The organism is Lactobacillus amylolyticus DSM 11664 (assembly GCF_000178475.1).
Taxonomy (GTDB): Bacteria; Bacillota; Bacilli; order Lactobacillales; family Lactobacillaceae; genus Lactobacillus; species Lactobacillus amylolyticus.
In genome coordinates this window covers 1-49,688 of record NZ_ADNY01000055.1, presented here as the reverse complement: position 1 = coordinate 49,688, position 49,688 = coordinate 1, and the positions used below count along the sequence as shown (strand labels likewise).

47 protein-coding genes, 4 pseudogenes and 1 riboswitch are annotated in these 49,688 nt (G+C 39.9%); of the genes and pseudogenes, 34 read left to right on the top strand and 17 right to left on the bottom strand.

Annotated elements, in window-relative coordinates:
• Positions 1-120: 120 nt before the first annotated feature.
• Positions 121-762, top strand: coding sequence for a YfbR-like 5'-deoxynucleotidase (locus HMPREF0493_RS06320; RefSeq protein ID WP_006352510.1), 642 nt, complete (start codon positions 121-123; stop codon positions 760-762).
• A gap of 3 nt (positions 763-765) precedes the next feature.
• Positions 766-1,683: an HNH endonuclease gene (locus HMPREF0493_RS06315; protein ID WP_040457340.1), complete on the top strand. Its 918-nt coding sequence runs from the start codon at positions 766-768 to the stop codon at positions 1,681-1,683.
• Positions 1,684-1,723: 40 nt separating this feature from the next.
• Here HMPREF0493_RS06315 and HMPREF0493_RS06310 read toward each other — a convergent pair whose 3' ends face one another.
• From HMPREF0493_RS06310 to HMPREF0493_RS06300, 3 genes are all read right to left on the bottom strand, one after another.
• Entirely contained in the window at positions 1,724-2,659 is a 936-nt protein-coding gene (locus HMPREF0493_RS06310) for a DUF805 domain-containing protein (RefSeq protein WP_006352508.1), read from the bottom strand.
• An 82-nt stretch (positions 2,660-2,741) separates the two neighbouring features.
• Entirely contained in the window at positions 2,742-3,497 is a 756-nt protein-coding gene (locus HMPREF0493_RS06305; protein WP_006352507.1) for an amino acid ABC transporter ATP-binding protein, read from the bottom strand.
• Positions 3,497-5,107 carry an ABC transporter substrate-binding protein/permease gene (locus tag HMPREF0493_RS06300; protein WP_006352506.1) on the bottom strand — a complete coding sequence of 537 codons (1,611 nt, stop codon included), beginning with the start codon at positions 5,105-5,107 and terminating at the stop codon, positions 3,497-3,499. Before HMPREF0493_RS06300 ends, HMPREF0493_RS06305 begins: the two co-directional genes overlap by 1 nt.
• A 108-nt stretch (positions 5,108-5,215) precedes the next feature.
• Positions 5,216-5,391: riboswitch (Lysine riboswitch) on the bottom strand.
• Between the two features lie 121 nt (positions 5,392-5,512).
• Here HMPREF0493_RS06300 and HMPREF0493_RS06295 point away from each other — a divergent pair.
• Both HMPREF0493_RS06295 and HMPREF0493_RS06290 read left to right on the top strand, forming a co-directional pair.
• The gene (locus tag HMPREF0493_RS06295) at positions 5,513-6,151 is read left to right on the top strand and encodes a DNA-3-methyladenine glycosylase (RefSeq protein WP_040457339.1); all 639 of its coding nucleotides are present in this window, start codon (positions 5,513-5,515) and stop codon (positions 6,149-6,151) included.
• Positions 6,152-6,153: 2 nt separating this feature from the next.
• On the top strand, positions 6,154-6,513 hold the full coding sequence (locus HMPREF0493_RS06290; protein ID WP_006352504.1) for a DUF488 domain-containing protein: 360 nt from the start codon (positions 6,154-6,156) through the stop codon (positions 6,511-6,513).
• Here HMPREF0493_RS06290 and HMPREF0493_RS06285 read toward each other — a convergent pair.
• The 3 genes from HMPREF0493_RS06285 to HMPREF0493_RS06275 all read right to left on the bottom strand — a co-directional run bounded on the left by HMPREF0493_RS06285 (position 6,508) and on the right by HMPREF0493_RS06275 (position 8,588).
• Entirely contained in the window at positions 6,508-7,305 is a 798-nt protein-coding gene (locus HMPREF0493_RS06285) for a TerC family protein (protein WP_006352503.1), read from the bottom strand. The two genes, HMPREF0493_RS06290 and HMPREF0493_RS06285, sit on opposite strands and share 6 nt — an antisense overlap.
• Positions 7,292-7,807, bottom strand: a complete 516-nt coding sequence (locus tag HMPREF0493_RS06280; RefSeq protein ID WP_006352502.1) for a methylated-DNA--[protein]-cysteine S-methyltransferase — start codon at positions 7,805-7,807, stop codon at positions 7,292-7,294. The genes HMPREF0493_RS06285 and HMPREF0493_RS06280 overlap by 14 nt, the downstream gene beginning before the upstream one ends.
• Positions 7,808-7,883: 76 nt before the next feature.
• The gene (locus HMPREF0493_RS06275; protein ID WP_006352501.1) at positions 7,884-8,588 is read right to left on the bottom strand and encodes an NAD-dependent protein deacylase; all 705 of its coding nucleotides are present in this window, start codon (positions 8,586-8,588) and stop codon (positions 7,884-7,886) included.
• A 96-nt stretch (positions 8,589-8,684) separates the two neighbouring features.
• Here HMPREF0493_RS06275 and HMPREF0493_RS06270 point away from each other — a divergent pair, with 96 nt between their 5' ends.
• Positions 8,685-9,170, top strand: coding sequence for a hypothetical protein (locus tag HMPREF0493_RS06270; protein WP_133286285.1), 486 nt, complete (start codon positions 8,685-8,687; stop codon positions 9,168-9,170).
• Between the two features lie 43 nt (positions 9,171-9,213).
• On the opposite strand, the gene cls is transcribed toward HMPREF0493_RS06270, so the two are convergent.
• Both cls and HMPREF0493_RS06260 read right to left on the bottom strand, forming a co-directional pair.
• A complete protein-coding gene (gene cls, locus HMPREF0493_RS06265; protein WP_006352499.1) occupies positions 9,214-10,671 on the bottom strand; it encodes a cardiolipin synthase in 1,458 nt (485 codons plus the stop codon).
• Between the two features lie 21 nt (positions 10,672-10,692).
• Positions 10,693-11,625, bottom strand: coding sequence for an alpha/beta hydrolase (locus HMPREF0493_RS06260; RefSeq protein ID WP_006352498.1), 933 nt, complete (start codon positions 11,623-11,625; stop codon positions 10,693-10,695).
• A gap of 78 nt (positions 11,626-11,703) precedes the next feature.
• Here HMPREF0493_RS06260 and HMPREF0493_RS06255 point away from each other — a divergent pair, with 78 nt between their 5' ends.
• On the top strand, positions 11,704-12,462 hold the full coding sequence (locus HMPREF0493_RS06255) for a ribonuclease H family protein (protein WP_006352497.1): 759 nt from the start codon (positions 11,704-11,706) through the stop codon (positions 12,460-12,462).
• Positions 12,463-12,509: 47 nt separating this feature from the next.
• Here HMPREF0493_RS06255 and HMPREF0493_RS06250 read toward each other — a convergent pair whose 3' ends face one another.
• Complete coding sequence (locus HMPREF0493_RS06250; protein ID WP_006352496.1) at positions 12,510-13,472, bottom strand: DUF1002 domain-containing protein; 963 nt, start codon at positions 13,470-13,472, stop codon at positions 12,510-12,512.
• Between the two features lie 149 nt (positions 13,473-13,621).
• Between HMPREF0493_RS06250 and HMPREF0493_RS06245 the strand changes: the two genes are divergently transcribed.
• The 8 genes and pseudogenes from HMPREF0493_RS06245 to glnQ all read left to right on the top strand — a co-directional run.
• The gene (locus tag HMPREF0493_RS06245) at positions 13,622-14,446 is read left to right on the top strand and encodes a glycosyltransferase family 2 protein (RefSeq protein WP_006352495.1); all 825 of its coding nucleotides are present in this window, start codon (positions 13,622-13,624) and stop codon (positions 14,444-14,446) included.
• Positions 14,443-15,099: an alpha/beta fold hydrolase gene (locus tag HMPREF0493_RS06240; RefSeq protein WP_006352494.1), complete on the top strand. Its 657-nt coding sequence runs from the start codon at positions 14,443-14,445 to the stop codon at positions 15,097-15,099. Before HMPREF0493_RS06245 ends, HMPREF0493_RS06240 begins: the two co-directional genes overlap by 4 nt.
• A 75-nt stretch (positions 15,100-15,174) precedes the next feature.
• Positions 15,175-15,812, top strand: a pseudogene (locus tag HMPREF0493_RS06235) (NAD(P)H-binding protein).
• A gap of 129 nt (positions 15,813-15,941) precedes the next feature.
• A complete protein-coding gene (locus HMPREF0493_RS06230) occupies positions 15,942-16,928 on the top strand; it encodes a ribose-phosphate diphosphokinase (protein ID WP_006352491.1) in 987 nt (328 codons plus the stop codon).
• Between the two features lie 144 nt (positions 16,929-17,072).
• Positions 17,073-17,756 carry a TetR/AcrR family transcriptional regulator gene (locus tag HMPREF0493_RS06225; RefSeq protein ID WP_006352490.1) on the top strand — a complete coding sequence of 228 codons (684 nt, stop codon included), beginning with the start codon at positions 17,073-17,075 and terminating at the stop codon, positions 17,754-17,756.
• An 11-nt stretch (positions 17,757-17,767) separates the two neighbouring features.
• Positions 17,768-18,601, top strand: a complete 834-nt coding sequence (locus HMPREF0493_RS06220) for a hypothetical protein (protein ID WP_006352489.1) — start codon at positions 17,768-17,770, stop codon at positions 18,599-18,601.
• 143 nt (positions 18,602-18,744) lie between these two features.
• Positions 18,745-19,128 (top strand): annotated as a pseudogene (locus HMPREF0493_RS08450) (type 2 periplasmic-binding domain-containing protein); the annotation flags it as partial.
• Positions 19,121-19,228 (top strand): annotated as a pseudogene (glnQ, locus tag HMPREF0493_RS08665) (glutamine ABC transporter ATP-binding protein GlnQ); the annotation flags it as partial. The pseudogenes HMPREF0493_RS08450 and glnQ, both read left to right, overlap by 8 nt.
• 34 nt (positions 19,229-19,262) lie before the next feature.
• Here the strand turns inward: glnQ and HMPREF0493_RS06210 are convergent.
• Positions 19,263-20,480, bottom strand: a complete 1,218-nt coding sequence (locus HMPREF0493_RS06210) for a CAP domain-containing protein (protein WP_006352486.1) — start codon at positions 20,478-20,480, stop codon at positions 19,263-19,265.
• A 149-nt stretch (positions 20,481-20,629) separates the two neighbouring features.
• Between HMPREF0493_RS06210 and HMPREF0493_RS06205 the strand changes: the two genes are divergently transcribed.
• The 5 genes from HMPREF0493_RS06205 to HMPREF0493_RS06185 all read left to right on the top strand — a co-directional run bounded on the left by HMPREF0493_RS06205 (position 20,630) and on the right by HMPREF0493_RS06185 (position 25,241).
• Positions 20,630-21,712 (top strand): D-alanine--D-alanine ligase family protein, encoded by a 1,083-nt coding sequence (locus tag HMPREF0493_RS06205; RefSeq protein ID WP_006352485.1) that lies wholly within the window; start codon positions 20,630-20,632, stop codon positions 21,710-21,712.
• A 30-nt stretch (positions 21,713-21,742) separates the two neighbouring features.
• A complete protein-coding gene (locus HMPREF0493_RS06200; RefSeq protein ID WP_006352484.1) occupies positions 21,743-22,498 on the top strand; it encodes a MerR family transcriptional regulator in 756 nt (251 codons plus the stop codon).
• Positions 22,499-22,571: 73 nt separating this feature from the next.
• Positions 22,572-23,669: a YibE/F family protein gene (locus tag HMPREF0493_RS06195; RefSeq protein ID WP_006352483.1), complete on the top strand. Its 1,098-nt coding sequence runs from the start codon at positions 22,572-22,574 to the stop codon at positions 23,667-23,669.
• The gene (locus HMPREF0493_RS06190) at positions 23,666-24,451 is read left to right on the top strand and encodes a YibE/F family protein (RefSeq protein WP_006352482.1); all 786 of its coding nucleotides are present in this window, start codon (positions 23,666-23,668) and stop codon (positions 24,449-24,451) included. The genes HMPREF0493_RS06195 and HMPREF0493_RS06190 overlap by 4 nt, the downstream gene beginning before the upstream one ends.
• The gene (locus HMPREF0493_RS06185) at positions 24,423-25,241 is read left to right on the top strand and encodes an alpha/beta hydrolase (protein ID WP_006352481.1); all 819 of its coding nucleotides are present in this window, start codon (positions 24,423-24,425) and stop codon (positions 25,239-25,241) included. Before HMPREF0493_RS06190 ends, HMPREF0493_RS06185 begins: the two co-directional genes overlap by 29 nt.
• 73 nt (positions 25,242-25,314) lie before the next feature.
• Here the strand turns inward: HMPREF0493_RS06185 and HMPREF0493_RS06180 are convergent, their stop codons facing one another.
• Positions 25,315-28,332 carry a TIM-barrel domain-containing protein gene (locus tag HMPREF0493_RS06180; RefSeq protein ID WP_006352480.1) on the bottom strand — a complete coding sequence of 1,006 codons (3,018 nt, stop codon included), beginning with the start codon at positions 28,330-28,332 and terminating at the stop codon, positions 25,315-25,317.
• Between the two features lie 175 nt (positions 28,333-28,507).
• On the opposite strand from HMPREF0493_RS06180, the gene nagA reads away from it, so the two are divergent.
• Positions 28,508-29,662 (top strand): N-acetylglucosamine-6-phosphate deacetylase, encoded by a 1,155-nt coding sequence (nagA, locus tag HMPREF0493_RS06175; protein ID WP_006352478.1) that lies wholly within the window; start codon positions 28,508-28,510, stop codon positions 29,660-29,662.
• A gap of 368 nt (positions 29,663-30,030) precedes the next feature.
• Here the strand turns inward: nagA and HMPREF0493_RS06170 are convergent, their stop codons facing one another.
• Complete coding sequence (locus HMPREF0493_RS06170) at positions 30,031-30,507, bottom strand: nucleoside 2-deoxyribosyltransferase (RefSeq protein ID WP_040457334.1); 477 nt, start codon at positions 30,505-30,507, stop codon at positions 30,031-30,033.
• Between the two features lie 114 nt (positions 30,508-30,621).
• Between HMPREF0493_RS06170 and HMPREF0493_RS06165 the strand changes: the two genes are divergently transcribed.
• Positions 30,622-31,101 (top strand): PTS sugar transporter subunit IIA, encoded by a 480-nt coding sequence (locus tag HMPREF0493_RS06165; protein ID WP_006352476.1) that lies wholly within the window; start codon positions 30,622-30,624, stop codon positions 31,099-31,101.
• A gap of 36 nt (positions 31,102-31,137) precedes the next feature.
• On the opposite strand, the gene HMPREF0493_RS06160 is transcribed toward HMPREF0493_RS06165, so the two are convergent.
• A complete protein-coding gene (locus HMPREF0493_RS06160; RefSeq protein ID WP_040457331.1) occupies positions 31,138-31,935 on the bottom strand; it encodes a tyrosine-protein phosphatase in 798 nt (265 codons plus the stop codon).
• A 165-nt stretch (positions 31,936-32,100) separates the two neighbouring features.
• Between HMPREF0493_RS06160 and HMPREF0493_RS06155 the strand changes: the two genes are divergently transcribed.
• From HMPREF0493_RS06155 to phnE (HMPREF0493_RS06135), 5 genes are all read left to right on the top strand, one after another.
• The gene (locus tag HMPREF0493_RS06155; RefSeq protein ID WP_006352474.1) at positions 32,101-32,583 is read left to right on the top strand and encodes a universal stress protein; all 483 of its coding nucleotides are present in this window, start codon (positions 32,101-32,103) and stop codon (positions 32,581-32,583) included.
• Between the two features lie 334 nt (positions 32,584-32,917).
• Positions 32,918-33,844 (top strand): phosphate/phosphite/phosphonate ABC transporter substrate-binding protein, encoded by a 927-nt coding sequence (locus HMPREF0493_RS06150; protein ID WP_006352473.1) that lies wholly within the window; start codon positions 32,918-32,920, stop codon positions 33,842-33,844.
• Between the two features lie 27 nt (positions 33,845-33,871).
• Positions 33,872-34,648: a phosphonate ABC transporter ATP-binding protein gene (phnC, locus tag HMPREF0493_RS06145; RefSeq protein ID WP_006352472.1), complete on the top strand. Its 777-nt coding sequence runs from the start codon at positions 33,872-33,874 to the stop codon at positions 34,646-34,648.
• A 1-nt stretch (position 34,649) separates the two neighbouring features.
• Complete coding sequence (phnE, locus tag HMPREF0493_RS06140; RefSeq protein ID WP_040457330.1) at positions 34,650-35,450, top strand: phosphonate ABC transporter, permease protein PhnE; 801 nt, start codon at positions 34,650-34,652, stop codon at positions 35,448-35,450.
• The gene (gene phnE / locus HMPREF0493_RS06135; protein ID WP_006352470.1) at positions 35,450-36,262 is read left to right on the top strand and encodes a phosphonate ABC transporter, permease protein PhnE; all 813 of its coding nucleotides are present in this window, start codon (positions 35,450-35,452) and stop codon (positions 36,260-36,262) included. Before phnE (HMPREF0493_RS06140) ends, phnE (HMPREF0493_RS06135) begins: the two co-directional genes overlap by 1 nt.
• A 47-nt stretch (positions 36,263-36,309) precedes the next feature.
• On the opposite strand, the pseudogene HMPREF0493_RS06130 reads toward phnE (HMPREF0493_RS06135), so the two are convergent.
• Positions 36,310-36,673 (bottom strand): annotated as a pseudogene (locus HMPREF0493_RS06130) (DNA-3-methyladenine glycosylase I).
• Between the two features lie 168 nt (positions 36,674-36,841).
• Between HMPREF0493_RS06130 and HMPREF0493_RS06125 the strand changes: the two are divergent.
• The 6 genes from HMPREF0493_RS06125 to HMPREF0493_RS06100 all read left to right on the top strand — a co-directional run bounded on the left by HMPREF0493_RS06125 (position 36,842) and on the right by HMPREF0493_RS06100 (position 45,600).
• A complete protein-coding gene (locus HMPREF0493_RS06125) occupies positions 36,842-37,327 on the top strand; it encodes a hypothetical protein (protein WP_006352468.1) in 486 nt (161 codons plus the stop codon).
• Between the two features lie 58 nt (positions 37,328-37,385).
• The gene (locus HMPREF0493_RS06120) at positions 37,386-38,783 is read left to right on the top strand and encodes a metallophosphoesterase family protein (RefSeq protein WP_006352467.1); all 1,398 of its coding nucleotides are present in this window, start codon (positions 37,386-37,388) and stop codon (positions 38,781-38,783) included.
• Positions 38,784-38,892: 109 nt separating this feature from the next.
• On the top strand, positions 38,893-40,842 hold the full coding sequence (gene asnB / locus HMPREF0493_RS06115; RefSeq protein ID WP_006352466.1) for an asparagine synthase (glutamine-hydrolyzing): 1,950 nt from the start codon (positions 38,893-38,895) through the stop codon (positions 40,840-40,842).
• A 19-nt stretch (positions 40,843-40,861) separates the two neighbouring features.
• Complete coding sequence (locus HMPREF0493_RS06110) at positions 40,862-42,154, top strand: carboxylate--amine ligase (protein WP_006352465.1); 1,293 nt, start codon at positions 40,862-40,864, stop codon at positions 42,152-42,154.
• Positions 42,155-42,347: 193 nt separating this feature from the next.
• Positions 42,348-43,565, top strand: a complete 1,218-nt coding sequence (locus HMPREF0493_RS06105) for an MDR family MFS transporter (protein ID WP_040457329.1) — start codon at positions 42,348-42,350, stop codon at positions 43,563-43,565.
• 85 nt (positions 43,566-43,650) lie between these two features.
• Positions 43,651-45,600 carry a M13 family metallopeptidase gene (locus HMPREF0493_RS06100; protein WP_006352463.1) on the top strand — a complete coding sequence of 650 codons (1,950 nt, stop codon included), beginning with the start codon at positions 43,651-43,653 and terminating at the stop codon, positions 45,598-45,600.
• 116 nt (positions 45,601-45,716) lie between these two features.
• On the opposite strand, the gene HMPREF0493_RS06095 is transcribed toward HMPREF0493_RS06100, so the two are convergent.
• The 3 genes from HMPREF0493_RS06095 to HMPREF0493_RS08140 form a co-directional block, all read right to left on the bottom strand.
• Positions 45,717-47,732, bottom strand: a complete 2,016-nt coding sequence (locus tag HMPREF0493_RS06095) for a KUP/HAK/KT family potassium transporter (RefSeq protein WP_006352462.1) — start codon at positions 47,730-47,732, stop codon at positions 45,717-45,719.
• Between the two features lie 160 nt (positions 47,733-47,892).
• Positions 47,893-48,333, bottom strand: a complete 441-nt coding sequence (locus HMPREF0493_RS06090; protein WP_006352461.1) for a hypothetical protein — start codon at positions 48,331-48,333, stop codon at positions 47,893-47,895.
• Positions 48,334-48,428: 95 nt separating this feature from the next.
• Positions 48,429-48,890, bottom strand: a complete 462-nt coding sequence (locus tag HMPREF0493_RS08140) for a hypothetical protein (RefSeq protein ID WP_006352460.1) — start codon at positions 48,888-48,890, stop codon at positions 48,429-48,431.
• Positions 48,891-49,110: 220 nt separating this feature from the next.
• Between HMPREF0493_RS08140 and HMPREF0493_RS06080 the strand changes: the two genes are divergently transcribed.
• On the top strand, positions 49,111-49,320 hold the full coding sequence (locus tag HMPREF0493_RS06080; protein ID WP_040457328.1) for a DUF1659 domain-containing protein: 210 nt from the start codon (positions 49,111-49,113) through the stop codon (positions 49,318-49,320).
• Between the two features lie 112 nt (positions 49,321-49,432).
• The coding region (locus tag HMPREF0493_RS06075; protein ID WP_040457327.1) for a MerR family transcriptional regulator at positions 49,433-49,688 on the top strand (256 nt) is incomplete at its 3' end.

Below are 49,688 nucleotides of genomic sequence, written 5' to 3'. Positions count from 1 at the left end.
TTAAGGGCAGTGAACTGAGTTCACTGCCCTTTTTCTTTTTCAAAAGAAAATTTGCATCATGTTTGATTCTTTGGTAACATAGTAAAAATTTTTAAGCAGTTGTACAAAGGAGGATAAAACATGGGATTAAATGCATATATTCAAGGTTTTAATAGTTTAGAGTCAATTGATCGTGCACCAGGCTACTTTAAGTACCATCACCACTCAGTTGCTGATCACTGTTTCAGAACAGCTGAATTAGCGCAAATGATGGGTGATATCGAAGAAGTAAAAGGCAAGCAAAAAGTTAATTGGAAAGCTCTATATGAAAAGAGCCTGAACCATGATTATACTGAGCGTTTTATTGGTGATATCAAGACACCGGTTAAATACGCTACTCCACAATTGCGTAAAATGATTGGCGATGTTGAAGAAACCATGACGCATAAGTTTATCAAAGATGAGATTCCAAAAGAATTTCAAGAAATTTATAAAAAGCGGCTTGCTGAAGGCAAAGATGATACTTTGGAAGGCAAGATTTTATCAATTTGTGATAAGCTTGACTTGCTTTACGAAGCTTATGGCGAAATCGAATTGGGCAACCCTAATCCGGTTTATATGCAAATGTTTAAAGAAAGTTTGGAAACGATCAAACAATTTGATGATTTGGCTTGTGTTAAATACTTTATTAAGCATATTTTGCCTGATTTGTTTAAAGGAGATTTCGCCGGCAAGGATAAGATGCAAAGAATAGCTTTTAGCATCTTGCTAATGGGGGACTAAGACGTGAAATTTCAATGCAGCTCATGTGGACTTCGGATGGACTCGCTTCATTTTAAGCAGTCCGGTTTAATCAATCCGAAGTTGACTAGTATTTGCGATATTTGTTTGCAACGGGGAGAAAAGGCAGAGAATTTTGGCAATTCTACGATTGAGACCTTTGCTAAGACTTTGCTTTACTCCTTTGTTGGTAAAAAAACTAATGAAGAGCAAGAAAGCTTCTTTGTTAAAACCAAGCAAGATCGCAAAAGCTATGAAGCTTTTTTGCAGGATTATGATGGCAATGAGATCGCTGAGCAGCAGGTATCTAGAAAGAAATTTAATCAGGCAATAATTGATAGCGAAACAGGCAAAATTGATTACCTTCCTGATCAAGGCCGGGATTTTCAATATAATCTGGAACATCTAGGCTTGAAAGTTGATTTTCAGCTGAATGAGGTCGACTTTATCGATCGGGAGCGCATCAGAGCGAAGTACCATTATCGCTGCCAGTATTGTGGCCGCCGTGGTCACAGTGTTGATCATAAAGATCCAGTTTCCTTATCGCATAATAACGATATGGATAACTTGATTCTGTCTTGCAGCGAATGCAACCGCATCAAGTCGAATATGCCGTTTAAGCTGTTTAAAAAATTGAATGATCAAATTCCTGAAATCAACCAGAAATTAGTCAAATATGAAAATGCGCTGGGCACCTTGCAGGAAGAATTTGAACACCGGCGCAGAAAGTTAGCGGGTCAGGTTCACTTAAAAGGCGTGATCAATGATCCGGAACTAAACGCGATGAGAAAGCAAAATAAGAAATTGCAGGATGCAATTGACAGTCTGCAATCAGATTATGATGCTTTACGTAAAATTCGCGAAAATCACTTTAATACAGGTTGGAAGATTGCTCAGGAAAATAAGCAATCGGATATAATTTAAAAAAGGCATCCTCATTGAGGATGCCTTTTAGATTGACTAGTTAATTGATTTTTTCTTCTTTTTCAAATAAGTACTTATTCCATTTAATATCTTTTTGAGTGGTTGGGTGGAAAAGCAAAAATGCCAAAAGCAAATTGCCAACGTAAGGGATAGCGCAGATCCACCACCAGCCAATGAAGCCGGCATCGTGCAAACGACGTACCGTATGGCCTAATTCAGCCAAGAATGACCAAACAGCAATAGCTATTGAGAAAAGCGCTAAGACGAGCAATAAAGCAAGTGCTTCGGTTGGAATATTAACATTAGCATTTTCACCTTTAATATAATATTGGATGAAAATGAGGAACATTATTAAATAAGCCAGCAGTAATGTGATTGTGCTAATTAAGCAGCTAACGGCAGTTCCAAGCCAGAATGAAGTTCTAGTTGAACGAGCATTCCATTTGAAACAGTCAAAGAAGTGTTCCTTTAAAATTTGACCAATCGTTGGTACAGGTACTTTTTCTTCTTCAATTGCTGGATAAGCTTCACCTTTGTGGTATAAATAAGCCCCCCACTTAACTGATCTTTGAACTGAAGGCTGCAAAGTTAAATAGAAAGTAAACATTGCACCATAACCAGTAAAGTTAGCCCAATACCAATAGCCGGAATAACCAGTATCATGCAAGCGGCGAATAAGTTGGCCCAAATTTGCCAAAAAGACGTAGACAAAAATGACAACCGAAATTACGCCATCGATCCATTTAAGTCCAAGATCAATGTTGCTGCTGAAAACATAGCTCATAATCATTGTGGCGAGCAAGATCAAAATTGTATTGACCAAAGCGCTCAACCAGTAGGATTTACGAGTGGTTCTAGCCTTCCAATTGAAGGGATGCAAGAAGGTTTCGTTTAAAATTTGTCCGAAGCTTTCTGCAGGTGGTTTAGGTAAATTTTCATCATAAGGTTTGATGAAATAGTAATCTCTGTTATTCATGTTTTTTCCTCATAAGTAGAATACTTTTTTATTTTAAGCAAAAAGAGCCGAAAGCACAATCTGCTTCCAGCTCTTTTTAGTTTTAAAAGTCCATCTTTCTGAAATTGCTCAAGAACTTTTGCGTCTTTTCATTCTTAGGATGATCAAATAATTCCTCAGGCTTGCCTTGTTCTGTGATTACGCCATCGTTGATAAACAATACGTTGTCAGAGATTTGCTTGGCAAAACCCATTTCGTGAGTAACGATCACCATCGTTAAACCGGTCGTAGCCAATTTTTGCATAACGTCCAATACTTCGCCGACCATTTCTGGGTCCAAAGCACTAGTTGGTTCATCGAATAGCAGAACTTCTGGGTTCATTGAAATTGCTCGTGCGATTGCCACCCGCTGCTGCTGACCACCGGACAATTGGTTAGGTTTAGCGTTGATGAAGGGTTCCATGCCGACCTTTTTCAAGTTGGTCATGGCGATCTTCTTAGCTTCTTCTTTAGAACGTTTAAGCACTAATTCTTGACCAATCATGCAGTTTTGCAAAACATTTTTATTTTCAAAGAGGTCAAATTGCTGGAAAACCATGCCTACCTTAGCTCTGAACTTGTTGCGATCGTAGCCTGGTGCCAAAATGTTTTCACCGTGGAAATCAATTTCGCCACCGGTAGGTTCTTCAAGCAGGTTAATGCAGCGAAGGGTAGTAGATTTACCGCCGCCTGAAGGACCGATGATTGTGACGATTTCACCTTTATTGACATCAAAAGAAATATCACGTAAAACCTTATGATCGCCAAAGGATTTTTGCATATGCTTTAAACTTAAAATCTTTTCGTTACTTTCAGTCATTAGTTGTTAGCCCCCACATCCTTAGGTGAACCAACTTGTACTTGGTTGGCCATTAAATTGTAGTTCTTATTGCCTTCAAGCCGTTTTTCGATGAAGTTGAAGATTCGAGTAATCGTGAAGGTCAATACTAAGTAGATTGCTGAAATCGTTAAGTATGTTGGGAAGAATTGGAAAGTTTGACTGGCAATTGTTGTACCAACAAAGAACAATTCAGAAACTGAAATGATACTCAATACTGAAGTATCCTTGATGTTGACGATAAATTCGTTGGTAATTGATGGCAAGCAGTTCTTGATCGCTTGTGGCAAAATAATATGCCACATTCTCTGGTTGTGTGTCATTCCCAATGCGCTTGCGGCCTCAAACTGACCTTCAGGCGTTGAAATGATCCCACCACGGATGACTTCTGCCAAGTAGGCACCGGTGTTGATTGAAACGATAATCAAAGCGGCAACCGTTCTGTTTAAATTCAAGTGCCAGAATTGCGCAATTCCGTAATAGATAACTGCGGCCTGAACCATCATTGGCGTACCACGGAAGACTTCAACATAGACTGATAAGAGCCATTTAGCAATGTTTAAGCCCCAGCGCTTACCGCGCGTAGTTGGGGTTGGGATTGTCCGGACGATTCCGACCAACAAACCGATGAAGAAACCAACAACAGTACCGACTAAAGCAAGCAAAAGCGTCATGCCGACACCGCTAAGAATCATATTGCCGTATTGCTTCCAAGTAGAAATAAGCCAGTTTTCTTTCTTAGCGCTGCTGCCAGCTTTAGGCTGCTGCTTAATTGCAGTTGCCATTAACTGGTTGCGTTTCTTAGTAGGGATGGTTTTTAAAATAGCGTTAACTTGCTTTAATAATTTGGTATTGCTCTTCTTAACCCCGATACTGACAACTGAATCATCATGGTCGACATGGAAACCAGGCATCTTGTTCAAGTTAACAGCAATGATGTTAGGGTTAACGTTGCGGTAGCTTTGATATTCGATATCTTCAGCAACATAGCCATCAATTGTGCCGGAAGCTAAGCTTTGACGCATTGATGGAAAGTCCCGCATTGCAGGTTCTCTTTTAGCACCTTTTAATTGCTTAATCAAAGTGTAGTGCAAAGTACCTTGCTGAGCAGTTAACTTGGCACCTTTGAAATCAGACAGCTTCTTAGCATTTGAGTACTTGCTTGCCTTGTTCACGATGACAACAAATGTACTCTTTCTGTAAGGTACAGTAAAGTTGATCGCCTTGCGTCTTTCAGCTGTTGGACTCATTCCGGCAATAATTAAGTCAATCTTGCCAGAAGTCAATGCTGGAAGAAGACCGTCCCATTCAGTCTTTTCAACAATAACTTTTTTATGCAATTTTTTACCGATAATTTTGGCAATTTGCACATCATAGCCGTTGGCGTATGAATGTGAGCCATCAATTGGAACAGCAACATTAGCACTGGTAGTTTGAGTCCAATTGTAAGGTGGATAATTAGCTTCCATTCCGATCTTTAATACGCCGGAATTTTTAGCAGCTTCAGTCCGATGACTGTTGAAGCTAAGTCCCATAAATAAACTGAGGAGTACTGCCAACATTGCAGCAATCCAATTAAATCTTGACTTCAATGAAAAAACCTCCAAATGTTTTCTACATAAAGCCAATACAATAAAAGCGTAAATAAAAACCTCGCTGTTTTCAAGAACAACGAGGCGCGCGTCATCAGTATTAAAACCAAATCATATAGCGCTCCCTGGGGACGAACCAGGACAGTCTACAGGATATGTTCCTGCAGCCCAACAAAAATGTTTCACGAAAAACAATTCTGTTTCGGCGATAAACCTAAAATTAAGGATCAAAACCTTCGTGAGTTCACATTAATTTTGTGATTACCGCAACCTCTATTGCATTGGGAAAATTATTTAACTGCCGAAAAGATTAAATGATTTTTAATATTTTGTCAAGTTAGAATTGATTATTTTTTAGTAAAAAGGTATATAACAAGGGCAAGGATGAAAATAAATGAGGACAAAATGAACTATTCAGAATATTTTACCAACCGTTCAACTGATGAAATTACTAAAGACTTAATCGGCCGTCCTTTAATTTTTATCAGTCATGGCAAAAAGCTTGGCGGCTACATTGTCGAAGCTGAGGCCTATATGGGCAAAAAAGATAGGGCGGCGCATTCATACGGCGGACGCAGGAGCCCGGCAAATGAAGGTCTTTATCGCAAAGGCGGCACAATTTACATCTATTCGCAGCGGCAATACTTCTTTTTTGATGTTGCCTGCCAAGAGGAAAATGAGCCGCAAGGGATTTTGATTAGAGCAATTGAACCTGTTTGGGGAATTGATGAAATGACCCAAAACCGCAACGGCAAAAATGGCGTTTTATTAACCAATGGTACTGCAAAAATGATGCAAGCTTTCGGCATTCACAGCCGCAACTGGGATCTGCATTTTCTTTCAGATTCGCCATTTGCAATTGATCTGAATGATGAAAATAAAAAAGTAGCCCAAAAGATTATTGCTTCGGCAAGAATAGGGATCAATCAATCTGATCCTATTTGGGCCAAGAAAAAGCTGCGCTATTATGTAGCTGGAAATCCGTATGTTTCTAATATGAAAAAACGTGAGATGCGAGAAGATCACGGCTGGCAAAGGAGATAAAAATGGGTGAAATTAAATTAGTCAGAATTTATGAACATGAGCAACCTAATGGCTACCGCATTTTAGTCGATCGGATGTGGCCACGCGGCATTAGCAAGGTTAAGGCTACACTGGATGAATGGGATAAGGAAATTGGCCCCACGACTGAACTGAGAAAATGGTTTAATCATGAAGATGAAAAGTTCCCAGAATTCAAGAAAAAATACCTTAGCGAACTAGAGCAGAATGACTTTACGCCAACTTTTCTGCAAACAGTTAAAACCAAATTGGCTAGTGGCGATGTATTGTTTCTTTATGGTGCGAAAAATAAAGAGCACAACCAAGCGGTCGTGCTCAAAGAATATGTTGAGAAACATTTATAATTTTTTATGTCCATGTCTTTTAACGCAGACGAAGTGGGAAATAATCGTTAAGCCTAAAATCGTGAAGACGATTATTGCAAAAGCAGTGTTCGGCATTTCCCATCTTAATGGTGGCAAAGCTAGCAGCAGCTTTAAAGCAATGATTCCGATTAGAACATAGGCCATCGGCTGCAATTTAGGGATAATTTCCATCAACTTGATAATGATTTCGGCAACTCCTCTCATGCAGAGAATGCCGATCATACCACCGATTAAAACAACAACGGGATTATCTGAAACTGCCAAGGCAGCTAAAACTGAGTCGATTGAAAAGACGATGTCCATTGATTCAATTGAAATAACTGTCCGCCAGAAAAGGGAAAGCACGTGCTTTCTCTTTTTCTTTTTGCCCTTAACAGCGGCACGTTCTTCTTGACGTTCCTTCTTTTCTTTTTCATGTTCAGCAGCTTGCTTAGGGTGACGCTGATCATAGAAAAATTTAAAGCAAAGGTAAAAAAGATAAATACTGCCGGCTAATTTTATTTCCCAGAAGTTGATTAGATATGTTCCGATACCAATTACGATAAAGCGAAAGAGGTAGGCACCCCATAAACCATAGAAAAGGGATTTTTCCTTTTCGCTTTTGGTCGGCAAAACCTGCGTCTGCGCTGCTAAAACAACAGCGTTATCAACTGAAAGCAGGCATTCCATCAAAATCAGCGTGAGGATGATCATCCAATCTTTGCCGCTGGTTAAGACATGCGCCCAATTGCTTAAATCAAAAAATGGCGCATACAGTTTAAGAATTGTCATGCAAATAGCTCTTTTCTAAATTAAGTAAACGTGCTTTTTCCTTTGATCCTAAACGATAGCCACCAATCATTCCGTTAGCCATAATTATGCGGTGGCAGGGAATAAAGATTAAAACGGGATTTAAAGCGATGGCATGTGCCACAGCCCGCACGCTTCTCGCACTATCAAGCGAGGAAGTAATATCGCCATAACTAACCGTTGAGCCATATGGAACTTTAGCCACAATTTGCAAAACGCTGCGCTGAAAGGGCGTTCCAAACTCAGAAATGTCAATGGGCACATCGAAATAATGGCGCTTGCCGGCAAAATATTCCTTTAATTGTTGAGTATAAGGCGCTAGCCGCTTAGGATCATGCAGCAGCATCCGGTTAGGGTAATAACTGAAGATGGGAGATGCTTCGTCTCCTTTAAGGCCAACGTAGGAAAGGCCTTTGTCCGTAATTGCTAGAAAGTAGGTCCATGGTTTAATCGTTACGTAATCATAATAAAAAACGTCAGCCATTTTTCCTCACTACTTTCTAGCAAAAATAACAGCTTGCATTAAACTTAAGGATAACAAGCATAGTTTTTAAATTCAATTATAATTTTTGGAAAACATCAAGTGCATCACCGATGATCGCCTTCACGCCATTGGCTGGAATAGCTGTTTTGTTAACTACCCAAACCTTAGCGCTTGGCATGCGATAAGCCAATAATTGGGCAAAAGGATAGACAACAAAACTGGTTCCCACAATTATAACGAGATCGGAATTTTGCATTGCATTAACGGATTTTGAAAGATTTTCCGGGTTAATGGCCTCACCGTATAAGACGATCCCTGGCCGAATAATGCCACCACAATCTTTATGCAGATAGCTCTGAGCATATTCAGAATAGGCAACAGGCTGATGACATTTGGTGCAATAAATTTGATACAGATTGCCATGAAATTCTATGACGTGGTTGTTGCCGGCCTTAGTGTCTAGACGATCAATATTTTGCGTAATCAATGTGCCTTTTTGGTTGCATAATTGTGCGATCCTTTGGTGAATTAAGTTTGGCTCTGCATCTGGGAAATACATGTTGTTCATGACAAAGTCATAAAAGAATTGGGGCCGGTTAAATAGAGTATCATCGCTAAGAATGGTCTCTGGACTTTCTGAAACGCCATTATAAATACCGCTTTTTGAACGATAGTCAGGAATGCCAGAATGAGTTGAAACACCGGCACCAGTTAAAAAGACGATGTGCTTAGCTTGGTCAATATCATTTTTAAGGTCAGAAATTTGCTTAGCATCAATCATTATATTTGTCCTTTCTGTAAAAGTTCTCACATTAATTATACGGCAGGATTTTGTTATAATATTATTTAAGACAATTTTATGAAGGGGTGAAATGTTTTGCAAACAATGTCTGGATTTTATATTTTAGTGAATATTGTTATGTTTATTTACGCTTGCTATAGCTGGTATTGGCAGGCAAAACTTGAATTGAGAGGCAAGTTTCGCATTTCTATTTTGCTCTGGACGCTTTTAGTAATTTGGCTTGGCTTTACTTGGAATTATATTGAAAAAGGCGAGCCAGGCATCAATCTCTTTTTAGCTTTGTTGCTGCTTGTCAGCATTGTGGATGGCTTCACTGGTTTTGCTCCTAAAAAGGCTGTGGTTTCAGGATATTTCAAACGAACATTGTCATATTCGGAGATTGACAATGTCATTTTGATTAACGTGCCTATAGGGAAAAAGCCAGCAGTTATTTGCATTTTGGGAACAAATAAAGGCCGGCAGTACAACCTGCAATTTTCTAGCGATGTTAAGTCAATTATTGCAGCGTTGCAAAGATACGCTGATCACCGTATCAGAATTGAAGTTAGAAATACGTTGTAAAAAAGTAAGAAAAAACGGGTACATGACGTATCCGCTTTTTTTACTATAAAATTGGTGACAACATGCGAGAAAAACTTTGCAGCGTCTTTAATGGCCGACTTTGCTTAGCAATCATCTCTTTGGTCAATAGGGTTGAATCTTCCATGTCTTTTTCAAAAGTATCCGTCATTTTCTTGTTAAACTTTTTGTCGTAAAAAATGACGTTGTCTTCAAAGTTTAAATCATATGAACGGTAGTCCTGATTCATTGAACCTACCGATGAATAAAGGTCATCGATCACCGTTGTTTTTGCATGGATAAAACCATGATTGTAAATATAAACTTTAATGCCGTAGTGGGTCAGTTCATTGGCATACCACTGAGTAGCGCGGTAAATAAACGGGTGATCCGGCTTGCATGGAATCATAATGCGGACGTCAATGCCAGAGCTGGCGATCGTCTGCCAAGCCGCAAACATGGCGTCATCGGGAATCAAATATGGCGTTTGAATCCATAAGCGTTTGCGCGCCATTAGCATTAGGCGCATCATGCCGTTGCGCATATATTGTTCGTAGCGGTCAGGGCCATCGAAGACAACCTGTGTTGCAACATCGCCGTTTTCGATGTCGTTTTCGTCAAAGTCCGGGAAATAAAGATCGCTGTAGGTAATAACCTGGGTGTTTTTGTAAATTGAGGCATTCCAGTCCATGACGAACCGTTCTTGCAATAATAGGGATGCGGAACCGACGATTCGAACCTGACTGTCGCGCCAATAGCCCAATTTTTTCTTTTTGCCTAAATATTGATCACCGATGTTAAAACCACCGGTCCATGAAATTTTGCCGTCAATGACGACGATCTTCCGGTGCAAGTGGTAGTTGATCCGGTAACGCGTAATCATATTGCGTGAAGTAATAAATGGCAGCACTTCGCCGCCTGCCTTGCGCAATTGGTTGAACCAGGCTTTAGTTGCGCCCATTGAGCCCCAAGCATCATAGAGCACGTTGACCTTTACACCGCTTTTGGCTTTTTTTATTAGCAAGTTAAGCATGCGGTTGCCGATTTCATCATTATAAAAAGTGTAAAATTCGACGTTGACGGTCTTTTTAGCCTTTTCAATATCACGGATCATATCTTTAAACATTGCATGACCATCGTTGTATAAATCAACGTGGTTGTTTTTAGTTAAAGGAGAATTGTGGTCTTTGTTAAAATATTTAATCGCAATTTTTCCCTTAGTTGAAGTATCATCCGGACTGACCTTTTTGGGAGCCTTAGTAATTGTTTCTTGCACGTTGCGCAGACCTAAGTGCTTCTGGCGATTGATTGCAAAAATATTTTCTTGAGAAATTCCCCGGCCGAAGAAACCATAGAGAATTAAACCGATAATTGGCAGCACCAACAAAATGATCAGCCACGCCCAAGTAGTTGAAACAGACCTTCGTCTATGAAAGACAATGTAGAAGGCAAGAATGGTGTTGGTAATGACGATGATGCGCCATAAGTCATGTAGCCAAATCACAAAATCCCTCCATTAAACTTTTTATTTCTTAACTCCAATAAATTTGTCGACAATTTCAATTACAAACGGATTGTCATGCATCCAGCTGTGTTCGGCGTCGTTGCGTCCGCGAACTTCGACTTCTTGGTAAGAATGGGCTTGCGGCGCGAGAATATAACGAATGCTTTTGGCAGAAACCACAGAGATAAAACGATCGGTGTTAGTGTTATCAAGCACATTGCCGTAAATGTTCAAAACCGAAATATTCGAATTGAAGCGTCGTCTTCTGAAAAGCAGGTACAAATAGTGCGGGTTCATCATTGTGGGCCGGCCATTTTCATTTAAAACATTGACGTTGGGAATATCGCCTAGATAAGTGACCCCATCAAACGGGCCGGCAATAAAAGCACATTTATTCAAATGGGGAAAATTCTTTTGCCATGAATGCTTCATTTCGGTGCGGATGACGCAGGGGCAGGCCAATGAGTGAGCTACTGCCGTGTAAGTCTTGAAGTGGTAGCGTTTGGACAAAAATGGCAAAACAAAGCTTAAATAATAGTCAATGCCATAGATGCCGACGATTCGCTGCCGGAAAGCTACTTGAATGATCGGCTGTCGATCACCGCTCCAAGTGCCTTCTAATTTAAAATTGCCTAAAAGATCAACTGTTACTTTGAGGAACTTATCGCTTTTTTTATCAGCCAAAGCTTGTTTGACCATTACGCGTGTAGTGTAGTCTCCGCCGCGAAAGCCATGAAAATAGATAATCGGGACTTGTTCGAAATCGCCGCTTTTTTCTTCAACAGTAACGTGGTCTTCAATATGCTTTTTATGCATCCGCAAAAATGGACGGGTAGGTGCAAATGTTGCTATGAGTCCTAATGCAATCATGCTGAACATGCTGGGTTCCTGTTTTAGGTTCTTTTTATGATCTTTTTCAGCTTCTTGAGCATATTTTTTGCTGTTAAAAAACATCCTGCACATCCCTCAAAAATATTTGTTAATATATATTCTAACATTGACCGATGATTTTACGTGAGGTGAGCTTATATAATGAAATTTTATGCTGTAAAAAAAGGGCGCAAGCCAGGGATTTACCGTAATTGGGATGAAGCAAAGGCGCAAGTTGATGGTTTTTCAGGCGCAGAATATAAGTCTTTTGCGCAAATTACGGATGCGACTGATTATTTGAATTGGAATAAGGAAACGCAGGGCCAAGAAATCCGCAAAGATGAAGACAATCTCCAGAATGCGATTAAGAAGATTGTTAATACCAGTAAAAAACTGCCGGTTCAAACTAAAACTGTCAAAGCCCGAAACAGTAATCCAAATGATTATTTTGCCACGATTTATACCGACGGCGGAACGCGTAACACCGGTGTTTATAAAGGCGGACATGTTAAAAAGACGGATAAGGCTGCCTGGGCCTATCGCATCGAATGGGGCGACCAGGAAGTTCACGGTGCTGGCGGTGAATATGGCGCAACTAACAATAAGATGGAGCAAACGGGTTTTATCAATGCCTTGAAGAAACTCATTGAATTGGGCTTCAACGATAAAAAACTGCTTTTCGTTCTTGATTCACAGTACGTTTTGAATGCGATTAATAAGGGCTGGCTCAAGAGTTGGAAAAAGCGCGGCTGGAAAAAATCATCAGGTCCGCTTGCTAATAAAGAAGAGTGGCAAGAGATTGATCGCTTATTGACTAAATTCCCGAATGCCAAGTTTGAATGGACGAAGGGTCATGCCAATAATGCCGGCAATGAGTTCGTTGATCACTTTTTGAATAAATATATGGATGAAAAAATGTAGAAAAAAGCAGGAGATTAATCCTGCCTTTTTTTGTAGATATTTAATTTTTATCCTAAAACAATTGCACCGCCAAACAAGCCGTTAAACCAGTTGACGATATTTTGCCAAATTTGCTGCAGCCAGTTGCGATTTTCTTGCGTATTCAATTTATCGAAAATTCTTTTGGAACTGTTTTGAATATTTTTGGACAAAGCAGAGGCTTGTTGTTTGAAGCTTCTGCTCTTCAAAGCACCTGAATCTCTGATTTCGATCAACAAGTTAACAATTTGTGTCTTTTGATTGTTGGTAATAGTGTTACCCAAATGGTTGATCTTGATTTGGTTGTTAACAATATCGCGAATTTGACTATCAGAAATGTTGTTGCCGATCTTAGCCATATCGCTTTTGGCACCAGCAACAGCATTGTTCAATTGGGAATCACTGTAGCCGTCCTTGTTTTTATTTGCCTGAGTGATTCCACTCAAAGTGCTCATTTCATCTTGAGCTGCATTAATCTGCTTTTGGTTTAAAGCATTGCCGCTTTTAGCATAAGCTGCATAGACACCAGCTAAAGCACCAGAACCGTCGATTGGAACGGCACTGGTTACGTAAATGTTGGCATCAGTGATTCCGGCTGTTACGGCTGCATTTTTATATTGGTTGGCCGTAATGGTTGTGATATTGTTTTCACCATTGTAGTCAAGAATCTTAACATTGATCCCTGATCCAGAGCTGGTTTTTTGAATCATTGCACTGGACCATACTCTGGATGAAGTTATGAAATTATCACCGGAAGGGTTTAAATATTTGACCAAATCGCTGCCAGTAACGGTAATCGTTCGGTAATTGCCGCCGTTGAGCGATGCGGTTAAAGTCTTAATCGTGCCTTGTTTTTGGCTCTCAGTTAAAGATGTACCTAGAGTTACTACTGGCGTTTCGTCGTCAGCATAAACAGGGGTAGATTTAAATGAGAAAAACGCAATTGAACTAATCATTACAAGAACAGTTAGTAATGTAAAAGTTTTTTTCATGTATTTTATTCTCCTTATATGCGATATTATACTCGCAAGTGTAAAAATAAACAGATTTCAAATTTTTCCTTGATAAAATTTTAATCAGAAAAGATCAAAGAATAGTTTCCGCCAAGATGATATAATGTAGGTTACGAAAGGATGACTATATGTTACAAGTGCCTAAGCTAACCATTATTATGCCAGTTTATAACACAGCAGAATACTTGCCGCGAGCTTTTGATGCACTATTAGCACAAAAGAACAAAGCCTTTAAATTGGTCATAGTAGATGATGGCTCAACCGATAATTCTGTCGAGGTCGCAGAAAAATATCGATCTCTTTTTCCTTATTTTAAAATTATCAAAAAGAAAAATGGCGGTCCATCTGACGCAAGAAATGTTGGTATTAAGGAATTAGACACCCCATACGTTACTTTCCATGACGGAGATGACTGGGTGGATCCTTCCTACACTGCATTTTTTATTGATGCCTTTGAAAAGCATCCTGATGTCAATATGGTTTCATGTGGTTACTGGCTAAGCTATCCAGACAAAAAAGAGCGTGTCGTTGGCCACACTGAAGGCGGATTTTTGACTAAAAGTCAAACTTATTTGAAACTAACCAATGTGTTCAATTCGCCAATGAAAGGCTATTGCTGGAACAAGGCCTACCGCACTTCTGTAATCAAGAAGTTTAATTTGAAGTTCGATAAAGACATTTCTTTGTTGGAAGATCAAATTTTTAACGTTAAATATATTTCAGTTGCCCCTGGCGTGTACTATACGCAAACGCCGTATTATCACTATTGTCAAAGAAAAGGGAGCATTATTCACCAGCCTAATATTAAAAAGGTAGTTGACAACTTTCGCGGCAATTACCGGGTATGGCGGATAATTATCAAGAGTCTAATGAAAGATCGCGAAGAAGAAAAAAGAATTAAAAAGTTTAATCGAGTATTGCAAGAACAGTCAACAAGTAAGGAAAGCATATGAAAATAAAAGTCAATGGAGTTGAACTTTATTACCATAAATTAGGCAAAGGTGCGCCATTATTGCTTCTTCATGGTCACCATTTGGATGGCGGAATGTTCGATAAAATCGTTCCTCCGCTTTCTTTGTATTACACCGTTTATGTCATTGACATGCGTGGACACGGCTTAAGCGAAGGTGATAGCGCAGAACACTACCATGTTGAAACCGAAGACGTCCACCAGTTTATTGAAAAACTGGGCATTGAAGGCTGCTATTGCTTTGGCTTCGATGCCGGCGGTTTGATCGCTTTAATGCTGGCCAGCGAGTATCCAACGATTTTTAAAAAATTAATTGTTGCCGGCGTCTTCGTCAACGGTGCCGGAATTCGTCCATACCATTATTTAACAGAAGGTTTTTCACGTTTCTTAAGATTAGATCGTGACAGCCGAGTTGAACTGACTGAAAACTTCATGTCAGAAGACAGCTTGAAAAAAATCCAGATACCAACCTTATGCGTGGTTGGAGAAAAGGACTGGGTAAAAGTTGAACATGTTCGTTGGTATAGTCAAATTATTCCTCATGGCCGTTTGATTTTAATGCCACGTCAAACCCATAATAGTTATGCTGTTAAGAGCTTGAAGATGCTGGATCTTATTAAAGATTTTTGTAAATAAGTGGAATTGGTATATCTTTTCAATATCTTGCGCTAGAATGAAAGTGAGATATGTTTTTTGAAAAGGAGAAAATCGATGGTTAAAGTTGTTGTTCTTGGTGCACATGGACAAGTTGCACAAATCGTGGAAAGATTTTTATTTGCTGACAAAGATGTTGATACTACATTGTTCTTACGTAATGCTGAACGCATGGCTGATAAAAAAGTCAAGCAACAATCATCGAAGGCAGCGCAACCGATGCAGCTCAACTTGAAAAAGCAATGAAAGGTCAAGACATTGTTTATGCTAACTTGGGCGGTCAAAATGACATTGACCTTGAAGCCGAAGCAGTTATTGAAGCAATGAAGAATGCCAATGTTAAACGTCTGATTTGGATTTCAACTTTAGGTATTTATGATGAAGTTCCAGGAAAATTTGGTGAATGGAACAAGAAGACTTTGGGCGATTATATTACTGAGTATGCTAAAGCAGCTAAGAGAATTGAAGATTCAGGCCTTAACTATACGATCATTCGTCCAACTTGGATGACCAACAAGGATGAAGTTGACTACGAAAAGTCAAAGAAGGGTGAGCCAATCACTGATACTGAAGTTTCAAGAAAATCAGTTGCTGCTTATGTCTATCATTTAATTAAGAACCCTAAAGAAGACGTTAAGGAATCAATCGGTTTGGGCAAGCCTGGTACTGAAGGCGACAAGCCAAGCTGGTATTAATTTGTTGAAAAATAATTAAGAATCCGCTTCTCATAGATTGAGAAGCGGTTTTTTGTCCTTTTGCAAGCTTTTAAACAGCTTTTTGTATATAATAGATCTGTATATAATTTTTAGTTAGAAGAGGTAGCTATGAACAAGGAAGAACTTAACGAATTACTACACCCAATGAAGTTAATTGGGTTAAGCGGTAACCCAGCATTAAATGAAAAGATTGCATCAATTTTGGGTCAACCATTAATTGAAACTGCTGTTCACCACTTCAGTGATGGTGAAATCCAAGTTAACATCGGTGAATCTGTCAGAGGTTGTGACGTCTTCGTTATTCAATCAATTCAAGATCCAATTAATGAAAACTTTATGGAGCTTGAAATTGTGTTGGATGCTTTGCACCGTGCTTCAGCCCACAACGTTAACGTCGTTATCCCATACTTGGCATATTCACGTTCAGATACTAAGACTCGTTCACGTGAACCAATTACTGCTAAATTGGTTGCCAACTTATTGCAAATCACAGGCATGGACCGCTTAATTGCACTTGATTTGCACGCTTCACAAATTCAAGGTTTCTACAATGTGCCAGTTGACCATTTGCACGCAATGCCACTGCTTGCCCAATACTTCTTGGACAATGGTATTGCAGTTAAGGGTGACGACGATATTGTTGTTGTTTCACCAGACCACTCCGGTGCTAAGTTAGCTCGTAATTTTGGTCAATACTTTGATGCTCCAATCGCAATCGTTGACCAACGTGGTGCACGTTATGATACCGAAGTTCACGATATGATCGGGGACGTGAAGGATAAGAAATGTATTATTGTCGATGACTTGATTGATACTGGTTCAAGAATTGCATCTTCAACTAAGTCAGTTTTGGCAGCAGGAGCTACTAAGGTTTACGTAGCAGCTACCCATGCTCTTCTTTCTAAGGATGCAACTGAAGTGCTTAATGGATTGCCAGTTGAACAAATTGTTGTAACTGATACGATCAAGCACAAGCGCTACCCAGACAGAATGGTTAGAATTTCTGTTGATCAATTATTGGCACGCGGAATTGATTATGTTTATAACGATCGTTCAATTCACCAAATCTTTGATGAACAAAATCGCTTGAAGTAATTATTTAATGATAATATTTAAAAATAATCCTCCGATTTGGTTGGGGATTATTTTTTATCAAAAATTTGCTTTTTCCTATTCAGATAAACATTTGGGTTGATATAATAAAATTTAATTGTATAGAAGAAAAACGGGAGAAGATTCATGGCAAGACGTAAAAATATGAAAAGAAGAAGAGTAATTCTTGGGAATACTTTTCGTCTAATTAGAGAAAATGGAATGGATAACGTTTCGCTGCAGATGATTGCGGAAAAATCCGATATTTCTAAGTCCTTGCTCCAATCCTACTATCCTCATAAATCAAAGTTAATTAGTGATATTGTACGCAACTTATTCAATACTTTAGATAAACAAGTTAATAACTACGAACAGATAGAACATTATTCTTCATATGCTCATATGAAAGCATTTATTTACACAATTGTTGTTTTAGGGATGCACGATGAGGGGCTTGATCGTATTATTTCACAGGCCTTTACCAATAATGAAACGCTTGATAATTGGGGATCAATGCCTTTAGACTGGGTACATGACGAACATCTTTTTGATGACATTAATGCCACTAAGGCTGAACTTGAGAGCGGAATTGCTTTTGTCACAATTGGTGTTGGAAGACTATACTATGATCGTAAAAAATACCATCTGACTGCAGAAGATTTATCAAATTATGCTACTAGCTCATTGATGTACAGCTTCTGTCATTGCAGTCCAGATGAAATTGATCAAGCTTTGAAGGATGGTCATGAAATTATTGAGACAGCTGATATGGAAAGCGTTCACCAAGCAATCTATACAATGTTTGATGGTGAAAAAGAAATCATCAGCTAAAGGAGTAGTCTATGGTTGAAAGCTCACGAGCCGATTTGCGACGGATGGATCATGAGCAGAGCAACAAGTATAAGCGAACACTGGCTTGGGTTATCTTTTTAATTGCCTCGTTAACGATGATCACGGTTACCTTTTTAAATCCAATCTTTATGAAGGGGCAAATTAAAACCAGCAACAATCAAGCTGTTATTGTACGTCAAGTCAATAGTCACTTTGATACTTTAGCGGATTTGATTGGTGCCAAGCGCGAATCTGATTCAAATTTGCTGACAGTTGATCAGACGCAGCCGATTGCTAATCACATTATTGATTATTCATTGGGCGTGCACTGGATCAAAGTAAGCAATACCGATTTGGCCAAACAGATTCTGGCAGATATTAATAAAAATATCGATAAAGGTGCTTCCAGCGATGCGCAAACGGTGCGAAAGAAGCTAAAGAGTCAAAGTAGCAACGCGCTTTACTTCATTATTCAGGCTTTTAATTTAAATATCGTTACCTTGGGGGCTAACATTGCAGTTTTACTGTTGGTAGTCAACATTATTATTATTTTGATTACCATGGTCGCATTTGTTTCGTTAATCAGCGATATGCATTCGCGCAGTTCAATTAAGGAGCTAATTCATGATATTACGGCTGCTGGGATGTGGGCAGGCTTTTGGCTGATTTTGATTTCTGGTTTAATGGCGCTTGTTCCCGTCATTATCAATGTTGAAAGTTTGCCGATTGGCGGATTAAGCTATTTGCTAGAGATCAGCAGCAGCGTCTTTTTGGACTTCGTCATTGCTGGCGTAGTCATTTACGTCTTGTGTGCTATTCCATGGCAAGCAACTACTGATAAATAATTTTATAAGTGCTTAGAATATAAGTTCTAGGCACTTTTTTATTTCATGGTATACCTTATTCAATCTATTTAATTATTTTTTAATCTGACTGATGGTGAGACTATGAAACGAAAAAAATAGCGGCTTTGTTCGCTGCATTGTTAATGTTATTCTCAATTTTTATAACGCCAATTGCCGCAACGCCTGCTAATGCTGCCGAAAAAAAGACGGTGGCGCAGGGAACGGTTTTAAAGCGGATCAAGAAGACCAAGCAATTAGTAGTTGGTACTTCTGCCGATTATCCACCGCTCGAATTTACAGCGAGTGAGAATGGGAAGACCAAAGAGCGTGGATTTTTCACAGATCTACTACCGTCCAAGCGGTGAATATTTCTTAATTAACAAGCGTGATAAAAATAATACAAGAATATCAAGAGCTTTAAAGGCCAAACCGTTGGTGCGCAAACAGGCAGTATTCAATATGAATTAGTGCAAAAGCAAATGAAGGGCAGCACGGTTAAAGGTCTGGGCAAGATCAATAATCTGGTTCATGGCCGACGGCTACTTGCAAGAAAAAGGCGATCCTGAACAAGTCTTTGATCACCCGAAGAGTGAGCGGGCAAAAGATTTCTTAGCAAAAATTTTATAGAATAAAAAATGAGGACGATGTCCTCATTTTTTTATTATTTACTTATGACTTGCAAGACGCGTTTTAGGAAAAAATTCTGATGCCATTGTCCCTTCTTCAATGCATCGAAGAAGTAATGCTCAGTTTTGCTGTTTTTTACATTGATATTGAAACTAGCCCATAACTTGGCATTTGTCTTTGAGAATGGTGATTTCAAATGGCTGTCCTGTTGAACTGCTCCTTTTTGATAAGTGGAACCAGTCGTAGTCGTTACTTCCTTGGTAGTAGAGGTATCTTCTTTAAACAGTTTAAAAGTGTAGCTGTATAAGTTACCTATAACTATCTTATATTGGTGTCCAGAAATAATAGGCGTCTTGCCGGGCATATAAGTAATGACTGTCTTGAAGTTGCCATAACCGTTTCGGCTGTAATTCTTAACTTTGGTTGCCTGATAAGTCTTCTTAGTGTCCATATCCGTAATTTTTACTTTAGGCGTGCCAGAGTAGACCTTGTTGGATAAATAAAGCGACCAGGCAACGTTCTTGCCCTTGGCTAATTCAACTGGGAAAACGCCCGCACTTGGATAAGCCACGCTTGCTTGACTGGCAACGCGGAAAATATCATCAACATTTAGAACCTTTTGTACTGAGTAGCGATAACCGTTCGAGCCATAAGCTGCTCCAATACCAGTTGATGAAAGCCGGGTCGATAAAATCCAGGCTCTGTGTCCGGTATCGGTTCCAGTTAAATTGTAATGGTCAGTAATTAGGTCAGTAATTACATCACCAGCTGATTGGTTAGCAACATTGAAATTCAAATTGGAAGTCTCAGAAGTATCCTGAGCCAACTTCCAGAGTGAATCGCTGACATAGTTAGGTTGCATATCAGTTGGCAGCCCATGTTGATTGACAAAGGGATCAGCATTAATAGCAGCCATTACAGCAGCAGTTTTTTGTGCGTTGCTATTCGCTATAGCATTTGTCTTAATTGCAGGCAAACCAAAGAGACTACGGTAATAGTTGATGTAGGCTAATTGAGTTGTAATGTATTGCTGTTTGATTTTACCCGCACTAAAGTTAGCGCCTAATTGAGGTTTAACTTCATAAAGGTTATTGATATCGTAACTAGTTTTATCAAGATCAGCGTATTCTTTTTGGAAATGCTGAACCTGACTTATTTCTCCCTCACTAAAAGTGGCAGCGTTGACGCTGATGCTAGGTACAAATAGTAGCACGCTGCAAGCAGCAGCGATTGTGAATTTGCGTAAAAACATCGCACCGCTCCTTTCTGTCCCTACTAGAATATTATACCCCGAATAAATTCTAATTCTTTAGTAAAAAATCTTGCCGAAACTTAGTTTTTTTAGACGGTATTGCGTATAATTAAAAGATGGTAACAATTATTAAGAGGTAAAAATAAATTATGGTTAAAAAAACACAAGTCGGATTGATTTTTGGTGGAAATTCATCTGAATATGAAGTTTCAATTGTTTCAGGTCACAACATTTATAATGCAATTGATAAAGATAAGTTTGATGTACATCCAATTTGGATTACTAACGATGGCTACTTTGCTGATGAAAAGGAATCTTTCAAAGTATTAAAGGATCCTAAGTACCAAGTAAAGAACCCACATAAAGTAACTAACATTTCTAACTTGATTGAATTAGCCAACTTGCCAGAAATTGACATCTTCTTCCCAATTGTTCACGGCAACTTAGGTGAAGATGGTAGTTTGCAAGGTTTATTCAGAATTTTGGATAAGCCATTTGTTGGTGACGATATATTAGCAGCAGCCGTTACAATGGACAAGGAATTTACCAAGATTTTGGCTCAACGCGTTGGTGTTCCTGTTGCTGACTGGATTGCTGTTAAGCGCAGAGATTATGACGACAAGAATAGTGACAAGCTTAACTACGACAAGGTTGCTGAAAAGTTGGGCAAAGATATGTTTGTTAAACCTTCTAACCAAGGCTCTTCAGTTGGCGTCAGCCACGTTACTAATGCCGATGAATACAAAAAGGCTTTGGATGAAGCTTTCAAGTACGACGACAAAGTTTTGGTTGAAGAAACTGTTCCTGGTACCGAAGTTGAAACTGCCGTATTGGGCAATGACAATCCAATCGTTTCAGGTGTTGGTCAAATTATTAATGCGGCTGGTTCATGGTACTCATACGAAAACAAGTACGATGATAACTCAACTTCTAAGTTGCAAATTCCAGCCGAATTGCCAAACAGAATCGTTGAAAAGGTTCGTTCAAACGCTTTGAAGGTTTACCAAGCAACTGAATGTTCAGGCATGGCAAGAATTGACTCAATGCTTACTCCAGATGGCAAAGTTGTCTTAACTGAAGTTAATGCATTGCCAGGTTTCACCAACATCAGTATGTATCCAAAGCTTTTTGAAGCTGCTGGCATTCCTTATACTGAATTAATTACGCGCTTAATTGAAGCGGGTCAAGCTCGTTACGATCATAAGAAGACTTTACTTCACAAGCACGATTAATTTAATTGCAAAAAGTAGGGGTAGACAGTGATGACGAGTGAGAAGCACGATTTTGAAGAATTAGATGTACCAAGTACGGCTGCAAAAAAGTTGGGAATCAGTGTTGCAACGCTGAGAAAATATTCTTTAATTGTCGAAAAAGTAACCGGCAATGAGCATTATTTTCAACGCAGCAAACAAAAAGAACGGCTGTACCATCAAAAAGATATTGAGGATCTTGATGCTTTTCATAAATTGGCTAAGGAAGAAGGCTTAACTTTAAAGGAAGCTGCTAGACGGATTTATGCAGTCAGTGAGCAAAAGCAAGCTAAAGAAAAAGATGCTTCCACTGACCAAAAGCAATTATTGGATCCTCATCAGATGGCCAAATTGTTAGGTGCTCTGCAGCAGACGATTGCTAATCAAAACAATGCTATTAACAATTTGCAGAAACAACTTGATCGCATTGAAAAACAAAATCAAGCCTTGCTGAAAAAGCAAAATGAATTGGCAGCTCCAAAGGATAAGGAAGTTGATCCTAAAATCGCGGCCTTGCCTGATATTTCGGGAATTGTCAGTTCTAATTCCACGCATGAGGGGCACCACACGATGACGCGTGAAGAAAAACGCAAGGAAGTTGAACGTGATGCTCATAAGAGCGAAAAAGAACTGCATGATGAAATTTTAAGAAAAGCAAGAGAAAATGCCCAAAAGAAGAAGGCAAGTGCTAATGTTCATCGTACCCTTGAAGATATGCAGCTGCCACGTAAGAAAGCACATTGGTGGCAAAGATTTTTAAATTATTAAGATTACAGAAACGGCTTTATTCAAAGTCGTTTTTTGTTTTAAAGTAGAAACAGATCTTTTTAAGGAGTTTGCAATGAAAAAACGTTATTGGATTGCGCTGATCGTTTTCGTAATAGGGCTGCTTTTATCAGCGGGAACCTACTTTTTAAGCGATGTCTATCAAAAAGATGACGTTGCTGTAATTACGGATACGAAGATTAAAGATCGGCTGATTGAAAAAGATAAAGATGTCTACAACAATGTGGATCAAACTAGGGAACAGACATTGCATATCAAGATTTTGTCCGGTAAATACAAGGGCAAAACTTTTACTGAGAAAAATGTCTACTATCCTTCACAATTAACTACGCAAAAATATCGTCCGCGACAACGTATTTTTGTCAGCATCCAAAAGGGCAAAGTCGCTTTAGGCAATCCTAAACGTGACTGGGTTCTGGTGCTGGTATTAACGCTGACGATTGCATTAATGATCGCGATGGCCGGCAAGCATACAATCGCGCTTTTAATTTCAATGCTGCTGAGCTGGATTATCTTTTACGGCGTTATCGTGCTTGACGTCAAATTAAATGGCTCTTATATCATCCTGCTCTTCGGTCTGGCTGATGTTGTCTTCTCTTTCATCAGTTTGCTGATTGTTCAAGGCCTGAATAAGAAAATGCTGGCGACTTGGCTGGCAACCCTACTGGGTGTTTTCGTTTCATTTGGCTTATGCTACGTGATTATGAAATTAACGGGTGAATCTGAAATGAAATATGAGACAGGCGACTATGCGACTCAAGATCCGCGCGGAATATTTTTAGCACAAAGTTTGTTAGGGGTTCTTGGAGCGGTTATGGATGAAGCAACTGATATTATTTCCAGTCTTTATGAAGTGGTTCAAGTTAAAAAAAATATTACGGCTAAGCAATTGATTCAAAGTGGCCGGACAATGGGACAGGAAATTATGGGACCACTGATCAACGTATTGGTGTTGATTTTCATCGCAGGTTCATTGCCAATGACGATTCTTTACTTGCGTGACAACAACAGTCTGAGCTCTACCTTTGGCTTTACTTTGTCATTAGGTGCTACTCAAAGTGTTATTTCCGCCATTTCAATCGTGTTAACCGTAATCTTTGCGACAGGCTGCAGCTTGCTGTTTTTAAAAGAAAAGCGAGGCCAGAATAAATGAGTACTTTAGGCGCTTTAATCGCAGTTTTAGCGATTTTGATGATTATTGTTGGCGGTGAAACAGGAATCCGCAGTTTCTTTAGTGTTTTGATCAATACATTGCTGCTGATTCTGGTCGCAATTTTAATTTCCTGGGGAATTAGCATTCCAATACTGACTTTGATTTTTATTCCCTTGAAACTGGCAACGATTATTTTCCTGGGCACTCATGACTATACTGTCGCTAAAAACTCCTTTTATTCAGCTTTTACGGTTTGTTTGTTAGTGAGTGTGTTAATCTTAATATGTCAATGGTTGGCGCAAGCTGCTGGCCTAGGTCCTGAATCTGGTGAAGTTTTGGTTGGTCTATCACAGATGCCTGGCTTAAGTTATCCGATGATCGCCGTGACCGTGGCAATATTTTCTGCATTGGGTGCGATTGCGGAAGCTGCGGTAGCCATGAGTTCAGGTTTGTTAGAACTTAAAAAACATCATGCCCAGATTACCCGTAAGGAGCTAGAAGGTAGCGGAACGGCAATTGGCAATGATGTATTGGGAACCGCGATGAATACCATCTTATTTGGGATGTTCGGCAGTTTTTTGTCACTATTCTTATGGTATTTCCGCTTGGGCTATTCCTTTGGCGAAATCGTCAATGAAAAATTATTCGTTAATGAAGCACTGATTATCTTGTATTCTTTGATCGGTGTATTGTTAACAGTCCCATTCTCTACTTTTTTGCTAGCTAGAGGAATGAGTAAAGATGAGGTGAAACATGGAGACCAAAAGTCTAACACTAACTAATTTTAATGGACGTGAATTTAAGGTTCATACTTATTTTTTAGAGAAAAATCCAAAATTGGCTGTTCAAACTCGGCCATTAATAATTGTTATACCCGGTGGCAGTTTTAATCAATTGTCCGCTAGGGAAAGCGAACCGGTAGCCTTGGCTTATAATGCGCGTGGGTTCAATAGTGTTGTGATGGAATATAATTTAGTGCAGGATCCGGGCAAGATTTATCCAGATGCTGGTTTGGATGTTTTAACAACAGTAAAATATTGTCGTGATCATGCCGAAGAATATGGAATTGATCCAAATAAAATTGTTACTTTGGGCTTTTCAGCCGGTGGACATGTAGCTAGTGCTGCAAACTTTATGGCTAATAGTGAAAAGTTTGCAAAGAAATATGATTATCAAGCTGAAGAGGTGCGGCCAAATAAAACAATTTTAGGCTACCCATTGATCAATATTGATCAAATCGGCTTTGAAATTCCTGATGGTCAGGAGAAGGACTTGCCAGATGAGCCGGAATTAAGAGACAGCGCCCTGGGTGTTACACGTGAAACACCGGCAACGTTTATCTTTCAAGCTTGGGATGATCCAGTCGTGCTGATTTCAAATTCAATTGAATACATTCGAGCCTTATATGCAAATCAGGTTGAATGTGAAGCACATCTCTTTAACAAGGGCTACCATGGCTTTTCTTTGGCCAGACCTGAAACGACCGAGAGCGGCAAGGAATGGCAAAACAATCCGCATGCAGCCCGGTGGTTTGAAATGAGTATCGAATGGCTTAAGCAAGAATTAGGCTAAAAATATAAAAGCATAAAAATAAAGGTTGAGATGATTCTCAACCTTTATTTTTTTCTATTTAGATTTTCTATAGTTAATCTTTATCCTTGGCTCTAAAGAATAAGACTTCTTTCCCAGCAACTAATGGACCAGATGACTTATAAACTGTCATTCTGATTGCCTTAGCGCTGACATCGCGCAGACCGATAACCTTATTCTTGGCATCGGCTTTCCAATTAATATGCTCGCCGTATGGCTTAAAGTTTTGTCCATCAGTTGATATTTCAATTCCAACTTCAACTGGTGTTCCTTGGCGATCAATATTGCGCGGAATGAAGGCCATCCGACTAAGTTTTTCAACATCTTCAAAAGCAAAGGTCAAAGTTAATGGTTTGTTTTCATCAAATTGATCTTTAGTTTTCCATTCACTAGCCAACTTCAAGTCAGTTAAATATTTAATTGGGTGAGCAGGATTTTCGGCATAGTTACAAGTGGTCTGCACATTGCGGATCGCATAATCAATTGCGGCATGCTTCGTAATTGCGCCAAAAGGTTCAGACCATCCAGAAACTTTATTGCCGGCTACATAGCGCATGCGCATGACATAGCGTTTATTTGGCTCTAATTCATGGAAAGTAAATTTGTCGCCATCAATGCCGTCATATAAGATGCCGTTAATTTCGAATTGAACTTGGTCAGTCATCTTAGTCCATGAAACCGACAATGAATGTGCAGTGATCTTTGCAGGATCAAGGCTAATGCCTTTAGGTGAACGCAACACGGAGTCAGTAATTGAGTGAACCAAAGTCTGACTGCCATAATTGAAGTTTTGAATGATAATTTCAAATTTAGTATCAGTTACGTCGCGACTGCCCAACTTGATTTGCAAAGCTGTTTGCTTAGCTTCGCGATATTGATCGAATTCAGGCATCCAGCTGTAATTGGTATTGTAGAAGAAACCTTCTTTGGCATGAGCAAAAGCATCGCTTGTGCCATATTCCTGCAAGTTGATCAATTGGTCGTTAATCTTAACAGTGACCCGGTCAGGATATGCATCACACATAATGTTCAAATTAGTTGTGCTGTTTGTTTCCATTCCGCTGTAGTCGCCTTTAACAGGATCAATTGTGATGGTCAATTTGCTGGAATTCAAATCGCTGGTAACGCGTGTTTCGGTATGGTTGTGAGTAAAATCAGTGTAGCCATTATCATCGTAGAAACTAATGCTGCTCTTAGCTTGTGGGTACAAAACAAAGTTCCGCTTGCCCAAATCAAAGATAGCGCCGCCGCGCACGAAGACTGGCAAATGCCAAATTGGGTAAGATAACTTGTTATAGACGCGACCACCGATATACTTTTCACCAGTAAAGAGATCGATCCACATTGTACGATGGCCTGGCAAGTAAAGATTATCCTTGCGTGAGTTGCCATTGCTGTCTTCGCGGCCATTGGTAATTGGAGCAACCAAAATGCTGGAGCCTAACATGAATTCGTGGCCAACTTGTTCAGTGTAGTTGACCTGTTCGTGTGGGAAGTCCATGAATAATGGTTGAACGAAGGGATGACCTTTTTGCGTGCCATAGATCAAAGTGTAAAGGTATGGCTTTAATTGTTGACGTAAAGCAAAATAAGCATGATTGATGTTGCTCATCTTGCTGTTATAAGCAAATGGCGTCTTGCTGAATTTGCTTTGATCGTTAATGTTGAAGAGCAGTGGCGTGAAGGCTTTCCATTCAAAATCACGAATAGCGATTTGGGCGTTGCCACCACCAGTCGTACCGTCAACGCTGCCGCCGACTAGAGTTTCGCCAGAAAGTCCGGCTCCTAGCAAACTGGCTACCTGAGTTCCAATATTGTCCCAGTTGCCGCCAGCTGTACCAAAGGCCAAAGCAGAATAAGCCTGACTGCCGACGCTGCCACTATTACTAATAATAAATGGACGTTTGCGGTTTAAATTAACCTTCAAGCTGTCAGTATCTTTTTGCAATTGAGCGATATTATCGGTTGCAGTTGCAATAAAGGAAATACTCTTTGGCAAGCTGCTCAAATTATTTTTGACCCAAATTCCGACTTCAACGCCATGAGTGTTGGCATAGTCATTGAAGTTGGTCAGAGCTTCTTCTTCTAAATCGCTGATGCCATAGTTTGGTACCAGCCAACCAAGTGGAAAGTGGAATTTTTGATAGCGGTCAATTGCGCCGCGAGCTGAGAATTGATATTCTTCTTCGCCGTTCAATGATGCTTTGCCACTGGATTCATTTGGATCCTTGGTTCGAGCATAGTAATTGCCATCTTCAAACATGGTGGCATTACGTTCTTTAGCTTCGCTTGGCTTCCATAATGTTGTTAAAAAGTTGCCCATGTGGCCCAAATCCAAAGCGTATTTGGGTGGCATCAATGGCAAGCCAGTCAATAAGTAGTATTTATAAATTAAATCGCTAGGAGAATTGCCAATCAAGTAGAAATTATCGAAGATTCGATCTTCATGCTTAATCAGGGCAGCATTCTCGTTAATCTTGCCAAAATCATATTCACCAGCTTGGTTAGTGTTTCTGAATTCACCGAAACCAGCATTAGACCAGAAGAACGGAATTTGGCTTAAAACGCCGCCAGCTCCTGTAATACCGTCGCGCTTAATGTAGATTCGCTTGCCTTTGTGGCTGAATGAGCCGTTTTGAATTCCGCCGCCAAAGTAAAATTCGTTCTTGTTCTGCTTGAGGCTTTCAATCGTTTGATTGCTGCCTAGTTCGATAGGACTAAGCTGACTAAAGCGGGTGCGATGCAAGCTTTCATCAAAAATGCTCATCGTGGCGGTTTTTTGTTCAAAAATCAGTTGGAAACTGCCAGATTGAATGATGAAAGACTCGCTGGTTGCACGCGGACTAGATTTTTCAAAAAAATGATTATTAAACTTGCTTAAATTAACTAGGCCGGAATGATTTTCGTCAAATTTTTTATCAGGATCAATAAATAGACGAAAAGTGCCGTCGGCTAAAATGTAGAGCCGAGCAATTTCACCGGTAGCATAGTGCAGCTCATAGAAATGATCGCATTTGCTTGCACCGATAAGTCGACCTAATTGGTGTCTATTAATTTGCGTATCTTGTGTCATAGTACATCTTCCTATATAGTCTTTATTCTATTATAACTAAAAAAGCAATATTTTTTACCTTTTACTGTTTGCTTTAAAACTGGTAAAGACCAATTCTTTTGTGTAAAATAGAAACAGAGATTAAAATAAAGAAAAACATTGCAAGCAAGTAGTTAATTAAAGAGGAAATTGACAAATGACATATTACATTCATGCAGATAAGTTCTTCCTTGAAAACAGAACCGAAAATGGTGGCTATCTTGAAATTCAAGATAATGGCAAATTTGGTTTTTACTATCCAGAAACTGAAAAGCCTGCAGACAAGATCGTTGATTATCCGGGCAAATGGGTTGCTCCTGGCTATGTTGATACTCATATTCACGGTTCTTTGCGTGAAGACGTTATGAAGAGCGACTGGGACGGTATTAACAAGATTTCTAAAGGTTTGTTGAGTGCAGGGGTAACGTCATGGCTGCCAACCACAATCACTGCTGCTAGTGCTACTTTAACCAGAATCTGCAAGATGTTCGCAGCTCACAAGGGTGAAGAAGAAGGGGCTAAAATTCAGGGAATCCACTTTGAAGGGCCATTCTTTACAGAGGAACATGCAGGTGCTGAAAATCCTAAATATATGATGGACCCAAGCATCGATGAATTTAACAAGTGGCTTGAAGCTTCAGATGGCATGCTGAAGAAAATTTCAATGGCTCCTGAAAGAAAAGGATCAAAGGAATTTATTCGTGAAGCTGTTAAAGAAGGGATCGTTGTTTCATTAGGGCACTCAAGCGCAACTTTTGACGAAGCAGTTAGCGGCATTGAAGCTGGTGCCAGCATGTTTACTCATACTTTTAATGGGATGCCTGATCCTATGCACCATACCCCTTCAATTTCTAATGCTGCCATGGCAATGCATAACGTGACTGACGAACTTATTTGCGATGGCCACCATGTGCAAGAACCAATGGCTAGAGCTTTAATCAACGCAGTTGGTCCAGAGCATATTGCGCTGATTACTGATTGTATGGAAGCCGGCATGATGCCAGATGGCGATTACATGTTAGGCGAATTGCCAGTTTACGTTAAAGACGGCATGGCTTGCTTAAAGGATGGCGACAATTTAGCCGGCAGTATTTTGCAATTAAAAGACGGTGTTAAGAATGTGGTTGATTGGAATATTGTTGATCCAGAAAAAGCCATTATGATGGGTTCCTATGTCCCAGCTAGGAGTGCACATATTTTGGATAGATGTGGTTCAATCAAGCCTGACAAGGACGCCGATTTCTTGATTTTGAATCCTGACATGACTTTGAGTGAAACTTACTTGAATGGTGAATCCAAGTACAAAGCTTAATCATATAAAGAGAAGAGCAAGTAGAATTTCTGCTTGTTCTTCTTTTTTTACATTTTTAGATGTAAGCGCTTTACAAAAATAAAAAGATAAGGTATATTATGAGTGTAAAGAAAAGAAGAACTAAAAAACAAGAAAAAGGTGAGTTCCGATGGGCTTTACAAATGAAAAAAGTAAAGAGTGACAATAATTTACATAAGTGGCTTTAAGCCCTCGCGGCAAGCATTGAATAATGATTTAGAAGTTAAGTTGCTCGCAAGATAACTTTTAGCATATCGTAGAAAGATTAATGTATATGTTCGAAGATATGAAGAAATGACCCTGCACTAATTATTTAGTGCAGGGTCATTTAATTTGCTCTTTTTTATTTTTTAGTAAACAGCACCATCGTAAAAGGCATAACGTGGCTTGTTAAAGTCGAAGTCTTTTAATTCGCTCATCTTAATGGCATTGTCGCATACGCCCCAACTCATCAAGTTGATCTTCTTGCCATAATCTTCATCAGGAATTACGAGCAAGATGTATTTTCCTTGGCTTAAAGCATAGCCCAGCTCCATTCCCAAGCCAACGTCTTCTTCTTCAGGAATGTAGACACCGAGCATGACATCGCTTGATTTGATGCCGACTAAATCACCATGGTAGGTAGCGTCAGCCCATTCGATGTCGTGTAAATATTCAGGATGAAGATCGACCCGGATGTCTTTGTATTGATTTTGCAGTGGGACGTAGCAATGATCAAAATCAATCGTGGGATTTTCTTTCAAGGCAGCCATTGCATCTTTGTAAGCCTTGTTTTGTTTATCAGTGAACCAGCCAGCACCAAAATAAACGGTCTTTGTTTTTGTCATTTTTATCTCCTTGTAACAAAATAAATTTCTTTTTTTAACTTTACCATGATTTTGGTTGAAAAAAACCTCTTGATAATTTAAGGTCATGGATGTAGGTAGTGAGGAAGGTAAAATATGGAAAAAAAGCAAGTTTTTGCGGCAGATGCAGTTTTTGTCAGCAATGAAAGCGATCAGGATGAATTGCTTAAAAATATTTATGATCATTTGCTCGATAGTGGCTATGTAAAAGGCAATTTTTTGGCCCATATTATTGAACGCGAGCATAATTTTCCCACCGGTTTGTCAACCAAAACTCTAGGTGCCGATTTGCCCAACATTGCAATTCCGCATACTGAGGGCGAGTTCGTCAATAAGCGCTTGATCGTACCGGTTGCTTTAAAAAATCCGGTCACTTTTGGCAATATGATCAAACCAGACGAAAAGTTGCAGGTTAAATTTTTATTTATGCTGCTGGAAACAAATCCAGATGGTCAGGCTAAATTGTTAAGTCAAGTTATGGATTTCTTAGCACGGACACCGGAAAAAGAATTGAAGAACTTTTTGAACTTCACAGATCCAGAGGCAATTTATCAATATTTGTTGCAAAAATTCTAAAAAAACTGCTAGTTCGTTTGCAAACTAGCAGCTTTTTTAATCGAGATAAATTCTTCTTAAGTCCATGATGTCAGCACTTGAAAGCTGCATCACTTCACGCAAATAATCATTGATGCTGCCGTAATCATCAGTCATGACTTTGATTGCATGATCGATGTATTCGGGATGCACGCTTTGAATATCGCGGATTGATTGCAAGGTGTTCTCGTTCTTGCCTTTTTCTTTTTCACGTTCAACCATGCCATCAACGAAGTCCTTGGTGGTAATGTTGGTCAGCAAATAATCTTGCTTGATCGTTCTTAGTGGCACGCCCAAAGCAGTTAATACCAGCAGTGCGCCAAAACCAGTCCGGTCTTTGCCAGCAGTACAGTGAAAAATCAAGCTTTGTGAAGGCTGATCATTTTCCATTAATTTTGCAAAAAACTTGCGGTAGGCGTTTTGAGCAGATTTGCTGCGAATCATGTCTTCGTAAGCAAAAAGCATGTGGTTGAAACCGAAGTCAGCGTCATCTTTGGACTGATTGTCCAAATCGTTAATGCTTCTGGAAGAGTTGGTTAAATCTTCACTGAAGACAGGATCAAAATCATATTCTGCGCTTTCTGGAACTCGATCTGGCTGGTGATCAACTTCTTCTTGGCTGCGGAAGTCGACGACATATTTAACACCGTAATCTTTGAGATAATCTAAGTCAAAAGGCGATAAATCAGCTAGGTTGCCGGTTCTCAGCAGCTTGTGCATCTTGATGGTTTTTCCTGATAAAGTTTGGTAGCCGCCCAATTCTCTGAAGTTGCGACCACTGGTAATTCCAATCAGCTGGTTGGTTAGTTTTTTCATCGTTAAATCCTCCCCCCAGAGAAAAATAGCATTGCATTTAATTCTACCAACAAATATTAAAAGAAACAATTAAAGCATGGATAAAGTAGCAAACAAAAAAAGAAGCATTTTTTTAAATTATGCTAAAATAAAACTAGCACTAAATAATTCATAGGAGATGAGAAGATGGCTAAACAAAAAGAAAGTATTTTGGTACCAGTCGACGGCTCAGAAACAGCTGAACGTGCTTTTGACAAAGCTGTTAAGATTGCAATGACCGATCATGCGCATGTCGATGTATTGAACGTTATTGATACTCGTCAATTCATGGGCGAAATGCAAGATACCTTGATTTCTGGCGACACTATTTATCAAATGACACAAGATGCTGAAGAATATTTAAAGAGCTTAAAGAAATGGGCTCATGATAACTTCCAGTTTGATGATATTAACTACCATATTCGTTATGGCAGTCCTAAGAGAATTATTTCTTACGACTTCATTAAAGATCACAAGAACACTTTGATTGTGATGGGAGCTACTGGTTTGAACGCCGTTGAAAGAATGTTGATTGGTTCAGTTACTGAATACGTAAACCAGCACGCTTTAGCTGATGTTTTGATTGTTAGAACTGATATTGACAACAATCCAATTAAACCTAAGGCATAAAGCCTAATGAAAAAGATCTCGTTAGAGGTCTTTTTGTTTTCAAAAAGTCATTCTTTTTTTAAAATATCCCCTTGATAAAACACGAACACTTCTGGTATAATTTTCGCAAATGAACGAGCAACAAGTAGAGAGACGTACACTATGCAAATTTTAAATACTAATAAATTAACCGTTTTAGCTTGTACAGGTGTAACAGACTCTCTTTGGACCCAGTTTGTTATTGTTCGTTTTTTAAAATACAGATGCTATTAAAAAGACTTAATATGAATCGTGTTGCCACGTTTTATATTAAGTCTTTTTAATAGCAGGAGTTTTTATCGGTCTAGGAGGACATATGAAAAAGTTTAAAAAAGTGTTAGTCGCTGTCGTTGCGCTGCTGGTTGCCGTTGTTGCAACAGCTTGTTCAAGCAGCAGTTCAAGCAAAAAAGGCTATACCCCAAAAAGCTTGACGATTGAATTTGTTCCAAGTCAATCTGCTACAACTCTTGAAGCTCGCGCTAAGCCTCTTGAAAAGATGCTTTCAAAGAGATTAGGAATTCCGGTTCACGTTACCATGTCAACTGATTACAACACTGTTGTTGAAGCTATGAAGTCAAAGAAAGTCGATGTTGGTTTTCTTCAACCAGATGCCTATGTTTTAGCTCACAAGGAAGGTGCAGCTGATCTGTTGCTTCAAGCTGAACGCTATGGCATTAAGCAGCCAGGCGGCAAGACTACTAACAAGCTGGTTAGAAGCTACCGTGCCGAAATCCTGGTTAAGAAGGGTTCAAAGATTAAGTCATGGAAAGATCTTAAGGGCAAGAGCATTTCTGTCCAAGACCCAACTTCATCAGCTGGTTACGTGTTCCCAATTGCTGAATTAAAGGAAAAAGGCCTTGATGTTCTGAAGAGCTGCAAGCTTGTTACTGTAACTGGTCACGACCAAGGAGTATTAAATGTTCTAAACGGTGATACCGATGCTGCCTTTGTTTTTGAAGACGCTCGTAACTTAGTTATCAAAGATAACCCAAAGATCATGAGTCAAGTTGTTCCGATTTACTTTACCAAGCCAATTCCAAACGACACAATTTCTGTTCGTCCAGACATGAACAAGAAGTTTAAGGCAAAGCTTGCTAAAGCATTTATCGCTATTAGCAAGACTAAGGCAGGTAAGAAGGTTATCGAAAGCGTATATAGTCATGAAGGCTACACTTACGCAAAAGATTCTGATTTCAATATTGTTCGTAAATACGATAAGATCATCGAATCATCCAAAAAATAAAAATCAAATTTAAGGAGTTAATAATTAATGGCAAATTCCGAAAAGCCAATGATTGAGCTAAAAAACGTTACTAAGATCTACGATAATGGCACAGTCGGTTTAAAAGACATCAACTTAACTATCAACAAAGGCGAATTCGTCATGGTTGTGGGCTTATCTGGTGCTGGTAAGTCAACCTTGCTTCGTTCAATCAACCGTCTTCATGATATCAGCAAGGGCGATATCGAAATTGATGGCGAATCGATTACTAAGGCAAAGGGTAAAAATTTGCGCCTTCTGCGTCGCAGCATTGGCATGATTTTCCAAAGTTTCAATTTAGTTAAACGTTCCAGCGTTTTGCGCAATGTTTTAACTGGACGAGTAGCATATTATCCAACCTGGAAAACAACGCTCAATCTCTTTTCTAAAGAGGATAATCAGAAAGCCTATGAAGCTTTGCAACAAGTCGATTTAGCTGATAAAGTTTATGCTCGTGCCGACGAATTGTCAGGTGGTCAACAGCAGCGTGTCGCAATCGCGCGTGTATTGATGCAAAATCCGAAGATCATTTTGGCCGACGAACCAACAGCTTCACTTGATCCTCAGACTTCTCTCAAGGTAATGAATGACTTGAAGATGCTGAACGAAAAGTACGGAATGACGGTTTTGGCCAACATGCACAGCGTGGATCTTGCTCGTCAATTTGGTAAAAGAGTAATCGGAATTCGTCAGGGACAAGTTGTTTATGATGGACAAATGAAAGATACCCCTGAGGCAGTCTTTACCGATATTTACAACGGCGGCGATGGAAGCGAGGAGAAGTAAAATGAGTCAAACTGATCAAGATTTAATGAACTTACCTAAAAAGAAGTTCAAAATTATGAATCTGATCTGGGTCATTTTGATTATCGTTGGCTTATTTGTTTCCATTAATGTCACTGATACCCATATTAGCGTCTTGTTTGAAAACTTTAGTCAATTCACCGATATTTTTGTTCAAATGGCTCATCCAGATTGGAGCTACTCTAGCACGGTATTTCCGCTTCTGTTTCAAACCCTGAAAATGGCTGTGCTCGGAACGGTCATTGGTTCAATAGTAGCCTTTATTTATACGCTATTGATTGCCCGCAATATTGTTAAAAACAAGGTATTAACCGGCATCTTGCGGATCATTATGAACATCATCAGAACAATTCCAGATCTGCTTTTAGGTGCGATCTTCGTCGCCGTGATCGGAATTGGTCCAGTAGCTGGTATTTTTGCCTTGGCTGTCTTTACTTTTGGCGTGGTAGTTAAATTGTTTTATGAAGCAATTGAAACGATTGATCCAGGTCCAATTGAGGCCTTGACTGCTGTTGGTGCCAATAAGCTGCAAATCATTTGGTTTGCGGTTTTGCCACAAATTATGACTTACTTCATTTCATACGTTTTATATGCATTTGAAATCAACGTCAGATCATCAACCATCCTAGGTTATATCGGTGCCGGTGGTATCGGTCTTTATCTGCAGGAAACTTTGCAGACTTTTGATTATGCAAAAACAGGAACGATTATCATCGTTATCATCGTCGTGGTTGTCATCATCGACTACATTTCATCTAAGTCACGGGAGGCGTTAATGAAATAATGGATACAACATATAAACAATTGCCGCCTAGGCCTATAAATAAAAAGAAGCAGCTTTCTCATTGGTTGATTATGATTGTGACAGTAGCGATCATCATTTGGTCTTGCACTGGAATCAACTTCGGTGGGATTAAATCAACTGCTGCCCAAATTGCCGGTGCGATTTTTAACGGAATTTTTCACCCAGATTGGAGCTATGTCTATGATGGCAGTGGTGAAGACTTGGTATCGCAATTATGGATAACGTTCTGTATTGCCTTCTTAGGTACGTTTATTTCTGCTATTATTTCACTGCCATTTGCCTTTTGGGCAGCCAATACAAGGCACAAGAAATGGTATGTTTCGCGTTCCGGCAAAATTGTGCTAGCAGTTATCCGGTCATTTCCTGAAATTATTTTGGCCTTGATGTTTATTAAAGCTGTGGGACCCGGATCGGCTGCCGGTGTTTTGGCCTTAGGTTTTCACTCGGTAGGGATGCTGGCAAAATTGTTCTCAGAAGCAATTGAAAACCTGGAAGATGGACCAAATAAGGCTGTTACCGCAGTTGGTGGTTCCAAGTTCAATGTCATCATGTTTTCAACTTTGCCAAACTTAATGCCAGCTTTGATTTCAAATACGCTTTACCGTTTCGATGTTTCAATTCGTTCCGCATCAATCCTTGGTTTGGTTGGTGCCGGTGGTATCGGCTATCCATTGATCATTGCTTTGGAATATCGTCAGTGGAACCGGGTCGGTATTATCCTGATTGGAATTGTCATAATGGTTGTTACTATTGATTGGATTTCAGGTTTAATTCGGAAGAAACTTGTTTAATTGAATTATTAATTTCCTTGAAAAAAGACCTCGTTAGAGGCTTTTTTTTATCCGTGATACTTGGCAGGACAGCATTCCAAATGATCATTAATTAGACCGATGCTTTGCAAATAAGAATAAATAATCACCGGTCCTACGAAAAAGAAGCATCAGATCGCCGACTTCTTGCTCAGTTAGAGTCGCCACACCGACAGGATCAAAGTTCTTGAATGCTTTTCTAAAATTTTCGCGTTTATGCAAAATTACGCGCCAATTCAGACCTGACTGAAACAGTTGCAGAATCAACATTTCGAATAAGTAGTCATCATCCAAATTGAGCTTGCCCCATTCATGATCATGAAAATCGTGCAGCAGCTGATCGCGTGTTTGACTCCATGGACAACGTAAGTTTTCAGAATTAGTTTTTTTCATCTCTTTTTCTCCTTTACTGTGAATAATGAAAAGATTCCTCTATAATTTAGTTACGTGAAAAAATCGTTTTTTACCAAAAAAGTTTGAAAAATTTACCTAAAACGAGCAATGTAATAAGAAAGCTAGACGATTTTTGCTATAATATAGAGTGAATTTGAGGAGGACAAGATGGAAAAGCTAGATACCATGATGTTGGCTGACGATTTGGCCTTGTCACAAGATAAAATCTTAAGTGGCGAACAAAACTTTGATGCAGAAAAGGTTTATAAAATAATTGATGATTTAGGCGTGCTCAATAATCCAATCAAAGATTATTTCGACATGACTGAAGAACAATACTATGAAGCTGAAAGTGATCACAAGCTTAATTTGCTTAATCTTTCAGATAAATTAGTTAACTTGCATGATCGAATTTTGACTAATCACGTGGATGGCTTTGTCGATAAAGATGAAATCAACTTAACATACAACCATGAAGATCCATATGAAGATGGTCTTTACAATCCAGAAGTTGATTATCATGTTTTGACATATAGTCTTAAGGTTATTGGCGCAGTTGAATCAATTGCTGCTAAGGATTTGCAAGAAGTATTATCAAAAGATGCTGTCTTGTCATTAGGACTTGCTACATACGCTTTAGCAAAAAACGCATAGTTTTTTCGAGTCGGCATATTTTAAGGCCGACTTTTTCTTTTGTCTTTGAGGCGATTTTATGGGTTTATTTAGATACAGTCGGGGATTGATCGATAAGGTAATGGGAGCTCGTAAGCGGTCTTCAATTATGAAAAAGGGCGAATTAATCGACCCGATGCAAAAATTTACAACGATTGGCGAATACCATGTTGGTGAAGCTGATGGCACGCCAGGTGGCCATAACTATGTTTTAACCGTTTATAAAGATGAAAAAGGCACATTGCATCAGGCATTGAGCCCTGAAAGCACGCAAAAATTAGCGCCAGAATATGTTCGAAAGTTTAATGATGAATTAGGACGCTACCGTGCTTTTAAGAGCAAGAAGACCGGTCGCCGCTATTTAGTTGAAGATTATTTGGATGATTTTGTCAAAAATGTCGAGGGTCATGTTCGCAAGGGCGAGAACTCAGTTAATATCGGAGTGATCACTGACACGCACTTCAAAGATAAAGATAGTATTGATTTTTACGGCTGGAACGGATTGACCCATGTCCGCGAATTCTCATATCTTGATCAAACGGGCATTCTTAATTTAAAGGTGCACTTAGGCGATTGGATCGACGGTTCTGACGCTGGTCTGGTTAGCGAAAGCGAACTGATCAAGCTTCGTGACTCATTTAAATCTGATGACGTGCCCTATATGATGATCAAAGGCAATCATGATGAAAACGATAAGTTCGACGAGCATCATGATTTGCGGGCTTCATTCCCTGAAAATGAGTTTGAAAGCATCATGTGGCCGACCATGTACAAGCAGGCACGGATTCAGTATGTTTCCAAGCAGCATGGCGTTTCCTTCTTTGACCTTGATAATGTGCGCGTGATTTCTGTAAATACGTCGGACGTTCCATACGTTTTAAACAATAAGGAACAAAAGAAATATGATGAGAAGATCACTTTGGCAATTCGCGAAGACCAGATCGAGGAAATTATTGAAATCTTGTCCCACTCATCTGGCAAGCAAATTATTTTTATGAGTCATGCCAATCCGATTAACCACAAAGGATCAAACGCACTCAAATATAATGGGCGTTCTCTGCACGAATTATTGGTTGCATTTAACCAGCGCGAACGCGGCCGCATGCACAGTGGTTCAGACGTGCCGCCGGAATTCCGCTTGTCAAACTACTTTGACTTTACTAAGATCAAAGATGCGCGCATCGTGGCCTACTTCTGCGGTCACCGTCACCGTGAGGATCAATACCGCATCAATGGGATTCAATACATCTTGTTTAACTGCTCAGCTTTAATGGGCAAGAACCATTCTTTGACTACCAAATACAATAAGAATTGGGATCGCAAGATCGACTTTGACAATGAATTTGCGGGTTATGTTGTCAATGTAGATTTGAAGAAGCACCGGATTCAAGTTTTTGGCTACGGAGCAGCCTCAACTCGCAGAATGTTTTTTATTTAGTAAAGATTTGACCACCAATTTGGCTATTACAAGTCTTTAGCTTATAATAAAAAAGTTCATATATTAGGAAAGTTTATACTATAGAGCAAAGATAAAGGGAAGTTTAATTATGTGCGGAATTGTCGCATTTTATGATCCAAAAATAAATGACAAACAAGCTGTCATTGGAAAAATGATGGCAACGATCAAGCACCGTGGACCTAGTTCCGACGGTTACTACACAAACGATGAAGTTGCACTTGGTTTTAGACGTCTTTCAATTATTGACTTGCGTGGAGGAAGTCAGCCAATTTACAACGAAGACAAGACCAGAGCAATTATTTTTAATGGTGAAATTTATAACTTTAAGCCTCTTAGAAAAGAATTAATTGATAAGGGACATACTTTTACAACCAAAGCTGATACTGAAGTCCTTCTCCACGGTTATGAAGAATGGGGCATGGATGGCTTGCTTAAGCGAGTACGCGGGATGTTTGCCTTCCTTATTTGGGATGACAACAACAAGACTCTTTATGGTGCCCGTGACTTTTTCGGTATCAAGCCAATGTATTATTCAACCCGTGATGGCCATTTGCTGGTGGGTTCAGAACTTAAGAGTTTCCTTGAATTTCCTAACTTCAAGAAGGAATTGAACGTTGAAGCAGTTAAGCCATATTTGATGAACCAATACAATGACCTTGATGAAACTTTCTTCAAGGGTGTTTACCGTTTTCCAGCTGGTCACTGGTTTGAATACAAAGATGGCGAAATGCAAACCCACAAGTACTGGGATGCTGAATACAAAGAGAATAGTTTGAGCTTTGAAGAAACGCTCAAGAAGATCAATGATGATTTGAAAGAAACTGTTGATTTGTACCGCAACGCTGACGTGCCAGTTGGTGCATTCTTGTCAGAAGGTGTCGACTCAAGCTACTTGACTACTTTGCTTGATCCAGATGATGTCTTCTCAGTTTCATTTGATGATTCAACCTATGATGAAGCTTCTAAGGCTAAGGCATTATCCGATATTAACGGTTGGCACTTCTTCAGCACTAAGGTTGATGCTGATGAAGCCATGCGTGATTTCCCAGAAATGCAGTACCACATGGATGAACCTGATGCCAATCCATCAATCATTCCGCTCTGGTACTTATGTAAGTTAGCGCGTAAGCACGTCACGGTTGCCCTTTCTGGTGAAGGTGCCGATGAATTGTTTGCTGGCTACGTAAACTATGGGATGCACACGCATAATGATGTAATCAAAGTCTTTACCAGCGAATTGCAAAAATTGCCAAAAAAGAAGCAATGGAAGCTTGCTAAAAAGATCAAGAAGATGCCAAACTTTCCAGGCCGAGTTCATATGTACACGAATTTGGCTAAGCCAAGCGAATTTTATGTTGGTCAATCTGTTATCTACGATATCAACTACCCAACAATTTTCACTTCTAAGGATGCTAACAGCGTCTTGCAGCCAGCTTACCGCAACAATTTGACAGTTAACGGCATTTACCAAAAAGATTTCAAGAAGGTTGAAAATGTTGACCGTGTAAAGCAAATGCAATACATCGATTTGCACCACTTCATGCTTAACGATATTGAGCAAAAAGCCGACAAGATTTCAATGGCACACTCGCTTGAACTGCGTGTTCCTTATCTTGATAAGAAGATTGCGGAGCTTGCTAACTCTATCCCAACTAAGTACCTGGTTAACCGTCATGATACTAAATATGCTTTGCGTAAGGCTTCAGAAAAAGTTTTGCCTGATGAATGGGCTAAACGGCCAAAGCTTGGTTTCCCAACGCCAATCAAGCAATGGTTGAAAGAGCCACGTTTTTACAAGCAGGTTCGTGAATTATTTGAAGCAAATTTCGTCAACGATATTTTTGATCAAAAGAAGATCCTTAAGCTGCTTGATGACAACTACAAGGGTGATGGTTCACACCGTCGTCAAATTTGGACTATTTATACTTTCCTTGTTTGGTACAAGTTGTTCTTTGTTGATTACAAGGGAACAGTTGAAAAGTATCAACACGTTCAACCGGAAGTTGCTAGTTTGATTGAACAAGGTAAGTTAGTTTAAGAGGGAGTTTTAGTACAGAATGAGTAATAAATTTACGCCAATATTGCTTGGTAGTGATATCAATGTTTATGGAATGGCACGTTCATTTAATGAAGCATATGGTATCAAGGTTAAGGCTTTAGCCGATATTCAGCTTGCAGCAACCCGTTATTCAAAGATTGTTGATGTTGAACTTCACCATGGTTTTTCAGCTGATCCAACTTTCATGGATGTAATGCGCAAGAAGATGGAAATTTACAAGGATCATGAAGAACCAGTTATCTTGATTGCTTGTGGTGACGGCTACGCAGAACTTTTAGCCAAACACAAGGAAGAACTGAGCAAAGTCTTCGTTGTTCCATACATTGATTATGACTTGCTTGAAGTTTTGATCTCAAAGGAAGGCTTCTACAAGACTGCTGAAAAGTACGGTTTGCCATATCCTAAGACGCAAATCATTACCATGGATGATTACAAGGCTGAGAACTACTTAACCATTCCGTTTGATTACCCAGTTGAATTAAAGCCTGAAGATCCTGTATCTTGGCTTAACTGCCAATTTGAAGGCCGTAAGAAGACTTTTACCATTCATGATGAAGCTGAACTTGCTGATATCGTGGGCAAGATTTACACTCACGGCTACAAGGCCGACCTTATTTTGCAGGACTTTATTCCTGGGGATGACTCTAACATGCGGACTTTGAACGCTTATGTTGACAAGAACCACCAAGTGAAGATGATGTGCTTAGGTCACCCGCTTTTGGAAGACCCAACGCCACAATCAATTGGTAACTATATGACCATTTTGCCTGCATATGATGAAAAATTGTATGAACAGGTTCAAAGCTTCCTTGAAAAATTAAACTACACAGGGATGGCCAACTTTGATATTAAGTATGATGTACGTGATGGCCAATACAAGTTCTTTGAAATCAACTTGCGTCAAGGTCGTTCAAGCTTCTACGTTACTTTGAACGGCTACAACTTGGCTAAGTGGTACATTGATGACTATGTTGAAGATAGCTTGAAAGATAGGAAGACTGTTTACGGCAATAAGCTTAAGTCAAAGCATAAGTTATGGTTGGGCGTACCAGTCAAGATCTTTGAGGAATACACATACGATAATGATGCCAAGCGTACTGCTGAAGAATTGATCCGCGAAGGCCGTTATGGCACAACTGTCTTTTATGACAAGGACCGCAACTTCAAGCGTTGGCTTCTTATGAAGTATATGTTCCATAACTACTACGCAAGATACAAGAAGTACTACGAAGTAAACAAGGGTCAATACTTTGAAGAAGCTAAGAAGTTAGGCCAACAAAAAGAAAAATAATTTTATTTATAAGAAAAAAAGTATGGAGAATGAAGTTAACCCCCAGAGTTGGACGAAAATCCAACCTGGGGGTTAACTTCAAGATGCTGTTCTTTTTTGTTTATGTCGTTATACTTAACGGTTTGCAGATATTGCTTTTCATGGCTAATTCTTGATATGCTAGAAGTTAGTGGAGGAGAAGGGAGTATTTTTTATGAAAAAAGAACACGGAATCGTCCCAAAAGATGAGATCAAACTAGTTTGGTTAATCGTCGGTGAGCTCGCCATGTGGATCGGCGCCAGCTTCATCTGGCCGCTGACCTCAGTTTATTTGAATAAACAGCTGCACATTAGTCTTTCAATGATTGGTGTGGTTTTATTTTGCAACTGCGTGGGCAATATTATCGGTTCAATTTTCGCCGGTCGTGCCTATGACCGCTACAATCCGTATCCCCTGATTCTTTGGGGCTTTGGGCTGGATGTCCTTGTTCTTTTTGCGATGGCTGCCTTCCACGGCTGGCCGGAATACTGGATATTGCTGACTACGACTGGACTGCTCAGTGGCTGGAACAGTACGCTGATCAACTCCATCGCCACTAGTCTGAAGCGTTATTCAGGCCGCTACGTCTTCAGCGTTTTGTACTTTTCACAAAACCTGGGTGTGGTAACAGGAACCTTGATCGTCGGCTATCTGTACGATTATTCCATAACGCTCTTGTTCGTCATTGCTGCGCTTTTGTTCGCAGTTGCCTTCTTCAACGCGCTCTTCAATTACCGGCCAATTATTGCTTTTCATAAAGAACGGGTGGCTAAAGGTCACAGCGGCAAGCAGCAGAAGGCCGAACCAATGCCAAAACGTAACTTCATTATGACAATGGCTTTCTTTACTACTTTAGGCGTTACTTGGCTGATGTACATGAATTGGGAATCCAACCTTTCTGTTTACATGGTTTCATTGGGAATACCATTCCACATGTATAGTTTGCTCTGGACTCTTAATGCCAGCGTAATCGTCATTATGCAGGGAATTTTGGCTCGTTTTCCTCGTTTGTTTAAAAACATTTTCCACCAGATCATCTTCGGTATTATCATGTTCTCAATTTCCTTTGTCACCTTGGTCTTTGCCAAAGATTTCCTTCACTTCGCCTTGTCGATGTTCATTCTGACTCTTGGTGAATCAACGGCCTTTCCAGCAATCCCAGCCTTCGTCAATGACCTGTCGCCACTGACTAGTAAAGGCAAGTATCAGGGGGCAACGATGGTAGCTTCAGGAATTGGCCGTGCTTTTGGTCCATTATTCGGTGGTTTGATTATTGATAAGGCCGGCTATTTGCCATTCTTCTGGGTGGCCGCAATCGTCATCGCCTTGATGATCGTCATGATGATCCCACTATATTTGAAGCTGCATGACAAGTTGACAATATATAAGTAGCTCTTTTAACCCTAAATTAGAATAAAATGATATAATTAAGTTGATCTAATTTTTTATTTTTGAAAAAAAAGGAGGAATTTCCTTAATGAATAAAACCATGGCTGTGCGTGGCGGTAGCGGCAATATCTTACAACCTAAGGTAGGCACCCGTCCACAAGATAACTTGTATTTGGCTGTTAACTCAGAATGGCTTGAAAAAACAAAAATCCCATCTGACCGTTCTAGAATTACTTCTTTTGATTGCATCGACTTAGCAATTGAAAAGAACTTGATGAAGGACTTTGCGGATTTTGCAGACGGCAAGAAGGATTTGCCAGCTGTTCCTAATTTTGAAAAAGCAGTTGAATTCTACAAATTAGCACGTGATTTTGATAAGCGTAATCGTGAAGGTGCCGAACCAATTAAGGAAGATTTGGCAACAATTAATAATTTGCGCGACTTCGACGACTTTGTTTTAAAGGCCGCAGATCTTGAAAAGATTGCTGACTTGCCATTTTCATACTACGTTGATGCAGATATGAAGAATACCAAGGTGAATGTGCTTCATTTTGGCGGCCCTAGCACCTTTTTGCCAGATACGACTACTTATAAGACAGAAGCTGCATCAAAGCTCCTGGACGTTCTTAAGAAGCAAAGCGTCAAATTATTGACGATGGCCGGCTTTGACGAAGCTGATGCGGAAGAGAAGGCCGACTTGGCTATCAAGTACGATGGCAAGATTGCGAAGATCGTTAAGTCCAGCGAAGAGTGGGCCGACTATCCTGCAATGTACAACCCAATGAAGATGGCTGACTTTGAAGCTAAGTTCACTGACTTCAAGATTGACTACTTCTTGAAGAACATCCTCGGCAAGGTTCCTGACAGAATCATCAACACTGAACCACGCTTCCTTGATCACGTCAACGAACTCATCAACAAGGACAACTTTGAAGAAATTAAGGCATGGATGCTGGTTGGCTTCATCAATGGCAACGCTAGCTACTTGTCACAAGAATTCCGTGAAGCTGCTTTCCCATTCAGTCAAGCTTTATCTGGTCAACCAGAATTGTCTAACGGTGAAAAGCAGGCATATCACTTGGCAAATGGTGCCTTCGGTGAAGTTGTCGGTGTTTACTATGGTCAAAAGTACTTCGGCGAAGAAGCCAAGAAGGACGTTTTGGACATGATTCACCGGATGCTTGATGTTTACGAAAAGCGGATCAATGAAAACAACTGGCTCTCTGATGCAACCAAGAAGAAGGCAATTGTGAAGCTTCGTGCTTTGATCTTGAAGGTCGGCTACCCAGACAAGATTGAAGAAATCTATAACAGATTGCAAGTAACGCCAGCTAGTCAGGGCGGCAGCTTGTATTCTAACGAGCGGGCAGCTGCAATTGAACGTGAAAAGTACATGATTGAAAAATTGCAAAAGCCGGTTGACCGTACCGTATGGCTTATGCCAGGCAACTTGGTTAACGCCTGCTACGATCCTCAAAGAAACGATTTGACTTTCCCAGCAGCTATTTTGCAGGCTCCATTCTATGATTTGAAGCAAACTAGAGCGCAAAACTTCGGTGGTATCGGAACTGTTATCGCTCACGAAGTTTCTCACGCTTTTGACAACAATGGTGCGCAATTCGATGAGTTGGGCAACATGGTTAACTGGTGGACAGATGCTGACTACGCTGAATTTAAGAAGCGGACGCAAGCTGAAATCGACTTGTTCAACGGTATTCAATATGGTCCAGTTAAGCTGAATGGTAAGCAAATTGTTAGTGAAAACATTGCTGACCAAGGTGGTTTGACTGCTGCTGTTGAAGCTGCTAAGGATGAGGGCGATGACATGAAAGAATTGTTTGAAAACTTCGCTCGCATTTGGGCGAACAAGCAATTAGAGGCTTCAATTAAGACGCAAGTTTCAGTTGATGTACACGCACCTGGTCCTGAACGTGCCAATGTTCAATCACAATGTCAAGACGAATTCTACAAGGCCTTTGATGTTAAGGAAGGCGACGGTATGTGGCTTGCTCCTGAGAAGCGGGTACATATTTGGTAGAAAAAAGAGACACTCCGAGATGGAGTGTTTTTTTATAAAAAGTAAAATTAACTTTAGAAAATTAATGACTGTTTTTTACAAAAAAAGGGACACCCCGTGAGGATGTCTCTTTTCTTTTATTTCAAATTAGAATAATCTTTCGGTGCAACACGCTTGATATATGAAGGATTTGGTCGACCCAAAATCAACGGTACACGTTCAACAACCGTATCCGCATATTCCAAACCGAACCATGAAGCTGGGTTTGAAGATAAGTTCTGCAAGCCAACACGAGCTTCAACCATCCACTTTTCAAAACCAGTCAATTGCGTTCGTGGTGAGATCACATCGTTAACGATGACGAAGGAGAAGTCACCTACATTACGGCCTGGAGTGGTGGTGTAATCTTGTGGTTGTGGTTCAATCGTACAGTCCGCAATTAAATCGTGGACAATTTGTCTAATATAAACGTTAACGCTGGTCTGCTTCTTGAATCCCAAGAAGAGCTGCACGTTGATCACGTTCTTCGTGCCGTAAGTATTAACAGCGTATTCAGCGGTAAATGGCTCGTTAGTAACGTTAACTGTTACGAACCAGTAAGCCTTGGCCCGCTTTGGTCGTTTATCTAAAATTGAATAAAGAATCTCACGTTTGATGAACTTGTTGTACTTAACTTTAGCCATGTAAACCAAGTTAGTAGCGTAAATTGGGTAGTCTTCGTCGTGACTTAATTTGGTAAGCATGTCAGTGTATTCGTCCAAACGCACGTAGGCATTTCTTGATTCACGCTTGTCACGAATCTTGTTGCCGTAGAACCAAATGTACATGATGCCCAGGATGAAGCCAGCGATTAAAACCGTTACGTAGCCACCGTGCATGAATTTAGTCATGCTGGAGATCAAGAACATGCCTTCAATAAAGGCGAATGCGATCAGAAACAAAATCCGCAGTGCGAGCGGCTTTTGCTTTTTGCCCAAATATTCAAAGAGCAGGATGGTCGTCATCAGCATCGTAACCGTGATGGCCAAGCCATAGGCTGCTTCCATGTGGTGCGAAGTTCTGAAAAGAAAGACGATGGCGATCGTTACGGCGCAAATCATCTTATTAATAGAAGGAATGTAAATTTGTCCTTTTTTATCGGAAGGATAAATAATGTTCATTTTTGGTAAAAACTTCAGCCCGCTGGCTTCGGCAACCAAGGTGAAGGAGCCGGTGATCAAGGCTTGAGAAGCGATGATGGCAGCGATGGTAGCGAGGATAATTGCAAAAATCCGCAGATTTTCCGGTACCACTTCAAAAAAGGGGTTAAAGTTACCAGAAGTGTGGAAATTAGGGTTTTGCAAGATCCAGACGCCTTGGCCTAAGTAATTCAAAGCCAGGCAGATAAAAACGTAAGGCCAGGAACCGATAATGTTGGCTTTGCCGACGTGACCGACATCTGAATAGAGGGCCTCAGCACCAGTGGTTGCCAGGAAGACTGAACCCAGGATCAGGATGCCGACCTTGTTGGCGGGGCTGAACAGAATTTTGATTGCGCAAACCGGGTTGATTGCTTCCAGGATCGACCAGTCGCTGCTCATGTTGACGAGGCCAACGACGCCCAGGAAGGTGAACCAGATCAGCATAATTGGACCAAAGGACTTGCCGATCATTCTAGTTCCCATGAACTGGATTGAAAAAAGGACCAGCAAAATGGTGATGGTAATGCCGATGACCATGTTTTGGCTGGAGACCGGGATGGCGGAGCCAAACTTCATGTTTTTGAGCCCTTCGATGGCGGTAGTAACCGTTACGGCTGGGGTCAAAGTACCATCAGCCAGCAGTGTTGCACCACCAACCAGGGCAGGGATAACCAGCCATTTGGCACGCTTTCTGACGAGGGCATAGAGCGAGAAGATGCCACCCTCGCCGTGGTTAGTGGCCCTCAGCGCGATCATCACGTATTTTACCGTGGTCAAAAGCGTTATGGTCCAGAGAACGAGGGAGATTGAACCGACGATAAATTCGCGGTTGACGTTGGCTATCCCACCATTTTCAGCGACGATTGATTTCATTACATAAAGCGGACTGGTACCGATATCGCCATAAACGATTCCAATCGCAATTAGCAGTCCAGCGAGGGACATTTTGCGTTTTTTATCAGATTTACTCATTAGTTAATCTCTATACATCTATACTTAATATATTAATTAAATTTAAATTTTAATTAATATAAAGAAAGAAAATAAAATAGCAACCACAAAAAGAATAAGTTTTAGTGAAATTCTCGTAAAAAAAGACTACCCCGTCTGGGATCGCCTTTTTGCTCTTGAATTAAGATAAAGAACCAGGAATCTTAGCACGACGCTTTTCGTACCAAGTGTTCCAATCTTCGTAAGTCTTCATTTGTTCTGGATCAATATCTTCGTCCTTGCTGATTTCGTCAAGCAAAGCCTTGAAGTTGTAATCGTGGTATTGAAGTACGTGCTTGATCAAAGTCTTGCGTGGGAAGTGGATATTGTTAAGCAAGTATTTGTTAATGTCGACCATGTTGTGGTTCTTGTCGTATAAGTTGATAATTTCCAAATCATCTAAGCCGAATTGAGCAATGTAGAAGTTAGCGAAAACCTTTAAGTAATCTGGTTGTTCCTTGAATTCTTCAGGTTCCATGGTTACGCGGTTAGCTTTTGGCATAACTACCTTAAACTCAGGATTTTCGTCTTCATCCTTTTCTTCTTCGGCCTTTTGATTGGTGTTCTTTTCTTCTTCAGTCAATTTAGGGCACTCCTTTTTATAAAAATCGGAAAATCAATACTAATTCTACAGAGTTTTTGCGATAAAGGCAACTATTCACGCGTATTTGCGTGGAATTACTGCCCATTATTTAAATAATCTTGGACATCTGAGCGGGTAATCTGGTCAGGATCGCTGTGACCACGGTTAACGCAGAAGCGGTACAAGTCGATGATATCTTGTGGACTCCAGGCATTAGGGTTGAAGCCGAGGCTTTTGATCTTGTTCTTAACATTGATGATCGTATCTTCGCTGACGGTCTTGCCGCTAACGGTATGATCTCCTGCTTTGCCTTCGCCTTGCTGACCGGCAGTACCAGTGTCAGATGAGGAAGATTGGGATTGGGAAGAACTGTCATCGCTGCTATCTTCGGATGAGTCTGAGCTAGTTTGCGAGGAAGACTTTTTGGATGAAGTCTTGGAACTGGCTGTTTGCGAACTAGGCGCGGTGTCCTGCTTGTTTTCTTCATAAATGATAAAACCGCCGCCGCTGATCACAATGATGATGGCAACGATTCCCCAGAGAAATGATTCCTTCATATATATGTAAGTTCCTTTCCATGTTATGTTTTCTTATATTATATCTTGTTTGCTAAAAAATTTGAAAAAGGGTGTTACAAAATCGCGTTTCAGATTGTTAGTAATAGTGTAAGATATCTGGCGCGCGGGTTGATTACGGACAACCATATCACAAACGGTACATCATGCCTATCACACAAAAATGATCATCCGTTTATACATAAGGAAGGAATTCTTAAATATGGCAACCGAATCATTATCACAATCAGTACAATTTACTTTTAAGAATGAAGACAAATACGGCAAAAATGGCAAGAATCGTGTTTTTGCAAATATTAAGAGAAACGCGGAAGCAGAAGCAATGCTCAGCGTGGGTGAAGCATTGAGCGCTTTGCAAGGGGATGAACTCGGTAGCACGATCTTGATTGATAAGAAAGCCGTTCGCAAGTAATTAAGTTAAAGAGGAGATGATTAACTGTTAACAAAAATATAGAAATATGTAGAATATTATAGAAATATTTGCTCTGATATTCATCAGAAAGTTAAAAATGGAAGTGAATATTATGGCAATTTTAAAACCTAAAGATGTCGCTGATCGTTTAGGAATAACCACTAGAACCCTCCAAACATGGGATCGAAAGGGTATTCTTAAGGCTAAACGCTCACCTACTAATCGCAGATTCTATACAGAAGATCAAATCAATCAATATTTGAACAAAAATAGTCTAAGCTCAAATAAAAAACAAGTTGCTTATGCCAGAGTATCAACTTATAGTCAAAAAGATGACTTAAAAGATCAATTAAGCTATATTCGACAAT

What these genes read in the sequence shown, in the direction of transcription:
- HMPREF0493_RS06185 (WP_006352481.1), top strand. Translation starts at nt 24,423, where the DNA reads ATGGAGACCAAAAGTCTAACACTAACTAATTTTAATGGACGTGAATTT.
- phnC (WP_006352472.1), top strand. Translation starts at nt 33,872, where the DNA reads ATGGCAAATTCCGAAAAGCCAATGATTGAGCTAAAAAACGTTACTAAG.
- HMPREF0493_RS06170 (WP_040457334.1), bottom strand. Translation starts at nt 30,507, where the DNA reads ATGACAAAAACAAAGACCGTTTATTTTGGTGCTGGCTGGTTCACTGAT.
- HMPREF0493_RS06310 (WP_006352508.1), bottom strand. Translation starts at nt 2,659, where the DNA reads ATGAATAACAGAGATTACTATTTCATCAAACCTTATGATGAAAATTTA.
- asnB (WP_006352466.1), top strand. Translation starts at nt 38,893, where the DNA reads ATGTGCGGAATTGTCGCATTTTATGATCCAAAAATAAATGACAAACAA.
- HMPREF0493_RS06255 (WP_006352497.1), top strand. Translation starts at nt 11,704, where the DNA reads ATGAAATTTTATGCTGTAAAAAAAGGGCGCAAGCCAGGGATTTACCGT.
- HMPREF0493_RS06110 (WP_006352465.1), top strand. Translation starts at nt 40,862, where the DNA reads ATGAGTAATAAATTTACGCCAATATTGCTTGGTAGTGATATCAATGTT.
- HMPREF0493_RS06160 (WP_040457331.1), bottom strand. Translation starts at nt 31,935, where the DNA reads ATGAAAAAACTAACCAACCAGCTGATTGGAATTACCAGTGGTCGCAAC.
- HMPREF0493_RS06190 (WP_006352482.1), top strand. Translation starts at nt 23,666, where the DNA reads ATGAGTACTTTAGGCGCTTTAATCGCAGTTTTAGCGATTTTGATGATT.
- HMPREF0493_RS06320 (WP_006352510.1), top strand. Translation starts at nt 121, where the DNA reads ATGGGATTAAATGCATATATTCAAGGTTTTAATAGTTTAGAGTCAATT.
- HMPREF0493_RS06205 (WP_006352485.1), top strand. Translation starts at nt 20,630, where the DNA reads ATGGTTAAAAAAACACAAGTCGGATTGATTTTTGGTGGAAATTCATCT.
- phnE (WP_006352470.1), top strand. Translation starts at nt 35,450, where the DNA reads ATGGATACAACATATAAACAATTGCCGCCTAGGCCTATAAATAAAAAG.
- HMPREF0493_RS06225 (WP_006352490.1), top strand. Translation starts at nt 17,073, where the DNA reads ATGGCAAGACGTAAAAATATGAAAAGAAGAAGAGTAATTCTTGGGAAT.
- HMPREF0493_RS06155 (WP_006352474.1), top strand. Translation starts at nt 32,101, where the DNA reads ATGGCTAAACAAAAAGAAAGTATTTTGGTACCAGTCGACGGCTCAGAA.
- HMPREF0493_RS06095 (WP_006352462.1), bottom strand. Translation starts at nt 47,732, where the DNA reads ATGAGTAAATCTGATAAAAAACGCAAAATGTCCCTCGCTGGACTGCTA.
- HMPREF0493_RS06100 (WP_006352463.1), top strand. Translation starts at nt 43,651, where the DNA reads ATGAATAAAACCATGGCTGTGCGTGGCGGTAGCGGCAATATCTTACAA.
- HMPREF0493_RS06180 (WP_006352480.1), bottom strand. Translation starts at nt 28,332, where the DNA reads ATGACACAAGATACGCAAATTAATAGACACCAATTAGGTCGACTTATC.
- phnE (WP_040457330.1), top strand. Translation starts at nt 34,650, where the DNA reads ATGAGTCAAACTGATCAAGATTTAATGAACTTACCTAAAAAGAAGTTC.
- HMPREF0493_RS06200 (WP_006352484.1), top strand. Translation starts at nt 21,743, where the DNA reads ATGACGAGTGAGAAGCACGATTTTGAAGAATTAGATGTACCAAGTACG.
- HMPREF0493_RS06285 (WP_006352503.1), bottom strand. Translation starts at nt 7,305, where the DNA reads ATGACAATTCTTAAACTGTATGCGCCATTTTTTGATTTAAGCAATTGG.
- HMPREF0493_RS06305 (WP_006352507.1), bottom strand. Translation starts at nt 3,497, where the DNA reads ATGACTGAAAGTAACGAAAAGATTTTAAGTTTAAAGCATATGCAAAAA.
- HMPREF0493_RS06105 (WP_040457329.1), top strand. Translation starts at nt 42,348, where the DNA reads ATGAAAAAAGAACACGGAATCGTCCCAAAAGATGAGATCAAACTAGTT.
- HMPREF0493_RS06245 (WP_006352495.1), top strand. Translation starts at nt 13,622, where the DNA reads ATGTTACAAGTGCCTAAGCTAACCATTATTATGCCAGTTTATAACACA.
- HMPREF0493_RS06150 (WP_006352473.1), top strand. Translation starts at nt 32,918, where the DNA reads ATGAAAAAGTTTAAAAAAGTGTTAGTCGCTGTCGTTGCGCTGCTGGTT.
- HMPREF0493_RS06250 (WP_006352496.1), bottom strand. Translation starts at nt 13,472, where the DNA reads ATGAAAAAAACTTTTACATTACTAACTGTTCTTGTAATGATTAGTTCA.
- HMPREF0493_RS06120 (WP_006352467.1), top strand. Translation starts at nt 37,386, where the DNA reads ATGGGTTTATTTAGATACAGTCGGGGATTGATCGATAAGGTAATGGGA.
- HMPREF0493_RS06260 (WP_006352498.1), bottom strand. Translation starts at nt 11,625, where the DNA reads ATGTTTTTTAACAGCAAAAAATATGCTCAAGAAGCTGAAAAAGATCAT.
- HMPREF0493_RS08140 (WP_006352460.1), bottom strand. Translation starts at nt 48,890, where the DNA reads ATGAAGGAATCATTTCTCTGGGGAATCGTTGCCATCATCATTGTGATC.
- HMPREF0493_RS06230 (WP_006352491.1), top strand. Translation starts at nt 15,942, where the DNA reads ATGAACAAGGAAGAACTTAACGAATTACTACACCCAATGAAGTTAATT.
- HMPREF0493_RS06195 (WP_006352483.1), top strand. Translation starts at nt 22,572, where the DNA reads ATGAAAAAACGTTATTGGATTGCGCTGATCGTTTTCGTAATAGGGCTG.
- HMPREF0493_RS06275 (WP_006352501.1), bottom strand. Translation starts at nt 8,588, where the DNA reads ATGATTGATGCTAAGCAAATTTCTGACCTTAAAAATGATATTGACCAA.
- HMPREF0493_RS06295 (WP_040457339.1), top strand. Translation starts at nt 5,513, where the DNA reads ATGAACTATTCAGAATATTTTACCAACCGTTCAACTGATGAAATTACT.
- HMPREF0493_RS06220 (WP_006352489.1), top strand. Translation starts at nt 17,768, where the DNA reads ATGGTTGAAAGCTCACGAGCCGATTTGCGACGGATGGATCATGAGCAG.
- HMPREF0493_RS06280 (WP_006352502.1), bottom strand. Translation starts at nt 7,807, where the DNA reads ATGGCTGACGTTTTTTATTATGATTACGTAACGATTAAACCATGGACC.
- HMPREF0493_RS06165 (WP_006352476.1), top strand. Translation starts at nt 30,622, where the DNA reads ATGGAAAAAAAGCAAGTTTTTGCGGCAGATGCAGTTTTTGTCAGCAAT.
- HMPREF0493_RS06210 (WP_006352486.1), bottom strand. Translation starts at nt 20,480, where the DNA reads ATGTTTTTACGCAAATTCACAATCGCTGCTGCTTGCAGCGTGCTACTA.
- HMPREF0493_RS06125 (WP_006352468.1), top strand. Translation starts at nt 36,842, where the DNA reads ATGGAAAAGCTAGATACCATGATGTTGGCTGACGATTTGGCCTTGTCA.
- HMPREF0493_RS06240 (WP_006352494.1), top strand. Translation starts at nt 14,443, where the DNA reads ATGAAAATAAAAGTCAATGGAGTTGAACTTTATTACCATAAATTAGGC.
- nagA (WP_006352478.1), top strand. Translation starts at nt 28,508, where the DNA reads ATGACATATTACATTCATGCAGATAAGTTCTTCCTTGAAAACAGAACC.
- HMPREF0493_RS06080 (WP_040457328.1), top strand. Translation starts at nt 49,111, where the DNA reads ATGGCAACCGAATCATTATCACAATCAGTACAATTTACTTTTAAGAAT.
- HMPREF0493_RS06290 (WP_006352504.1), top strand. Translation starts at nt 6,154, where the DNA reads ATGGGTGAAATTAAATTAGTCAGAATTTATGAACATGAGCAACCTAAT.